This window comes from Phaeobacter sp. (genome assembly GCF_022825805.1).
Classification (GTDB): domain Bacteria; phylum Pseudomonadota; class Alphaproteobacteria; order Rhodobacterales; family Rhodobacteraceae; genus Phaeobacter.
Map to the genome: position 1 here is coordinate 1 of NZ_JAJDWC010000079.1, position 52,782 is coordinate 52,782.

At 61.5% G+C, this 52,782-nt stretch carries 45 protein-coding genes; 15 read left to right on the forward strand and 30 right to left on the reverse strand.

The features are described 5' to 3' along the window. The first annotated feature begins 847 nt into the window (after positions 1-847). The 3 genes from Q0C28_RS08395 (at position 848) to Q0C28_RS08405 (ending at position 4,768) form a co-directional block, all read left to right on the forward strand. Complete coding sequence (locus Q0C28_RS08395; protein ID WP_293574753.1) at positions 848-1,600, forward strand: hypothetical protein; 753 nt, start codon at positions 848-850, stop codon at positions 1,598-1,600. A gap of 290 nt (positions 1,601-1,890) precedes the next feature. Then, complete coding sequence (locus tag Q0C28_RS08400) at positions 1,891-3,930, forward strand: molybdopterin-dependent oxidoreductase (protein WP_293574755.1); 2,040 nt, start codon at positions 1,891-1,893, stop codon at positions 3,928-3,930. Positions 3,931-4,060: 130 nt separating this feature from the next. Beyond that, a complete protein-coding gene (locus Q0C28_RS08405; protein WP_293574757.1) occupies positions 4,061-4,768 on the forward strand; it encodes a hypothetical protein in 708 nt (235 codons plus the stop codon). 65 nt (positions 4,769-4,833) lie between these two features. Here the strand turns inward: Q0C28_RS08405 and Q0C28_RS08410 are convergent, their stop codons facing one another. From Q0C28_RS08410 to proS, 3 genes are all read right to left on the reverse strand, one after another. Next, positions 4,834-5,535, reverse strand: a complete 702-nt coding sequence (locus Q0C28_RS08410; RefSeq protein WP_293574759.1) for an ABC transporter ATP-binding protein — start codon at positions 5,533-5,535, stop codon at positions 4,834-4,836. Further along, a complete protein-coding gene (locus Q0C28_RS08415; RefSeq protein ID WP_293574761.1) occupies positions 5,528-6,820 on the reverse strand; it encodes a lipoprotein-releasing ABC transporter permease subunit in 1,293 nt (430 codons plus the stop codon). Before Q0C28_RS08415 ends, Q0C28_RS08410 begins: the two co-directional genes overlap by 8 nt. A 367-nt stretch (positions 6,821-7,187) precedes the next feature. Further along, positions 7,188-8,540, reverse strand: coding sequence for a proline--tRNA ligase (gene proS / locus Q0C28_RS08420; RefSeq protein WP_293574830.1), 1,353 nt, complete (start codon positions 8,538-8,540; stop codon positions 7,188-7,190). Positions 8,541-8,847: 307 nt separating this feature from the next. Between proS and Q0C28_RS08425 the strand changes: the two genes are divergently transcribed. The 3 genes from Q0C28_RS08425 (at position 8,848) to Q0C28_RS08435 (ending at position 12,398) form a co-directional block, all read left to right on the forward strand. Then, positions 8,848-9,915, forward strand: a complete 1,068-nt coding sequence (locus Q0C28_RS08425) for an AI-2E family transporter (RefSeq protein ID WP_293574763.1) — start codon at positions 8,848-8,850, stop codon at positions 9,913-9,915. Between the two features lie 8 nt (positions 9,916-9,923). Then, positions 9,924-10,694 carry a chromosomal replication initiator DnaA gene (locus tag Q0C28_RS08430; RefSeq protein ID WP_293574765.1) on the forward strand — a complete coding sequence of 257 codons (771 nt, stop codon included), beginning with the start codon at positions 9,924-9,926 and terminating at the stop codon, positions 10,692-10,694. A 156-nt stretch (positions 10,695-10,850) separates the two neighbouring features. Next, complete coding sequence (locus tag Q0C28_RS08435; protein WP_293574767.1) at positions 10,851-12,398, forward strand: Ppx/GppA family phosphatase; 1,548 nt, start codon at positions 10,851-10,853, stop codon at positions 12,396-12,398. Positions 12,399-12,588: 190 nt separating this feature from the next. Here the strand turns inward: Q0C28_RS08435 and Q0C28_RS08440 are convergent, their stop codons facing one another. The 6 genes from Q0C28_RS08440 to Q0C28_RS08465 form a co-directional block, all read right to left on the reverse strand. Next, positions 12,589-13,026, reverse strand: a complete 438-nt coding sequence (locus Q0C28_RS08440) for a hypothetical protein (protein WP_293574832.1) — start codon at positions 13,024-13,026, stop codon at positions 12,589-12,591. A 244-nt stretch (positions 13,027-13,270) separates the two neighbouring features. Next, positions 13,271-14,275 carry an endonuclease/exonuclease/phosphatase family protein gene (locus tag Q0C28_RS08445; protein ID WP_293574833.1) on the reverse strand — a complete coding sequence of 335 codons (1,005 nt, stop codon included), beginning with the start codon at positions 14,273-14,275 and terminating at the stop codon, positions 13,271-13,273. Further along, positions 14,256-14,954 carry a molecular chaperone DjiA gene (locus Q0C28_RS08450; protein ID WP_293574769.1) on the reverse strand — a complete coding sequence of 233 codons (699 nt, stop codon included), beginning with the start codon at positions 14,952-14,954 and terminating at the stop codon, positions 14,256-14,258. The genes Q0C28_RS08445 and Q0C28_RS08450 overlap by 20 nt, the downstream gene beginning before the upstream one ends. A 9-nt stretch (positions 14,955-14,963) precedes the next feature. Then, the gene (locus tag Q0C28_RS08455; RefSeq protein ID WP_293574771.1) at positions 14,964-15,488 is read right to left on the reverse strand and encodes a GNAT family N-acetyltransferase; all 525 of its coding nucleotides are present in this window, start codon (positions 15,486-15,488) and stop codon (positions 14,964-14,966) included. Then, positions 15,485-16,087, reverse strand: coding sequence for a VOC family protein (locus Q0C28_RS08460; protein ID WP_293574773.1), 603 nt, complete (start codon positions 16,085-16,087; stop codon positions 15,485-15,487). The genes Q0C28_RS08455 and Q0C28_RS08460 overlap by 4 nt, the downstream gene beginning before the upstream one ends. Positions 16,088-16,243: 156 nt before the next feature. Beyond that, the gene (locus Q0C28_RS08465; protein ID WP_293574775.1) at positions 16,244-16,654 is read right to left on the reverse strand and encodes a RidA family protein; all 411 of its coding nucleotides are present in this window, start codon (positions 16,652-16,654) and stop codon (positions 16,244-16,246) included. A gap of 115 nt (positions 16,655-16,769) precedes the next feature. Between Q0C28_RS08465 and Q0C28_RS08470 the strand changes: the two genes are divergently transcribed. Further along, positions 16,770-17,498 (forward strand): WYL domain-containing protein, encoded by a 729-nt coding sequence (locus Q0C28_RS08470; RefSeq protein WP_293574777.1) that lies wholly within the window; start codon positions 16,770-16,772, stop codon positions 17,496-17,498. Between the two features lie 146 nt (positions 17,499-17,644). On the opposite strand, the gene scpA is transcribed toward Q0C28_RS08470, so the two are convergent. Next, entirely contained in the window at positions 17,645-19,768 is a 2,124-nt protein-coding gene (gene scpA, locus Q0C28_RS08475) for a methylmalonyl-CoA mutase (protein WP_293574779.1), read from the reverse strand. Beyond that, entirely contained in the window at positions 19,731-21,032 is a 1,302-nt protein-coding gene (locus Q0C28_RS08480) for a hypothetical protein (protein WP_293574781.1), read from the reverse strand. Before Q0C28_RS08480 ends, scpA begins: the two co-directional genes overlap by 38 nt. Before the next feature lie 355 nt (positions 21,033-21,387). Between Q0C28_RS08480 and Q0C28_RS08485 the strand changes: the two genes are divergently transcribed. Continuing rightward, on the forward strand, positions 21,388-21,807 hold the full coding sequence (locus tag Q0C28_RS08485) for a DUF4174 domain-containing protein (RefSeq protein ID WP_366934228.1): 420 nt from the start codon (positions 21,388-21,390) through the stop codon (positions 21,805-21,807). Between the two features lie 82 nt (positions 21,808-21,889). Here Q0C28_RS08485 and Q0C28_RS08490 read toward each other — a convergent pair whose 3' ends face one another. The 7 genes from Q0C28_RS08490 to Q0C28_RS08520 form a co-directional block, all read right to left on the reverse strand. After that, positions 21,890-22,420, reverse strand: a complete 531-nt coding sequence (locus Q0C28_RS08490; protein WP_293574783.1) for a hypothetical protein — start codon at positions 22,418-22,420, stop codon at positions 21,890-21,892. Between the two features lie 9 nt (positions 22,421-22,429). Further along, complete coding sequence (locus tag Q0C28_RS08495) at positions 22,430-24,475, reverse strand: acetyl/propionyl/methylcrotonyl-CoA carboxylase subunit alpha (RefSeq protein ID WP_293574785.1); 2,046 nt, start codon at positions 24,473-24,475, stop codon at positions 22,430-22,432. Between the two features lie 222 nt (positions 24,476-24,697). Further along, positions 24,698-24,901 carry a hypothetical protein gene (locus tag Q0C28_RS08500; RefSeq protein ID WP_293574787.1) on the reverse strand — a complete coding sequence of 68 codons (204 nt, stop codon included), beginning with the start codon at positions 24,899-24,901 and terminating at the stop codon, positions 24,698-24,700. A 516-nt stretch (positions 24,902-25,417) separates the two neighbouring features. After that, positions 25,418-25,774 (reverse strand): hypothetical protein, encoded by a 357-nt coding sequence (locus Q0C28_RS08505; RefSeq protein WP_293574789.1) that lies wholly within the window; start codon positions 25,772-25,774, stop codon positions 25,418-25,420. A gap of 69 nt (positions 25,775-25,843) precedes the next feature. Continuing rightward, entirely contained in the window at positions 25,844-25,984 is a 141-nt protein-coding gene (locus Q0C28_RS08510; RefSeq protein WP_293574791.1) for a hypothetical protein, read from the reverse strand. Positions 25,985-26,276: 292 nt separating this feature from the next. Then, entirely contained in the window at positions 26,277-26,858 is a 582-nt protein-coding gene (locus Q0C28_RS08515; protein ID WP_293574793.1) for a DUF6497 family protein, read from the reverse strand. 275 nt (positions 26,859-27,133) lie between these two features. Beyond that, a complete protein-coding gene (locus Q0C28_RS08520) occupies positions 27,134-28,666 on the reverse strand; it encodes an acyl-CoA carboxylase subunit beta (RefSeq protein WP_293574795.1) in 1,533 nt (510 codons plus the stop codon). A 217-nt stretch (positions 28,667-28,883) separates the two neighbouring features. Here Q0C28_RS08520 and Q0C28_RS08525 point away from each other — a divergent pair, with 217 nt between their 5' ends. From Q0C28_RS08525 to Q0C28_RS08535, 3 genes are all read left to right on the forward strand, one after another. Continuing rightward, entirely contained in the window at positions 28,884-30,281 is a 1,398-nt protein-coding gene (locus Q0C28_RS08525; RefSeq protein ID WP_293574797.1) for a M10 family metallopeptidase, read from the forward strand. Positions 30,282-30,327: 46 nt separating this feature from the next. Beyond that, positions 30,328-31,539, forward strand: coding sequence for a multidrug effflux MFS transporter (locus Q0C28_RS08530; protein WP_293574799.1), 1,212 nt, complete (start codon positions 30,328-30,330; stop codon positions 31,537-31,539). Positions 31,540-31,693: 154 nt separating this feature from the next. Beyond that, positions 31,694-33,082 carry a short-chain fatty acyl-CoA regulator family protein gene (locus Q0C28_RS08535; RefSeq protein ID WP_293574801.1) on the forward strand — a complete coding sequence of 463 codons (1,389 nt, stop codon included), beginning with the start codon at positions 31,694-31,696 and terminating at the stop codon, positions 33,080-33,082. Between the two features lie 8 nt (positions 33,083-33,090). On the opposite strand, the gene Q0C28_RS08540 is transcribed toward Q0C28_RS08535, so the two are convergent. The 4 genes from Q0C28_RS08540 to Q0C28_RS08555 all read right to left on the reverse strand — a co-directional run bounded on the left by Q0C28_RS08540 (position 33,091) and on the right by Q0C28_RS08555 (position 38,446). Next, positions 33,091-33,330, reverse strand: coding sequence for a YdcH family protein (locus tag Q0C28_RS08540; protein ID WP_293574803.1), 240 nt, complete (start codon positions 33,328-33,330; stop codon positions 33,091-33,093). Positions 33,331-33,545: 215 nt separating this feature from the next. Continuing rightward, positions 33,546-35,201 carry a choline dehydrogenase gene (betA, locus tag Q0C28_RS08545; protein ID WP_293574805.1) on the reverse strand — a complete coding sequence of 552 codons (1,656 nt, stop codon included), beginning with the start codon at positions 35,199-35,201 and terminating at the stop codon, positions 33,546-33,548. A gap of 80 nt (positions 35,202-35,281) precedes the next feature. Next, complete coding sequence (gene betB, locus Q0C28_RS08550; RefSeq protein WP_293574807.1) at positions 35,282-36,739, reverse strand: betaine-aldehyde dehydrogenase; 1,458 nt, start codon at positions 36,737-36,739, stop codon at positions 35,282-35,284. 498 nt (positions 36,740-37,237) lie between these two features. Continuing rightward, positions 37,238-38,446 (reverse strand): BCCT family transporter, encoded by a 1,209-nt coding sequence (locus Q0C28_RS08555; RefSeq protein ID WP_293574808.1) that lies wholly within the window; start codon positions 38,444-38,446, stop codon positions 37,238-37,240. Positions 38,447-38,618: 172 nt separating this feature from the next. Here Q0C28_RS08555 and betI point away from each other — a divergent pair, with 172 nt between their 5' ends. Further along, positions 38,619-39,194, forward strand: coding sequence for a transcriptional regulator BetI (betI, locus tag Q0C28_RS08560; RefSeq protein WP_293574836.1), 576 nt, complete (start codon positions 38,619-38,621; stop codon positions 39,192-39,194). A 121-nt stretch (positions 39,195-39,315) separates the two neighbouring features. Here betI and Q0C28_RS08565 read toward each other — a convergent pair whose 3' ends face one another. The 3 genes from Q0C28_RS08565 to Q0C28_RS08575 form a co-directional block, all read right to left on the reverse strand. Next, positions 39,316-40,533, reverse strand: a complete 1,218-nt coding sequence (locus tag Q0C28_RS08565) for a DUF1036 domain-containing protein (RefSeq protein WP_293574810.1) — start codon at positions 40,531-40,533, stop codon at positions 39,316-39,318. Between the two features lie 142 nt (positions 40,534-40,675). Beyond that, positions 40,676-41,671, reverse strand: coding sequence for a DMT family transporter (locus Q0C28_RS08570; protein ID WP_293574812.1), 996 nt, complete (start codon positions 41,669-41,671; stop codon positions 40,676-40,678). Positions 41,672-41,842: 171 nt separating this feature from the next. Beyond that, positions 41,843-42,451 (reverse strand): LysE/ArgO family amino acid transporter, encoded by a 609-nt coding sequence (locus Q0C28_RS08575; RefSeq protein WP_293574838.1) that lies wholly within the window; start codon positions 42,449-42,451, stop codon positions 41,843-41,845. Positions 42,452-42,576: 125 nt separating this feature from the next. Between Q0C28_RS08575 and Q0C28_RS08580 the strand changes: the two genes are divergently transcribed. Then, complete coding sequence (locus tag Q0C28_RS08580; RefSeq protein WP_293574814.1) at positions 42,577-43,455, forward strand: LysR family transcriptional regulator ArgP; 879 nt, start codon at positions 42,577-42,579, stop codon at positions 43,453-43,455. 289 nt (positions 43,456-43,744) lie between these two features. After that, positions 43,745-44,635 (forward strand): hypothetical protein, encoded by an 891-nt coding sequence (locus tag Q0C28_RS08585; RefSeq protein ID WP_293574816.1) that lies wholly within the window; start codon positions 43,745-43,747, stop codon positions 44,633-44,635. A gap of 224 nt (positions 44,636-44,859) precedes the next feature. Here Q0C28_RS08585 and Q0C28_RS08590 read toward each other — a convergent pair whose 3' ends face one another. From Q0C28_RS08590 to mgtE, 5 genes are all read right to left on the reverse strand, one after another. Beyond that, the gene (locus Q0C28_RS08590) at positions 44,860-45,600 is read right to left on the reverse strand and encodes a YebC/PmpR family DNA-binding transcriptional regulator (protein WP_293574818.1); all 741 of its coding nucleotides are present in this window, start codon (positions 45,598-45,600) and stop codon (positions 44,860-44,862) included. 228 nt (positions 45,601-45,828) lie between these two features. Further along, complete coding sequence (locus Q0C28_RS08595; protein ID WP_293574820.1) at positions 45,829-47,607, reverse strand: SLC13 family permease; 1,779 nt, start codon at positions 47,605-47,607, stop codon at positions 45,829-45,831. Between the two features lie 379 nt (positions 47,608-47,986). Next, entirely contained in the window at positions 47,987-48,799 is an 813-nt protein-coding gene (locus Q0C28_RS08600; protein ID WP_293574822.1) for a TIGR00282 family metallophosphoesterase, read from the reverse strand. Between the two features lie 200 nt (positions 48,800-48,999). Next, a complete protein-coding gene (locus Q0C28_RS08605; RefSeq protein ID WP_293574824.1) occupies positions 49,000-49,560 on the reverse strand; it encodes a 5-formyltetrahydrofolate cyclo-ligase in 561 nt (186 codons plus the stop codon). A gap of 34 nt (positions 49,561-49,594) precedes the next feature. Continuing rightward, entirely contained in the window at positions 49,595-50,983 is a 1,389-nt protein-coding gene (gene mgtE, locus Q0C28_RS08610) for a magnesium transporter (protein ID WP_293574826.1), read from the reverse strand. Positions 50,984-51,210: 227 nt separating this feature from the next. Between mgtE and guaD the strand changes: the two genes are divergently transcribed. Then, positions 51,211-52,563, forward strand: coding sequence for a guanine deaminase (guaD, locus tag Q0C28_RS08615; protein WP_293574828.1), 1,353 nt, complete (start codon positions 51,211-51,213; stop codon positions 52,561-52,563). Positions 52,564-52,782 lie beyond the last annotated feature (219 nt).

Consider the following 52,782-nt stretch of genomic DNA (forward strand, 5'->3'; position numbering starts at 1 on the left):
GCCCAGTCTGACGCGCAATCGCGCTGACACCCAGCCCTTGTCTCTTCAAATCATGGATCAAAACAATCTCTCCCAGTGCAATCAACTCGAAGCCTCACTCCTTCTTCTAGAGCTTCGAGCTTAACGGCCCGCGCCCCGTTCGATTTTTGAATATTTAAGGTTCAAAAATCGCCCAGGACGCTACCAACTGGGGAAATTTCAAACGCCCCTTTTGGGGAGATTACATCCGGCACTTACATCAGACAGCACACAGCTACGCAGGACCAACCTGCACGGCGCGCACGTCCGCCACACATCGGCTGCGCCGCGCAACACCCAAACGACAGGCGTTGCGCCGACCCCCGAACAGCGCGCGCATTGGTTACGGGGGCTTAAATCCGCTGTGCCATGCTTGTCCCTGTCGCGACACCGGTGCAGCCTGGCACGCTGCACCACCCAAGGAGACACAGCCCCAAAGACCACCGCTTGATCCGGTGCAGGGGCGTCCAACTGCATTGCGTGGCACCGATTGGTGCCCGGACCGGGGCCTCCGCCCCGCCTGCTCTCCGCCTCTGGCCCAAATGGGTCGCTGGCGGCGCCGCCACCTTTTGCCCCGCCCCGAAGCGCTTTCATCCAAAGCCGCGCTAGAGGGCACAGATGACAAAACGCTCTCGCCCCAATGACCTCTCCGGTCGAAGAAACCTGGGTGAAACACATGAGGCCAACAAAGCCCAATCCGCAAACCGGGGCGACCAAAGCCACGGAAAAGACGGCTGAAACCACCGCTGACACATCTGTGAGCCCGGTTGCCCCCGCGTCCGGCAGTTTCTAGGGTGGCCCTATCCACCACAGGCAGGAGCACGCCCCCATGATGACCATCGCCGAACACCAGCTGATGCTCATCCTGATGTGCTTTGCCCTCGGCAGCCTGGCGACCGCTTTCCTGTTTCGCCATCCCGCAGGCCACCGCATCTGGCGGCTTGCCGATCTCGGCTGGGTCGTGCTGGGTGGTATCGGCGCGCTGGTCGCCGTGCTGGCGGGCATCTACAAGGCCGACAGCGGCAAATTGGAACGCCAGATCGACATCGCCTATGCCGCCACCGAAGCCTTTGACCGCGACGCCGCCCGCTTTCGCCTGCGGTTTTGCGATCCGGCCTATGACAGCGATATCGCGGTGCTCTGCGACAAGATCGAGTTTCTCTCGGCCTCCACCGCCGGGAATGCCGAACTGCCGCTGTTCATCGCCGTGACCGACCAGGTGGCCCCGCTGCAGGGGCTGCGTCTGCTGTTTGGCGGCGCGCGCGCTGACAGCGACATGCAGGAGATGGCGGCCACTGCCGATGCCTTTGATCCCGAAGCCTTTATCGTCTTTGCCGCCCTGGATGAGCCGACCGAGGCCGCCGTCGACACCCTGCGCCGCAAGGTGCCCGCAATTGCCGGAGACTTCCTGATCCTGGCGCGGGCCTATGAAACCCTGATCGACCAGGTGGGACAGTTGAAACAGGAATGGGAATACCTGCAGGACAACGCCCATATTCTGGTGCTGCAGATCCTCGCGCTCTGTCTGGTTGCCTTTGCAGCGCCCTTCCGGCTGGGCAAATCGATTGTCGAGCTGCGCTGACACATCTAGCCGAACACAGGCGGGCCAAAACCATCCGGCTCAGGGGAGATCGCTCAAGGGTGATCGTTCAGATCCTGGCCTTATGAATTGATTGAAAACTGGCCATTCTCATCAGGGCAGTGAACCCGCTAGGCTGCGGAGAACAGGCTCTGACTCAGCCGCCGTGCTGCACAGCGCCCGCAACAGCCAGACCAAAGATAAGCCAGCCAGAGACCAGCCATGCGCGATGACATCCTCCCCCACCCGTCCGAGCCGCACGACAGCGGCGCACTCCAGACCCTGCCCAGCGTATGCCCGCTGGACTGCCCCGCAGCCTCGCGGTCACGGTGGAGGATGGCAAGATCCGCGCCGTGCGTGGCTCCCACGCCAACCCGTTCACCGGCGGGGTGATCTGCAACAAGGTCGCGCGCAACTATCCGGGTTTTGTGCATGGCCCAAACCGGCTGACACAACCGCTGCGGCGCAGCGGCCCACGCGGCAGTGGCCAGTTCGAGCCGATCAGCTGGGACACGGCCCTGGATCTGATCCACGAAGGGTTCAGCCGCGCAATCAATGCGCATGGCGGCCAGTCGGTGCTGCCGCTGAACTACGCAGGCCCCCATGGAGAACTGGCCGCGGCCTCGCTGGACCGGCGGTTTTTCTACCGGATGGGCGCCACTCGGCTCAACCGCGGCCCGCTTTGCGCCGGGGTGCGCAGCGCGGCCTATGCCAGCCTGTTTGGCACTGCGCCCGGCATGTCCGCACCCCAGGTGCTGCACTCCGATCTGGTGCTGATCTGGGGCAACAATGTCACCGTGTCCTACCTGCACCTGGCGCCGCTGCTGAAACAGGCGCGCAAAGCCGGGGCCAAAGTGGTGGTGATCGACCCCAAACGCACCAAAATCGCCGAACAGGCCGATTTGCACCTGCAACTGGTGCCCGGCACCGATGTGGTTCTGGCCATGGCTCTGGCCGCAGAACTGGAACGCCGGGATGCGCTGGATCCCGCTTTTATCGCCGAATGGACCACCGGGGCCGACCAATACCTGGAGGCCGCCCGCAGCTACACGCCTGCACAGGCGGTGGCGGACTGTGGCCTGCAGCGCACGCAGTTTGACCAGCTGGCCGATTGGATCGCCGCGGCGGGCACAATGGCGACAGCGGTGGGCAACGGCATTGAACGCGGTCGCTCCGGTGGATCGGGGCTGCGTGCGGCCATGGCGCTGCAGGCGCTGACCGGACAGCACGGGCGCATCGGCGCAGGCGTCTTGGCCAAACCCAGCCTTGCCGCGCCCAAAACGCCAGATCGCCTGCAGGGCAGTGACAGCATCGATCCCCAGACGCGGGTGATCAACATTCTGGATGTGGCCGCCAAAATGCTGGATCCAGACATGCGCATCCCGATCCGCGCGGTGATGATCTACAACCACAACCCGGTCGCCACCCACCCTGATCAGGCCCGGCTGATCAAGGCGCTCAGCCAGGAGGAGATCTTTGTCGCGGGCAGCGATGTGGTGATGACGGATTCCATGCGCCTATGTGATGTGATCCTGCCGGCATCCAGCCATTTCGAATGTGACGATATTTATGGCGCCTATGGCCAGACCTATCTGCAACGCGCCGCACCGGTGATCCCGCCGGTGGGGGACAGCCTGCCAAACACCGAAATCTTCCGCAGGCTGGCCGCACGGTTTGGCTATGACGCGCCGGAGTTTCACCTCAGCGACGCAGAGCTGATGGATCTGGCACTGGACGCAACAAGCCCCGCGCTGGAGGGGATGCGGCCCCGTGATCTCCCCCTGGATCGCGCCATAGAGGTGCGCGCGCCGGACGGCGGCGACTTTGTGCTGTGCGACACGGTGATGCCTGGCACCGCCTCTGGCCGGATCGAGCTGTTCAGCGCAGATCTGGAGGCCGAAAGCGGCTTTGGCCTGCCGCGCTATGATCCGGTCACCCCCGATCGCGCCTTTGTGCTGATGACCCCGGCCTCTGCCAATCGCACCAATGCAACCTTCGGGGATCAACCGCTGTCAGAGGGGCCAGAACCGGTGGAGATCCACCCGGAGGATGCCCGCCGTCTGGGCCTGAGCGAAGGAGATAGGGTTGAGCTGTTCAATGATCAGGCCACCGTCGGGCTGGTTGCCCGCATCACCGACGCGACCCGCCCTGGGGTTCTCTACAGTCCCAAGGGCAGTTGGCGCAAAAGTAGCCCCACCGGGCTGACGGTCAATGCGCTGATCCCTGTGGGCTTGCGCACCGATATTGCCGATGGCGCCTGCTACAATGAAACCTTCGTCGATCTGCGCAAAGGCCCGGATGGGCACCCGGCAGCGGCGGGCCACAGAAACTAAACCACGCACTGAAAACACACACTGAAACCACTCATTGAACACAGCCAGCGAACACGGCCTCTGGCAACACCCTGGTCACAAAACCGCCAGGGTGTTGCGCAGACCAAAGCCGCTGGCCTAGGGTTCATCCATGTTCGCGTGGTGTCCCTCCGGTTTGCCGCTTGCCGGTCTGATGTGCCTGCTGGCCTTGCTTCCCGCTGCCTGTGGTCGTCCCGTTTCGGATGGGGAAGCGGCCTTCCTGTCGCGCATCCATGGCGCCGAGCTGGATCTGACCCGGCTGCGCATCCACGAGGGCGCGCCGCTGAAGCAGATCACCTTTCGCCGCAAACCTCGCCCGCGCGTCACCTGCCGCGAGAAAATCCTGCCGCCCGCCAAGGATGAAATCGTCACCTCCTCCCCGGCTGCGCTGGCGCTGTTCAATCGGATTTTCTATGTCCGCGACTGGTACATAGACGATTACATGCCCGCCTATCCCGAACGTCTTTATCTGGTGGAGGCAATGCTGCTGGCCCATGAAGCCACCCATGTCTGGCAATGGCAGCAGCGCGCCAAGACCGGCTATCACCCGCTGCGTGCCGCCGCCGAACACCGGCAGGCGGACCCCTATCTGTTCGACCTTGCCAGTGATCAGGCGTTTTTGACCTTCGGCTATGAACAGCAGGGCGCCATTGTGGAGGAATATGTCTGTTGCCGCGCGCTGGATCCCACCGGCGCGCGCACCGCGCGGTTGCATGACATGCTGCGTGAGGCGATGCCCGTGTCAGACCTGCCGCGCCGCCGCGAAAGCGATGTGTACCTGCCGTGGAAAGACGCGGATCTGCGCGGCATCTGCAGCTAATAGCCAACGCCTGTCCCCACAGCACGCCACAGGGGCCCACAATGGGCCCGCGCGATTAGGCGCGATCAGAGCCCGTCGTGCAACTGGCCCCCCTCCAGCCGCACAACACGGTCCATCCGCGCGGCCAGCTCCAAGTTGTGGGTCGCAATCACTGCCGCCATGCCCGTCGCCGCCACCAGATCCATCAACGCTGCAAACACCTGATCCGACGTCCCGGGATCAAGATTGCCCGTCGGCTCATCCGCCAGCAACAGCCGTGGCGCATTGGCCAGCGCGCGACAGAACGCAACGCGCTGCTGCTCACCACCCGACAGGGCCGCTGGCCGGTGATCGCCGCGCGCCGACAGGCCCACACGCTCCAACAGGGCTTCGGCACGCGCCTCTGCCGCGCTGGGGCGCACGCCATTGGCGCTTTGCGGTAGGATGATGTTTTCGCGCGCCGTGAACTCCGCCAGCAAGTGGTGAAACTGGTAGATAAACCCGATGTCCTGGCGTCTCAGCGCGGTGCGCTGCGTATCACTGCTGCCGCGCACCGATTGTCCGGCAATCTCAACCTCACCGCTATCCGCCGTGTCCAGCAGACCTGCGATATGCAGCAGCGTGGATTTGCCCGCCCCCGACGGGGCCACCAGCGCCACCACCTCACCCGCACGTACGTTGAGGTCGACGCCCGACAGCACATCCACCTGATTGGGCAGACCGTGGTTGTAGGATTTCGCCACGCCCGCCAGGCGCAGCACCGTGTCCGCCCCGGAAACATCACTCATAGCGCAGCGCCTCCACCGGGTTCATGCGGGCCGCCCGGCGCGCAGGAAAGATCGTCACCACAAAGGACAGCCCCAGCGACAGCCCAACAGCCGACAGCACATCCGCGAGCCGCAATTCCGCAGGCAGCGCATAGATGCCCCGGATCGACGGATCCCAGACACCACCGCCCATGATGTAGTTCACAAAGGAAAAAATCGGATCGATATACAGCGCAAAGAGACAGCCCAGCACCACCCCTAACAGGGTGCCGATCACCCCGGTGAAGGAGCCACAGAGGAAAAACACCCGCATGATCGACCCTTCGCTCAGCCCGATGGTGCGCAGGATGCCGATGTCGCGGCCCTTGTTTTTGACCAGCATGATCAGGCCGGAGACAATGTTCATCGTCGCGATCAACACCAGGATCGACAGAATGATGAACATCACGTTGTCCTCGACCTCCAGCGCGCGCAGAAACCCGCCAGAGGCATCCCGCCAGGTCCAGACGCCGATGGCCGTGCTGACCTCCCCAGTGGCCTGCAAAAGCGGCAGAACCAGCCGGTCGACCCGCTCGGGATCCTCCACGATGACCTCGACCTCATCGGCAAAGCCCTCGCGGTTAAAATAGCTCTGCGCCTCGGCAAACGGCATGTAAACCCGTGTGCGATCAATGTCATAGCGCCCGGCCGTGAAGATATAGACCACCTCATAGGCATTGACCCGCGGGCTGGTGCCAAAGGCGGTTTTCACCCCGTTCGGGGAAATCAGCTTGATCCGATCACCGACCTGCACGCCCAGTTCGCGCGCCACGCCGGAGCCGATGGCCACCCCCTCATCGAAGCGGCCCAGATCGCCCAGCGCCTGCTCGCTTTGGGCGACGCCGGGAATGGTGCGGATATTGTCTGCCGAAATGCCAAAGACCTCCACCCCGGCGTTGCGCTGGCGCAGATTGGCCATCACCTGCCCCTTGATCAGCGGCGCAGTGCGGATCACACCCGGCACCTCGGCTGCGCGGGCTGCCAGCGCGTCATAGTCGGTCAGCGTGCGGTCGATGCGCCCCTGATCAGTGACAGTGCCGTGGGAATAAAGCGTCACATGCGCGTTGGCCCCCAGAATGGTGCCCACGAATTCAGAGCGAAAACCACTGCGCACCGCCAGCGTTGCAATCAGCGCAAACACCGCAAGCGCGATCCCGATCAGGCTGATCCAGGTCATCGTGCTGACGCCCCCTTCGGCCCTGCGCGCACGCAGATACCGCCAGGCAATCAGCCATTCGAAACGGGAAAACGGTAGTGGAGTGGCCATATCGGCTCCTGCCGGGAAAATTTTCGCCAAAGTGGGGGCTTAGGCCGATGGGGTCAAGGTGTGGTTGCAGAAATGACCGGCTTTCCGCCGCTGCCGCATCTGGGGATTCCTACGTGATCTCCTGCGTGATCTGGTCAGCGAATTCGTTCAGGGATTGCGTTGAGGGATTGCGTTGAGGGATTTTGATGCGACGCCGTTCATCATGACACCCACAAACAGACAGACACACAGATACAAAGACATACAGGCAACAAACCACCAACAAACCGGCAAACAAAAGGGGCGCAAGACTGCGCCCCCTCTTCGTGCCCTGTGTGTGCACTGGTCATGCCCTGTTTCAGACACTGGCCCTTGATCAGCCCTAGCCTCAGAACCCCTGTGGGGTGCGGTGGTTGGCGTAGATCTCGACCAGCTTGGCGACGGCGGCTTCCGGGCTCAGCTCTTCGCTTTCACCGCTGCGGCGGGACGTCAGCTCAACCACACCGTTTTTCAGGCCGCGCGGACCCACGGTGATGCGCCAGGGCAGACCGATCAGATCCATGGTGGCAAATTTGCCGCCTGCGCGTTCCTTGCGATCATCATAAAGAGGGTCGAGACCCACCGCGACCAGCGCTTTGTAGAGATCATCACAGGCCGCATCTGCCGCCTCGTCACCCTGTTTCAGGTTCACGATGCCGCAGTGGAACGGGGTCACGCCCTCGGGCCAGATGATGCCTTTGTCGTCATGGCTGGCCTCGATGATCGCACCCAACAGACGCGATACGCCAATCCCGTGCGAGCCCATATGGACCGGCACTTCGCCATCGGGGGTCTGGACTTTGGCGCCCATGGCTTCGGAATATTTGGTGCCGAAATAGAAGATCTGGCCCACTTCGATGCCGCGGGCGGTGCGGCGGCGCTCTTCGGGGATCTCGTTGAACAGCGCTTCATCGTGGGTTTCATCGGTGCGGGCATATTTCGTGGTGAATTCTTCCAGCACGCCCTGGCACTGTTCGACGCTATCATAGTCGATCTCGCGATCGCCAAAGGTCAGATCGGTCACCGCGCTGTCATAGAAAACTTCGCTCTCGCCGGTTTCGGCCAGCACCAAGAATTCATGGGTGTAATCGCCCCCAATCGGGCCACCATCGGCGCGCATCGGGATCGCCTGCAGGCCCATGCGCTCATAGGTGCGCAGGTAGCTGACGAGATGGCGGTTGTAGGCGTGCAACGCGTCTTCTTTCGACAGATCGAAGTTGTAGCCGTCTTTCATGTAGAATTCGCGCCCCCGCATCACGCCAAAGCGCGGGCGGATCTCGTCGCGGAATTTCCACTGCACCTGATACATGGTCAGCGGCAGATCCTTGTAGGAGGACACATGGTTGCGGAAGATGTCGGTGATCATCTCCTCGTTGGTGGGGCCAAACAGCATGTCCCGGTCATGGCGGTCTGTGATGCGCAGCATTTCCTGGCCATAGTCATCGTAACGGCCGGATTCGCGCCACAGATCGGCAGGCTGCATGGTCGACATCAGCATTGGGATATGGCCCGCACGCATCTGTTCTTCGTGCACGATGCCTTCGATCTTTTTCAAGACCTTGAAGCCCAGCGGCAGCCAGGAATAGATCCCCGCCGCGGATTGTTTGATCATGCCAGCGCGCAGCATGTAGCGGTGGCTGACGATTTGCGCTTCGGAGGGATTCTCTTTCAGCACGGGCAGGAAGTAGCGGGACAGGCGCATGGCGGTCTCATTCATCTATCTGGTTTCTCCAGTGGTCTAAGCCATCGGCGCGGCTGGGGCAATCGCGCTTTGCAGATGGGGCGGCCCAGTACCGATCTGCCGCCTGATCCACGGCATAATCTCCGGCATAGCCCGCGACATAACCTCCGGGCTTAACGCCGGAGATAACCCCTGATCTAACCCCTGAATTCCCCCTGACCTACCCGCCAATGCAACAGGGTTGCATCGCGGCGGCGCATCGGCCAAACCTTTGCATGACCGGCGGCCCCTGCGGGGGTTGAAACGAGCAATAAGGCAGGATCGGACCATGGCACTTCCGGCGCAGAAGCAATTGAAATACTGGGGCATTGCGGCGGTCGTCTTTGCCGTGGTGATGTGGGCGCTTGGCAATGTGCTGCTGCCCTTCATACTGGGCGCTGCGATCGCCTATCTGATCGACCCGATTGCCGACCGGATGGAGGCCGCAGGTCTCAGCCGCACGGCCGCGACCGCCACCATCACGGTGGCCGCACTGCTGGTGTTTCTGGTGGTGATTTCGGTGGTGGTGCCGACGCTGATCTTTCAGATGATCGACCTGTCCCGCGTGCTGCCAGAGGTGTTCCAGAACCTGCGCGAATTTGCCCAGCAAACCTTCCCTTCCCTGTTTGACGAAGGCAGCCGCGCGCAGCAGGCCATCGCCTCTGTCGCCATCACCCTGCAAAGCAAGGCCATCGCCGTGCTGGAAGGTGTCTTGGGATCTGCCGTCTCGCTGGTCAATGTGCTGGTGCTGTTTGTGATCGTGCCGGTGGTGGCGGTCTATCTGCTGTTGGACTGGGACAATATGGTGGCGCGCATCGATGCGCTGCTGCCCCGTGATCACGCCCCCACCATCCGCGAGCTGGCCGCGCGCATCGACCGGGTTCTGGCCTCCTTCATTCGCGGCATGGGCACTGTCTGTCTGATCCTCGGCACCTATTATGCGGTGGCGCTGATGCTGGTGGGGCTGAATTTCGGCCTGGCTGTCGGCTTCATCGCGGGGCTTGTGACCTTCATTCCCTATCTTGGGGCGCTGATCGGCGGGGCGCTGGCGATTGGGCTGGCACTGTTCCAATTCTGGGGTGGTTGGTGGTCCATCGGCATGGTGGTTGGTGTGTTTGTCATCGGCCAGGTGGTGGAGGGCAATTTCCTGACACCCAAACTGGTGGGCAACTCGGTCGGCTTGCACCCTGTCTGGCTGCTGCTGGCCCTGTCGGTCTTTGGCGCGCTGTTCGGCTTTGTCGGCATGTTGGTGGCGGTGCCGGTTGCTGCCGCGCTTGGCGTGGTGGCCCGCTTCCTGGTGGAGCAATATCTCGACAGTCGCCTCTATCAGGGCAAATCCCATCAAGACGCGGACTGAGCGCAGCCATGGCGCAGCAACTGAGCTTTGATCTGCCGGCCAAACCGGCACTGGGGCGGGACGATTTCTTTGTCGCGCCCTCCAATGCGATGGCCGTGGCGATGCTGGATCCCACCTTTGCCTGGCCCGGCGGCAAACTGGTGCTGAGCGGGCCCAAAGGCTCGGGCAAGACCCATCTCGCCCACGTCTGGGCCAGCCATTCCGGCGCGCAGATCCTGCCTGCCTGGGAGCTGAGCAAAGCCGCGGTGCCGCAGCTGGCCGATGGTCCCATCGTGGTCGAGGATGTCCCCGAAATCGCCGGCAGTGCAGACCGTCAGGATGCTCTGTTTCATCTGCACAATCTGGTGCTGGCAAACGGCCATCCGCTGATGTTGACCGGTCGCGCCGCCCCGCATCTGTGGGGGATGTCCCTGCCCGATCTGCAAAGCCGCATTGACGGCGCCCCCCATGCGCAGCTGCAATCGCCCGATGATGCGCTGCTCGCAGTGGTGCTGGCCAAACTCTTCGGTGACCGCCAGGTGACGCCAAAGCCCGATGTGATCCCCTATCTCGTGGCGCATATGGACCGGTCGTTTGCAGCCGCAGCCCAGATCGTGGGGGAGCTGGACCGGCTGGCCCTGACCGAGGGGCGCATGGTGTCGCGCAGCCTTGCGGTTCAATTGATGGCTGGGCGCAGCACCCCCGCGGGTGCAGCCCCCGCTGCTGCACAAGACCCCGGCCAAAGCGCGCCTGACAGCCAAGATGCCCACTGCGATCAGGATCGAAGTCCTGACCAGTGACCTCTTCCTCTGACCTCTGCCCGCAGACTGCTTCACAAGACCGATAACTCCTGACAGCTGGTTAATCACAACCGCCGGTGTTTTCACCATAAATCACACACCTGATTGACCTGCCATCTCCCATCTTTCATGCTCAGCACACTAAACGGAGCCGAAATGACCCTTACTGCGGACCTGAAAACTGGCGAATGGGGCCCCTTTGGTCGCCCCCTGTTTGACGATCCCGGCGCGCGGGCGCTGTCACGGGTGGGGGTGGTCGATGTCGGCTCCAACTCCGTGCGGATGGTGATCTTTGACGGGGCGGCGCGCAGCCCGGCCTATTTCTACAACGAAAAAATCATGTGTGCGCTGGGAGCCGGACTGTCGGAGACCGGCAAGCTGAACCCCGAGGGCCGCGTGCGCGCCCTGTCGGCACTGCGCCGGTTTCAGCAGATCGCCAAGGGCATGCAGATGCCACCCCTGTCGGTGGTGGCCACCGCAGCGGTGCGCGATGCCAGCGACGGTGCGGAGTTCTGTGAGGAGGTGCTGCGCGAGACCGGTTTGAAAATCTGGGTGATCAACGGCGAAGAAGAAGCCCGCCTGTCGGCGCAAGGTGTGTTGCTGGGCTGGCCCGGTGCCTACGGGCTGATCTGCGATATTGGCGGCTCGTCGATGGAGCTGGCCGAGATCCAGGATGGCACCGTGGGCAAGCGGGTGACCTCCTCGCTGGGCCCGCTGAAACTGCGCGACATTCCCGGTGGGCGGCGCGGCCGCAAGGCCCATATCACCGAGGTCATGCAGACCCTGCGCACCCAGATGGGCGAACAGAACGACCGCCTGTTTCTGGTCGGTGGCAGCTGGCGGGCCATCGCCCGGATCGACATGGCGCGCCAGGGCTACCCGCTGAAAGTGCTGCATGAATACCGCATGACCGCGCAAAGCGTGCGGGAAACACTGCGCTACATCGAACAGCACGATCTGGAACACCTGCGCGCAGTGACCGGGATTTCCATCGCCCGGATGTCATTGGTGCCCTATGCGGTCGATGTGCTGTCGCGCCTGATCAAGACCTTCAAGCCGAAGGATATTGCCGTCTCCAGCTATGGGATCCGCGAGGGCCTGCTGTATGAACAGATGCCGCAGCGGCTGCGCAATCGTGATCCGCTGATCGAGGCCTGCCGCTTTGCGGAAATGAAAGACGCCCGCATCCCCGGCTTTGGCCGCACGCTTTATGATTTTGTGAGCCCGCTGTTCAAATCCTCACCCGACACCAAGATGCGGTTGGTGAAAGCGGCCTGTCTGCTGCATGACGTCAGCTGGCGCGCCCATCCCGACTACCGCGCCGAGGTCTGTTTCGACAATGCAACCCGAGCCAATCTGGGCGGGCTGAAACATTCCGAACGGGTGTTTCTGGGCCTGGCGCTGCTGCACCGCTACCGCAACAAACGGCTGGGGAGCACGTTTGAGCCGCTCTATCAGCTGTTGAACGAACGCGAAGAAAAGGAAGCCGAAATCCTGGGCAAGGCGATGCGGTTCGGCGCCATGTTGATGGTCAGCAAATCGGGCGATATCGGTCGGCTCAAATGGCAGCCGCGCAAGAAGCTGTTGCATCTGGATCTGCCCAACGAGGCCGAACCTCTGTTTGGTGAAGTGGCGCAATCGCGGCTGTCATCGCTGGCCCGATCGCTGGAGGCTGAGGTGAGGGTCAAGATCCGCAAGGCGTGAGCCCCGCACCCCCGCCGCAGCCTGAGGCAACGACGTGATCATAGCTGGCAGAGATACAGGCCCAAGAATTCAGGCCCAGGAATGTAAGCACAGGAATTTAGGCACATAAGTTCAGGGGCATGCGTTCAGGCCAATGCTTTCAGGGGCAGAACTGCGGGCCGCTGGGCCTGACGCGCGCCAATGGGCCAGCTCAGATATCGGTGGTTGCCGATGATCCATTGTCCTGTGGCGGTATGGTATCTGGCTGGGTATCGGGTTTGCGGCGAATGATGATATCGCCGTTGGGCAGGATTTCGGGGCGTTCATAAACGCTCCAGTCTTCGATCTCTGAGGCGATATCGGCCAGCGCCGGGCCCATTTCGGACAGGAAGCTCTGCAAACTGGGGCCCAACCCCTCGGCCAGCGCTTTCAAATCGTCGATGGCTGGGGCCATCTCCTGGCGCAGCCCTTCCCAGAACAGCTCCGCCCCGCGTTCCATCAGCGAACTGCCGCCTTCCTCTTGCGCCGCGGCAAAGGTCGGGGTCAACGCACCAAGGCCAAGGGCAGCAGCGCAGCACAGCGCCAGCGCAAATGCCCGGCCCCGCATCAATCGGCTGGCGCGGTGGTCGTGAGTGGTGGGATCTGTCATCATCGGATTTCCCTGACTTGCCTGCGTATGATGCCCCGACATCTGATCCGGCGCATAAATCATTTGGGGCGTTGCGCGGCAGTTTAAACCCGCAGAGCGCCGCCACAAGGGGGAGAAAGCAGCGGTGATGCGCAGATCTGCACCGCCGCTTGCATAGCGTCGCCACACGGGCCAAGCGTCTGCAGTCTCCTCAGTGTCCACAGCTTCCTCAGTGTCCGCCATCTCCTCAGTGTCCCTAGCGCTCTCAAGCCCCGCGTTCGGGCGTAAAATCCAGCGTCACCGGAAAATGGTCGGAGGCCTGCAACAGCGCCTCGCGCAAGACCGGATCATCATAACAGGCCGCATCCTCAAACGGATGCCAGATGCGCCAGCGCGGCTGACCCTGCCGCAGACCCGGCGACACCATGATGTAGTCCAACAGCGCGTTGAAATAGCGTTGCGTCTGGCTGTTGAAAAACCGCGCTGTGCTGGGCAGACCGCGCAACCGCGGCGCCAGACTGCTCTGGGCATGGGGATCATAAAGATCCTGATCCATAATGATCTCCACCGAGGAGCGATTGAACAGCTGCTCATATTGGTCCAAGCCCGGCCCGTCGTTCAGGTCGCCCAGAACAATGACCTCCTCCCCTGCTGCCAGACGTTCGCTGACCCGCCGACGCAGCCAGATCGCCTGCGCCAGCTGCTTGCGCCGGTTGGCAATCGACAGGCTGGTCACCGCATCCGGGGTGCGCGCGCCATGGGGGGCTTTGGATTTCAGATGCGCGCCGATCAGATGCAGCTGCCCGCCGCTGCGCAGGGTGACCGACAATTCCAGCGGTGGTTTTGAAAAACGCACCGCATCCATCTGCGCATCGATATCCAGATCGATATGGAAGGTTTGATCAAACCGTGGGGCGGCTGTGCTGTCACCCGGCGTATGATCGGCATCCAGCACCGCAGGATCGTAGAGAAAGGTGATCTCCTGCTGGGTGTCATTGGCAAAGCCGGTGATGGCGCGGCGGGCGCGCAAACCGGCGGCATCGGCGAACCGCTCCAGCGCACGCACGCTGTGCTGGCGGCGGTTGGTGTCTGGCGCTTCGATCACCATGATCCCATCGGCATCAAGTGCTGCAAACACCCGGCTCAGCGCCTCGATCTGCGTGGCGCGATCCACACCATGGCGGCGCGACAGACCGGTGTCGCGCTGCAGCTGATCTGCCTCGTCAAAGAGCGCTGCGAACCATTCGACGTTATAGGTGGCGAGCCGCATTTTCGTGACAGCCGTTGATTTCATCCCAGGCGCGGTTGATGTCGATCATCCGCTTTTCCGCCAGCCGCACCGCCTCTTCGGGGACGCCGCGGGCCAGCATCGCATCCGGGTGGGTTTCACGCACCAATTTGCGCCAATGGGCGCGGATTTCATCCCGTGGCATATCCGCAGGCACCCCCAACACCGTGAAGGGATCGCGCGGCGCATCCGGCACAAACCGCGCTCTCAGCGCCTGAAACTGCTGCGAGGACTGGCCAAAGATGCGGCTCACCTCCTCTAGAAATTCGTTTTCCCCGGGATGGTAGAACCCATCGGCCATCGCGATGTGGAACAAACCCTCCATCAGATCACAGAGGGTCTGCGGGTCGTTGGCAAACATTCGCTGGATGCGCGCGGCATAATCCTGGTAGCCCGCGATATCCGTGCGGGCGAGATCAAAGACCCGCGCGGCCCCGGCCTCATCATCGCGACCGATCTGGAACACCTCGCGAAAGGCGGTGACCTCATCGCGGGTGACCTGACCATCTGCTTTGGCCATCTTCGCCCCCAGCGCAATCACGGCGATGGCGAAGGCAACAGTGCGTTCAGGCGGCGCGCGCAGGGTGTCAAACACCTCACTGAGGCTTTGGCCGGCGGCCAGTGCGGAGAGCGCTTCGGTGATGCGGGTCCAGAGTGACATGGCCCCAGCCTATCCCGGTTGCCCGACGCTGTCAGCGTCTGCTGTGCGATTGGCGCACAGAATTTTCTGCATCAGCACAAGATCCAGCCATTGCCCGGCTTTGCGCCCGACCTGCGGCATGCGCGCGGTTTCCTGAAACCCCAGCGCCTGGTGAAACGCGATGGCCTTGGGGTTGGCGCCGCTGATCCCGGCCACCAGCACATGGATATCATCCGCGCGCGCCTGGGTTTCGATGGCCTGCATCAACGCCCGCCCAACGCCCTGCCCGCGGGCCTGCGTGGTGAGGTAGATGGTCAGCTCGCGGGTCTGGGCATAACCCGGCCCTGCGCGAAACGGCGCCAGCGCGATATAGCCCAGCAGCACACCCTCGCGTTCGGCTACCTGCATCTGCGGGCCTTTGTCTGCGATCTCCGCGCAGATCTGATCGGTGGTTTTTTCCACAGTGGTAAAGGTGATCAGCGTGTCGCGGATGATCTGGTTGGTGATCTCTGCGATGGCGGGCGCATCTGCCGGGGTTGCCTGCCGGACGATCATCGCAGCACCCGGCGGCCGTGGGGCGTGTCAAATTCGGCTTCGAACCCGGCTGGGCCGATCTGCACCGACACCCGATCATCGCGCAGGGGCAGCGCCGCCGACAGGGCATCACCCTCGGGATGGGACAGGGTCAAATGGCGCAGACGGCACCCCTGCTGGACCAGCTGCGCGGCGGGATGCGGGCTGTGCCACTGCATCAGCGCCGGGAACATATTGTCAAACGGCAGGATCCCATCGGCAGGCACCGCCATCTGCCAGCGCAGATCCCCGCGTTGCAAATCCACGATATCCCCTGCGCCCTTCGGGGCGTTTTCCAAGGCCGTCACCAGATCATCGCAGCGACAGATCCAGTTGGTGATCCGCGCAGGCCCCTGCCTGCGATCCATATCAAACCAGCGGGGCGTGCGCTGCGGCGTGGCGGCGGGATCAATCGCGATGGCCTCCATGTAAAGACCATCGGCCAGCCCCAAGAGACGGTTGTGCGTGCCAAAGACCGCATGGCTGCCACCGGGTTGCATCGGCACGCCAAGGCTGTCTTCGACATGGGCGACGGCCTCTTCCAATGTGGCGGCCGCAACGGCCAGATGATCGAGCTCCATGACGTCTCCCCCCTCGTTCGTGCGGATCATGCTGCGGGGAGACTAGCCGTCAGCGGGACAGGCGCAAGCGGGAAAGAAAAACACCCGCCCCAAGCAATCCGGGACGGGTGTGCCGCTGGGTGGTTTACCGCCCAATCTACCAGGACAACAGCCTCTTTACAGTGGGGGGCAGGCCATGGCGGTTGCCTCGATTTCGAACAAAAGCTCTGGAAGCGCCAAGCGGGTGACACCCAATAGCGTCATTGGCGGCGCCACCCGATGGGGACCAAACCGCTGCCCCATCACATCGAAATGTCGCATCGCATCGTCGACATCAGTGCAGAAGACCCCCAGCCTGACTACATTTGCAAGCGTCATATCTGCAGCCTTCAGCACTGCCTCCAGATTGTCGAGTGCCAGAGCGATCTGGCCCCGCATGTTACCTGCATGTTGTGGGTTGCCTGTAGCATCCACAGCGGTCTGCCCGGCACAAATCAACTGCCACGCCGGTGTCTCGATCAGCTCGGCCTGATTGTAGCCAAGCTTTAACGACCAGTCCCAGGGGTTTACAGCGTTCCTTGTCATCATGGATCTCTCCTTGTCTCACCTATTGTGTGTTGGTGAGACTGCAGTAAACTGAAACAGTGCCAAGTCTTGTCACCATATAATTTATCGTCCTGAAAACCAGACCTCATGAGCCCCCATGACCAGTCACCATCGCCATGATGCCATCCTGCGCCATCTGCGGCGCAACGTGACCACCACAGTTTCTGAGCTGGCCGCGGACGTTGGCGTGTCGCGTCGCACTGTTCTGCGCGACCTGTGCGCGCTGCGGGATGCGGGGTTTGTGATCCACTCTGATGTCGGGCGCGGCGGTGGTCTGCATCTTGACCCCCAATCAGTGCAAACCACCGCGCGTTTGCGGGTGCCAGAGGTGTTTGCCCTGCTGATCAGCGTTGCAGCCATGCGGGCGGCCGGTCAGTTGCCATTTTCCGATCTGGCTGATGCGGGGCTCGCAAAAATCGAACAAGCCCTGCCCGCGGACCAGATCCGGGATTTGCGACGTTTTTTGGATCGGCTTCATGTTGGGCAGCTGTCGCCACTGCAGGATCTGACGGATATGGGCACGATGGACCCAGAGCTGCTGTCGGTCTTTCAACAAGGGTTTCTGCAACAGCACTGCCTGCGGTTTCAGTATCGCGATGGTCAGGGTCGGTTCAGCGAACGAAAAGTAGAGCCACAAGCGATGCTGATCCTGCCACCGTTGTGGTATCTGGTCGCGTGGGATCCGGTGCGCGAGGATTTTCGGCATTTCCGCATGGATCGCATCAGTCGGCCACAGGCGCTGGAAGATACCCACTTTCGTCCGCGCCACGTGCCGTTCGAAGCCGATGTCTGCCCATTTCACGCAAAGGTGCCCCCTAGCCGCTGAGGCAGCAGCAGTCGCATTTCAGGTTTCGCTCACATATTTTGGGCGGTCCAAAACAAAACGGCCATCCCTGGGGATAGCCGTTCCAATTGTGTTTGCCAGTAGAGCCCGACTGAAACCATCCGGGGCAACCGACGTTGTAACGCAGATCAGCTCTGGCGGATCAGGTTCAGGATGTCTTGGGCCGCGTCGGGGATGTTGGTGCCGGGGCCGAAGATGGCTTTGACGCCGTTGTCGTAGAGGAACTGATAGTCCTGCTGCGGGATGACGCCGCCGCAGATCACGATGATGTCCTCAGCACCCTGCTCTTTCAGCGCCTTGACCAGCTGGGGGGCCAGGGTTTTGTGACCGGCGGCCTGGGACGAGATGCCGACCACATGCACATCGTTGTCGATGGCATCCTGTGCGGCCTCTTCCGGGGTCTGGAACAGGGGGCCGACGTCGACGTCAAAGCCGATGTCAGCAAAGGCAGTTGCGATCACCTTGGCGCCGCGGTCGTGGCCGTCCTGACCCATCTTGACCACCAGAAGCCGCGGGCGACGTCCCTCTGCCTCGGCAAAGTCCTCGATGGATTTCTGAATGGCGGCAAAGCCTTCGTCGCCCTCATAGGCGGCGCCATAAACACCGGCGAGGGTTTTCACTTCGGCGCTGTGGCGGCCGAATTCCTTTTCCATTGCCATGCTGATCTCTCCGACAGAGGCGCGGGCGCGCGCGGCTTCGACTGCGGCTGCCAGAAGGTTGCCACCTTCCTTTGCGACGCGGGTCAGGGTGTCCAACGCGGCCTCGCAGGCGGCGCTGTCACGGTCTGCACGCAGCTGGTCCAGACGCGCGATCTGGCTTTCGCGGACGGCGACATTGTCGACATCCAGAATGTCGATCGGGTCTTCTTTTTCCTTGCGGTATTTGTTGACGCCGACGATCACCTCTTCGCCACGGTCGATCATCGCCTGACGGCGGGCCGCGCTTTCCTCGATGCGCAGTTTTGGCATCCCGGAGGCGACGGCTTTGGTCATGCCGCCCATCTCCTCGACCTCTTCCATCAGCGCCCAGGCCTTGTCCACCAGCTCGTTGGTGAGACTTTCGACATAGTAGGAACCGGCCAGCGGATCGACCACATTGGTGACACCTGTTTCCTCCTGCAGCACCAGCTGGGTGTTGCGGGCGATGCGGGCGGAGAAATCGGTGGGCAGCGCGATGGCTTCGTCCAGCGCGTTGGTGTGCAGCGACTGCGTGCCGCCCAGAACCGCGCTCATCGCTTCATAGGCGGTGCGCACCACGTTGTTGTAGGGGTCCTGCTCCTGCAGGGACACACCGGAGGTCTGGCAGTGGGTGCGCAGCATTTTGGAGCGGTCATTCTTGGCGCCAAAATCGGTCATCACGCGATGCCAGAGCGTGCGGGCGGCGCGCAGTTTGGCGATTTCCATGAAGAAATTCATGCCGATCGCAAAGAAGAACGACAGGCGGCCTGCGAATTTATCGACATCCATGCCCGCGTCCATCGCCGCGCGGACATATTCGCGCCCGTCTGCGAGGGTATAGGCCAGCTCCTGCACCAGGTTCGCACCGGCCTCCTGCATGTGGTAGCCAGAGATCGAGATGGAGTTGAACTTCGGCATCTCGTTGGAGGTGTAGTCAATGATGTCGGAAATGATCCGCATCGACGGCTCTGGTGGGTAGATATAGGTGTTGCGGACCATGAACTCCTTCAGAATGTCGTTCTGAATGGTGCCCGCCAGCAGGGATTTGTCGTGGCCCTGCTCTTCGCCGGCGACGATGAAATTCGCAAGGATCGGGATCACTGCGCCATTCATCGTCATGGAGACCGACACCTGATCCAGCGGGATGCCGTCGAACAGAACCTTCATGTCCTCGACACTGTCGATGGCCACGCCGGCCTTGCCGACATCGCCCACCACGCGCGGATGGTCACTGTCGTAGCCCCGGTGGGTGGCCAGATCGAAGGCAACAGAAACGCCCTGCTGACCGGCGGCCAGGTTGCGGCGGTAAAAGGCGTTGGATTCCTCGGCAGTTGAGAAACCCGCATATTGACGGATCGTCCAGGGGCGGCCCGCATACATCGTGGCCTTCACCCCGCGGGTGAAGGGGCCAAAGCCGGGCAGCGTGCCCATATGGGGCAGATCCTTGGTGTCCGCTTCGGTATAAAGCGGTTTGACGTCAATGCCTTCCAGCGTTTTCCAGGTCAGCGCATCCAGCGGGCGGCCGCGCAGTTCCTTTTCAGCGAGAGCCCGCCAATCGTCGGTTTTTGTCGTCATCGGGAGTTCCTCTTGTCAGGTCGAAGGAGCGCGGGTTCGAGCCCGCGGCTGTTTTGTCTTGTGCTGTGTTATCTAGCGCCGGGTTGTCTTGTTTCGGTGTGGTGGCTTCAGCGGGCGCAGATGGGCCCTGATCCGCCAGCGGTTTGTCCGGATCGCGCACCAGATGGGCCAGGCCGTCGGCCCCTGCCTCCAACCACATCAGATCATCGGCATAAGCTTCGCGCAGCGCCGCGGTCTGAGCAGCATCGAAGGGATACCACCGGCCATCCCCCAGCGGTAAATCACTTGGCTGCAGGTCATTAGCCACGCCGACGTCCTGCGCCAACTGACGGCGCAGCTGTGGCAGGTCCGGGCCCTGGTTGCGGCTGTCGGCCAGGGTGACGCGCGGCAGGCGCTTGCCGGTGAGCTGTGCCAGCTGCACCTCCGGGCGGTCAGCAAAGACCTCATGCGGCATAACCCAGATGCGGGCCTGCGGCATGGCGCAGGCCAGATCGGTCAGCACATCACGCCAGCTGCGCGGATTGGCGGCGATATCGGCCAGTGTGTTCGCCAGTGTTTCTGCGGGTGTTTCTGCGGGTGTTTCAGCCAGTGTTTCCGAACGGGGCAGCGGGCGACCTGCCATCACTTGCGCCGCCAGCAAAGAGCCCCAGAACCGATCAGGGCTGCGGGTGTTGATCATCACGTCGCGCACCGCACCGTCAAAAGCCGCAGCAAAACGCGCCATCCGTTCCCCGGCCGCGGGATAGAGACTGCGGGCCTGCAGCAGATCACTGCGCCGTCCCAAAAGATCAGGATCGCAAATCAGCAGATCATCCGCACCGGTGGCGCGCGCTGCACTGAGCCGCAGTTTCAACCGGCCCTTGGCCCGCTGTGGCAGGCTGCGACGTCCGATGGCAACCGGTCCTGGCAGAATGCCATGCAGCAGCCCATCACGGGTGTCCTGCCCGGCCCAGACCGCCAGACCAGCGCGCGCCAAAGCCGCATCATGGTGACGCAGGAAGGCCTGAAAATGGCCATTGGCACAACGATGTGCCCCGATATGCAGCATGACGTCCATTGCCAGATCCACTTCTGCCAGATCCACATCCATATAGGCGCTGACCGCAGCAGCGCCCTTCTGGATGCATTGTCTCACAGGCGCACTGACAAAGTGGTTAATGCCGCGGGCGTGGCAATCGCCCTGCCATGCAACAGGTCGCAGCACAGGCAGAACAGAGGGGGTGCCAGACAGGGTGCCAGGCAGGGCATCCTGTGCACGCGCCAACAGAGGAGCCGACAGAACAGCTGTGCGGGCAGCCGAGGGAGCAGCGGGGGATTTTTTTGACGCAGGGGTCTGTTTCCCCATCGAAATCTGGGCGGCGCCACATATATTCGACTGTACAGGAGAAACGATGAAAAAACTGTCTGTCTTTAGAAAATCCGGTGCGGCTGAGGTGGCGGCGAGCGATGATGGCCGCGTGCAGCGGGGCCCACGCCCCCTCTCGGCACCTGTTGCGGATCGCGCTTCGGCGCCTGTCCCTGCTCCCGCCCGCGCGGATGCTGGACCACGGCCCGGTGCTGGACCACGACGTCGCGCGATGTTGATTGCGGGGCTGGCGACCCTGCTTGCGGTCATGCCCATGGCGCGTGGCGGCAAGGCGGTCGCGCAGGAAAGCACCGATGACACCGCCACGCTGGAGCAGTTGATCCAGACAGGCGACACGGTTGACCTGGCGGATCTGACCTGGGTGCGGCGGCCGATCGTGGTCTTCGCCGACAGCCCGGCTGATCCCCGGTTCCAGGAACAGATGGACCGGCTGCGCGAGGGTGCGCAGGAATTGCTCGACCGCGATGTCACTGTGTTGGTGGACACCGACCCCAGCATCAAATCCGCCTTGCGGACCAAGCTGCGGCCCCGGGGCTTCATGCTGGTGCTGATTGGCAAAGATGGGCAGGTGAAACTGCGCAAGCCGCAGCCCTGGACCGTGCGCGAGCTGAGCCGTACCATCGACAAGATGCCGATGCGGCTGCGCGAAGTGGAAGAGCGGCGCGGCAGCTGATCCCACAGCTGACCCCATGTGGGGTCGGCCGGATCGCCCCCCACCTGAGGGACCTGCAGATCAACCAACACAGCGCCCGCCATCACCAGACATTCCCGCTGCGGGCGTAGAACACACGCCGGTTGCTCCGGTCCACCACCGCCAGAAACGGGGTGACAGGATCATAGATCAGCACAGAGCTCTGATCGACCAGAGCCTTGAGATACACATCGCTGACCGGATCGAGCATGCAGTCCTTGCCGACGATGCCCGCGCGCACGATATCCTTGCCGCGCGCCTCGTCGCTGTTCACCACCTGCAGCGACACCGTATCTGGGGAGAGACCGGCCACTTCAAACGCCACCGGCCTGCCATTGTCGAGATGGCGCAGCCCGGCGCGGACCGAACGGGCCTTGGCCAGACGGGAGGAAATGCGCGTCGCCTTGATCTCGAAGACACCGGCGGCGCAGTTGCGACGGGAGAAGAAATACTCTGTCTCCCCCAGCTGCACCCAATCGGCCAGCGAGGCGCGAGTCGCCGCCTCGTCCTGCAACGCGCAGCCCGCCAGCCCCAAGAGGGCCAGCGTTGCGACGGCCCGACGGGCCATCCCGAGATATTGCTGCGCGATGCTCATGCACGTCGTTTACTCGAATTCCATGATCACTTCGTCAACGGCCAGGCTGTCACCGGCGGCCGCATTGATGGCACTGACCACACCTTTACGCTCGGCGCGCAGGATGTTCTCCATCTTCATGGCTTCGATGGTGCAGAGCGCCTGCCCCTCCTGGACCTCCTGGCCGACCTCGACCTCCAGCTTCACCACCAGACCCGGCATCGGGCACAGCAGCATCTTAGAGGTATCTGGCGGCAGTTTCTCCGGCATCAGCTTGGCCAGTTCGGCCTGACGCGGGGTCCGCACATGGACCTTCAGATCCGCGCCGCGTGACCGGATGCGGAACCCACCGGAGATTTTGCCGACCTTCAGAACCAGCGGGCTGCCATCGACCTCCAGATGGGCGAGTTGATCACCCGGCGTCCAATCCGAGGTCACGCGCAGCGCGCCCCCATCGGCAAAGGACACGGTCGAGCCGTCGCGATCCGCCGCGATGGAAACCGCGTGCTCCTGCCCCTGCAGGCTGACGACCCATTCGGTGCCGACCTTGCGTTCGTGGTTGTCCATCCGGCCTGACACGCGTGTGCGGCGGATTTCAGCAACCCGGTGCATGGCCGCGCAGGCTGCCGCGACCCGGCGCAGATCACTGTCTGGCAGCACCACGCCTTCGAAGCCATCGGGGTATTCTTCGGCGATGAAGGCTGTGGTCATCTCACCAGAGATGAATTTCGGATGATCCATCACCGCAGCCACAAATGGCAGGTTGTGACCGATGCCTTCCACCTCAAAACTGTCGAGCGCGACGCGCATGGCCTCGATCGCCTTGTCACGGGTCGGACCCCAGGTGCACAGCTTGGCGATCATCGGGTCGTAATACATGGAGATTTCGCCGCCTTCATAGACGCCGGTGTCATTGCGCACAGCCGTGTCGCCAGTGGGGGTGTCGCCATGCCAGACATTGTTGTCCACCATCGGGCCAGCAGCCACCTCCATCGGCGGGCGATAGCGGGTGAGACGCCCAATCGAGGGCAGGAAGTTGCGATAGGGATCTTCGGCATACAGACGGTTTTCGATGGCCCAGCCGTTCAGTTGCACGTCTTCTTGCGCGATGCTCAGCGGCTCGCCATTGGCGACGCGGATCATCTGTTCCACCAGATCGACACCGGTGATCAGCTCGGTCACGGGGTGTTCCACCTGCAGGCGGGTGTTCATTTCAAGGAAGTAGAAGTTCTTCTCCCCGTCGACGATGAATTCCACAGTGCCCGCAGAGGCATAGCCAACGGCCTTGGCCAGCGCGACCGATTGTTCGCCCATCGCGCGGCGGGTTTCTTCGTCCAGGAAGGGGCTTGGCGCTTCTTCGACGACCTTCTGGTTGCGGCGCTGGATGGAGCATTCGCGCTCGCCCAGGTAGATGCCATTGCCATGGGCGTCACACAGCACCTGAATTTCGATGTGGCGCGGTTGCGTCACGAATTTCTCGATGAAGATCCGGTCATCGCCAAAGGAGTTTGCCGCCTCGTTTTTGGAGGACTGAAACCCTTCGCGGGCCTCGTCGTCGTTCCAAGCGATGCGCATGCCCTTGCCACCACCACCAGCGGAGGCTTTGATCATCACCGGATAGCCGATCTCGTTGGAGATTTTCACCGCCTCTTCGGCGTCTTCGATCAGGCCCATGTAGCCGGGAACGGTGCTGACACCGGCCTCTTGGGCGATTTTCTTGGAGGTGATCTTGTCCCCCATCGCTTCGATTGCGCCCTTGGGCGGGCCGACGAAGGCCACGCCTGCGGCCTCCAGCGCCTCGGCGAATTTGGCGTTTTCCGACAGGAAGCCATAGCCCGGATGCACGGCCTGCGCGCCCGAGGATTTGATCGCCTCCATCACCTTGTCGATGACGATGTAGGACTGATTGGCTGGTGGCGGGCCGATGTGGACCGCTTCATCCGCCATTTGCACATGCAGGGACTGTTTGTCCGCGTCAGAATAAATCGCGACGGTTTTGATACCCATCTTGCGGGCGGTCTTGATGACGCGGCAGGCGATCTCGCCCCGGTTGGCGATCAGGATCTTGTCAAACATAGGAAGTCCCTTGTCTTGGCTGGGTCGGATGATCTTGGGCCGGATGCGGCGGCTGCTGCCCCGGGCCCAAAGTTACGAGGCACACGAAAAACGGCTGCGCCAGGAGAGCCCTGATGCGCAGCCGTTCTGGTCGTGCGAAATGTCGTGTGAGATGTCAGATCTGCAGCCGTGCCTGTTTGCTTGGCAACTTGGCCTGGGCGATTGGCAGCGTGGCCTGCGCGCTTAGCAGCGGCTGGGGTTTTCCTTACAGAAGATGACATTGGCCGCAGCGCCAACTGCGGCGCCGGTGACGAGATTACCGTCCAAGAGCGCCGAACCAAGCGCCCCGGCACCGGCACCATAGACCACCTGTTCGCCAGTGGTGTCGCCGCAAGCGACGAGGGTCGAACACAGGGCGAGCGCCGCAAGAATGGGTTTTGCCTGCATGAAAGAGATCCTTTGTTGTTTGTCTGCGTGCTGGAGCCAGGTTTTGACGCTGGGTTTAGCAAAGACAATACATCGGAGTTTCGAGGCAATTTATGCGCGGGAGCCTGCCAAAGACTGGGGGGCAATTGGCAAGCTTCCGCCTTTGCATCTGCGGAAACCACAGACAGGCTGCGATTGGGGCGGCAGGCCTGTCCATTGACCTTCCCGACTGGACGAAGAGGTTGGGCCAGATGCAAGACAGCCAGAGGCAAGACACACTGTGCTGTCTTCATCAGCATGCACGCTGTTTGACGCGGGGCCAGCCTGTGGTGGGCAAACCCATCAGATCGGGCGGGAACTCGCGCAAATTGATCATCTACCTGCAAAAACACGCCGATGCGGCCAGATGTATCGGTCGCACCAGCCAGAGGCCGAGGACCCGCACTGGACCAAGCGCTGACATCAGACATCGCCGCTGCCACCTGCCCTTTGGCAGCTGGTGCGCGCTCCGCCTGATATGTCAGCGCAGCCGTCATGTTACAGCCGCCCGCCGTCGAAGGCTTCGGGAAACGACAACTGCGCCACGGCAACGTCGATCACCAGAAACGCCTCATAGCTTGCCGGATCAAACGGATCTTCTGCGGCCACGACCTCGCGGCCAAACAACCAGCTGAGCCGCCCGGCATCGAGATTGCCGCGCTCAAACGGTTGGTCGCCAAAGTTCTCCCACAGCGCCTGCATGAAACCGGCATCAGCGCGACGGTCCGCCGGGCGGCGATCCCGGAAGCGTTCACGCTGCGTGATGGGTGTCACCCCTTTGGGATTGGGGCGGCGAATGGTGAATTGGAAATCGGTGCCCGGCAGTCGGCCGGGAAATCCGCGGTGCTTTAGCATGGTGGTGCCTCCTGTCCGGCACCCCGCGGAACGGTGGAATCCGGCCGCAGGGCCGGACCCCTGAAGTGATTACTTGAACTTGCCGGTGTGGGTTGGCTCGACCGAAATCGGCTCTGGGTCGACAACGATGTATTCTTCTTCCTGGCTGGCGCAGGCTGCGACGGCAGCGAGAAGACCCGCGAGGGCCATGAATTTAATGCTCTTGGACATTTCTGTCTCCTGTTTGTTTTTCCGAAACCTGCGAACGGTCGCACCGCCGCTGGGCTCATCCTCAATGTGCAGACCCCTGTCCCAGGGTCCGGTGCAACCCTAGCGAAGCCTGGGGCGATTGCACATGGCAAAGCGGATGCAGCGTGAAATTCCGCCGATGCCGCTGCAAAAAAGCGCCAGTTGGGGGCGATCGTTGCTGACTTGGCGTGGCTTGAACGCTGAGTGGGACGAGCCGGTGCGCAGATCCCTGCGTGGTTTTGGTTGCGGTGGTCTGTGTGAGGGTGCGGTGACATCAGAACGCCTCCCACACGCAGCTGTCGCCTTCGGGGCGGTAGCTTTCGAAATATTGGGTGGCGGTTGGATCGGCCTTGCCGAAGGGCACCACGCGATCAGAGAGCGAGAGGATCACTTTGGCCGGCTGCAGCTGGCGCTGTTTCAGATAGGCCAGAACCAGCGAGGCGCAAAGATGGTCGAAATCGGCGGTGATGTCCTCATAGGACAGCGCCGCGGCGCTGCCTTCTTCGGTATCTGGATCCTGGTCGGCATCTGGATCCTGCGCAATATCTGGCGCGAGGAACCGGAACCGCGCCCATTGAGCGCCCGCACGCTCGTCCAACAACACCTCATGCAGCGAGACGGAGAGGCCTGACTGCAAGGTGAACCCTTTGGCTGCGCCGTCGGACGCGGCCCGCGATGGCGATCCGATCAGCGCGACCGACAGGGCCGTCGCGAGGGCGAATGCAACAAAGGTGCCAGATGGTCTGCGGTGTTCATTACCGCAGCCCCGACCCCAAAATGCATGGGCTCCTCCTGCCGGGGCTGCAGGCGCTGCACACGTGGTGCGCGCTTTCTGAAACGAACTGACGCGGATCATGGAGCAGATTCGGCTTTCATGTCAAATAGTGAGGATATTTTGAGCAGCCGCAGCTGTGACCGCTCAAATTGTTTGCATTTTGGGAACAATGACCCCGAAGGTGAGCTATTGCCCGCAAGCGCCTGAACAAGCTTAACCTTTTGTTATCTCAGCCGCCGGATTTCCGGGCTGTGCGGGCGGCTGACCCAAGATCAAGGCCGGGGCAGCGACCACGCACATATTTCGTTTACCCTTCGGCGCGACCCTATCCCTGCCAATCCGTGATTGGTGTGTTGTTACAGTGGGATATTGTCGTGTTTTTTCCACGGGTTCTTGAGTTGCTTGTTACGCAGGGCGGCAAAGGCGCGGCTGACGCGCTTGCGGGTGGATTGCGGCATGATGACCTCATCAATGAAGCCGCGTTCCGCCGCGACAAAGGGATTTGCGAAACGCTCTTCGTAATCCTTTGTGTGGGCTGCGATCTTCTCCGGTTCGGCCAGATCGGCCCGGTGAATGATCTCGGTCGCGCCTTTGGCGCCCATCACCGCGATTTCCGCGGTCGGCCAAGCATAGTTGAAATCGCCACGCAGGTGTTTCGACGCCATCACGTCATAGGCCCCGCCATAGGCCTTGCGGGTGATCACGGTGACCTTTGGCACCGTTGCCTCGCCATAGGCAAAGAGCAGTTTCGCGCCATGTTTGATCACGCCGCCATATTCCTGGCTGGTGCCCGGCAAGAAGCCCGGAACATCCACAAGCGTCAGGATTGGGATTTCGAAACAGTCGCAGAAGCGCACAAACCGCGCCGCTTTGCGGGAGCTGTCGATGTCCAGACAACCGGCCAGAACCATCGGCTGGTTGGCCACGACACCAACGGTCTGCCCCTCAAGACGGATGAACCCGGTGATGATGTTCTTGGCGAAATCTTCCTGAATTTCGTAGAAATCCGCCTCATCCGCGACTTTGAGGATCAGCTCCTTCATGTCGTAGGGGGTGTTGGGGTTGTCTGGGATCAAGGTGTCGAGCGAGGTTTCGATCCGTCCCGGCTCGTCAAAGAACGGCCGCACAGGCGGTTTTTCCCGGTTGTTGAGCGGCAGGAAATCGACCAGGCGGCGCACTTCGGCCAATGCCTCGACATCGTTTTCAAAGGCCCCATCGGCGACCGAAGACTTCTTGGTATGGGTGGAGGCACCGCCCAGCTCCTCGGCGGTGACCACCTCGTTGGTGACAGTTTTCACCACATCGGGGCCAGTGACAAACATGTAAGAGGTGTCTTTGACCATGAAGATAAAGTCGGTCATCGCAGGCGAGTAGACCGCACCACCCGCACAGGGGCCCATGATCACGGAGATCTGCGGCACCACGCCAGAGGCCATGATGTTGCGCTGGAACACCTCGGCGTAGCCTGCGAGAGAGGCGACACCTTCCTGGATCCGTGCGCCACCGGAATCGTTGATGCCGATGACCGGCGCCCCGTTCTGCACCGCCATATCCATGATCTTGCAGATCTTCTGGGCATGGGTTTCCGACAGCGAGCCACCAAAGACGGTGAAATCCTGGCTGAAGACATAGACCATGCGCCCGTTGATGGTGCCCCAACCGGTTACCACGCCATCCCCGGCAGGGCGCTGCTGTTCCATGCCGAAATCGGTGCAGCGGTGGGCCACGAACATATCGAACTCTTCGAAGCTGTCCTCATCCAACAGCAGTTCGATCCGCTCCCGCGCGGTCAGTTTGCCACGCCCGTGCTGGGCGTCGATGCGTCTCTGTCCGCCGCCCAAACGCGCAGCGTCGCGGCGCTCTTCCAGCTCGGAAAGGATGTCTTTCATGGCCATGCCCCCTAATGAATTTCCGCCGACCATAGCCGCAGTGCAAATGAAGCCAAAGGACTTATTGGCAAATTTGCAAACCATTTGCGTAGAGGATCTGAATATTTGCAAATCAGCGCAGAACCGCGCAATTCGCGATCAGGACGCAGGCGTTCTTGATGTGGTAACCGGTGGGCTCGTATCACCGGGGGCGAACAATCAAAATGGAATGACGCCGATGTTGCCCACCGACCAGATCCTGCGCGCTTTGCAGTTTGACAGTTTTTACAGCCGCAACCCGCTGAACACCGCAGACGATGACCGGCTGGAAATCACCTATCAGTTTGCAGGCAACAGCGCCCCGGCCGATTTGCCAACCAACAGCAGCTACAGCGGCTGGCGCAGCTTCACCGCCGCAGAAGAAGCCGCCTTTCGCACGGTCTTTGACCAGGTGGAGACATTCTTGAACGTCGAATTCGTCGAGACGACCAATTCTGGCGATCCGGATCTGAACCTCGGCATGGTCTCGCTGCCCGGCAATACAGCCGGAACTGGCGGCTACAGCATCAGCTTCTTTGGCGACACGATTTCCAGCTGGGATGGGTTTGCGGTCTTTGACGCCAGCTACGACATGTCGGACCCGATCTATGAAAGCCTGATCTTCCACGAGCTGGGCCACGCCATGGGGCTGCAACACCCGTTCGAAGCCAACCCTGCCCTGCCGGAGGAGTTTGAAAACAACCTCTATTCGGTGATGTCCTACACCCCCAACCCGCTGAACGGGTTGGACAGTGATGGCATGATGCTCTTTGATGTGATCGCGCTGCAGGATATTTGGGGGTCGGTCGACAACAACACCGGCAATTCGATCTACACTGGCGCGCGCAACGACACGGTCGATGTGATCTGGGACACCGGCGGGCGCGACACGCTCGACGCGAGCGACCGCAGCGCGGGGGTGACGCTGAACCTGCGGGAGATGCAGTTTTCCAGCTTTGATTCCAACAGCGATGTGGTGATCGCCGATGGCGTGACCATCGAAGATGCCATCGGCAGCGGCGGTGCGGACCTGATCTATGGCAACGGCGTGGGCAATATGCTGATGGCCGGCAGCGGCGCGGATACGGTCAACGCGGGCAATGGTGCCGACACGGTGTATGGCCAGGCAGGCAGCGACGATCTGTCAGGTGCGGCGGGCCGCGACCGGCTGCTGGGGGGCAATGGCACCGATACGCTCTATGGCAACAAGGGGGCAGACACGCTCTTGGGCGGCAATGGCCGCGACACGCTGCGCGGCGGTGAAGGCAATGATGTGTTGAGCGGCAACAAAGGCTGGGATCTGCTGATTGGCGGCGCCGGAAATGACAAGCTGAACGGCATGCTTGGCAACGACCGGTTGAGCGGCAATGCCGGGGCCGATGAATTCATCTATGTCAACAATGGCGGCAACGACGTGATCCGCGATTTCCAGGATGACATCGACAGCATCCGCATCACCGGCCACGGCAGCGTCGCCGAGTTGCTGGCATTGGCGCAGGAAGTGGACGGTGACGTGCTGTTCGACCTTGATGGCAACCACAGTGTCACAGTGCGCAATACGACCATTTTGGAGATCAGCGACGATTTGCTGGTCTGACCCTAGAACAGTGGACAATCGCCGCGGCGTGACCTAGATCCTTCACATGCGAACTATTCCGCGGCGGTTTCTCAACCGCACCTCCCATCCCACGCTTGGCACGTTGATCCTGCTGTCGGGGCTGTCCGCCCTGGCGATGAATATCTTCCTGCCCTCGCTGCCGGGGATGGCGCTCTATTTTGATGCAGATTACAGCCTGATGCAGCTGTCCGTTGCGCTCTACCTTGCGATGAGCGCCGTGGTGCAGATCTTCATCGGGCCGGTGTCGGACAAATTTGGCCGCCGCCCCGTGATCTTGTGGAGCATGATCCTATTTCTGCTGGCCACACTGGGCTGTCTTTATGCCCCAACCGCAGAGGTTTTCCTGTTCTGCCGCCTCTGCCAGGCGATTGTCGCGGCCACCATGGTGTTGAGCCGGGCAGCGGTGCGCGACATCTGCGAAGGACCGGAAGCGGCCAGCATGATCGCCTATGTCACCATGGGCATGGCCGTTGTGCCGATGATCAGCCCGGTGATCGGCGGGGTGCTGGAGGAGGCGGTGGGCTGGCAGGCCAATTTCTGGCTACTGATCGCGCTTGGCGCGCTGACCTATCTGATCGCGTTCTATGACCTCGGTGAAACCGCGCAGAAGAGCGGCAAGACGCTGATCGGGCAGTTCCGCGAATATCCCAAACTGCTGCGCTCACCGCGGTTTTGGGGCTATTCACTGGCCTCTGGCCTGTCGTCGGGGGCGTTTTTTGCCTATCTCGGCGGCGCGCCATTTGTCGGCACGCAGATCTATGGCTTGGGTCCGGCGGAGCTGGGGCTCTATTTCTCCTCCCCTGCGGTGGGATATTTTGTTGGCAATTTCATCTCTGGGCGGTTTTCGGTCCGGGTCGGTGTGAACCAGATGGTTCTGCGCGGCACCATCATCAACACCTCCGGTGTCAGCCTGTCGCTGGCTTTGGCGCTGGCGGGGATGGATTCGGTCTACTCCTTCTTTGGCTTTATGACGCTGGTGGGCATCGGCAACGGGATGGCCATTCCCAATGCCACCGCCGGGGCCATTTCCGTCCGGCCACATCTGGCAGGCACGGCATCCGGCCTCGCGGGCGCGATCATGATTGGCGTGGGCGCGGGCCTGAGCGCCTTTGCCGGTTATCTTCTGGTGCCCGGATCGACCGCGACGCCCCTGCTGCAGATCATGACTGCCACTGCCGTTCTGGGCGGGGTTTCCATCCTGGTGGTGATCCGGCGGGAGCGCAGGCTGAATCTCTGAACGCACAGGACGTAGCTGGGGATCGCTGGGCCACCGGCTGAACCACTACTGGTGAACCACAAGGAGCGAAGTCAGCAGAGATGGCCTGCGCGCTTGCGTCCAGAACTTTGCAATTCTACAGTTTGGCGGTAACCAATTTGCAAAGGAGCCTGCCGTGGCGCAACAAAAACTCTACGCCGGTGCAAAACTGCGGGAAATGAGGTTGCGGCTGTCGCTGACGCAAAAGGAATTTGCAGCCAAATTGGGCGTGTCCCTGCCCTATCTGAACCAGATGGAAAACAACAACCGACCGCTGTCGACCACGGTGGTGCTGGCGCTGGCGCAGGAGTTCGGCCTGGATGTCACCGAACTGTCGACCGGAGACAGCGAACGGCTGGTCAGCGACATGCGAGAGGTGATGGCCGATCCGGTTTTCGCCGAGGACATCCCACCGATCGCGGATCTGCGGCTGACGGCCTCCAACGCCCCGGCGCTGGCGCGGGCGTTTTTATCGCTACACCGGGCCTATCGGCAGACCCACGAGCGGCTGGCATCGCTGGATGAGGCCCTCGGGCGGGAGGACGCGCGGCTGCAGGCGTCGCCTTGGGAGGAAGTGCGCGATTTCTTCCATTATTGCGACAACTACATCGATGCGGTGGATCGCGCGGCGGAGCATTTTGCAGGCAAGCTGGACACCCGCAGCGCAGCGATTGCGGCACTGGAACATGCGGATATCAAAGTGGTCTGGAGCGATATCGACGGGCTGCGCCGCTATGACAGCAGCCACAAGATCCTGCATCTGTCGGCACGGGCCTCGCCGCAGACACAGCTGTTTCAACTGTTGTTGCAGGTGGCACTGCTGCGGCAGAATGACCTGCTGGAAGCAACGCTGGATTTCGCCCGGTTCCAAAGCGATGCCGCCCGGTCCATCGCGAAAATTGGTCTGGCCAATTACTTCGCAGGCGCGGCCATGATGCCCTACAACAGGTTTCTGGAGGCGGCGCAGAGCTACCGGCACGATCTGGAGCGGTTGTCCAACCGGTTTGGCGCGTCCATCGAACAGGTGGCCCATCGTCTGTCGACGCTGCAACGGCCCGGCGCCAAAGGCGTGCCCTTCTTCTTTGTGCGGGTCGATCAGGCCGGCACGATCACCAAACGCCATTCCGCAACGCGGCTGCAATTTGCCCGCTTTGGCGGGGCCTGCCCGCTGTGGAATGTGCATCGCGCGTTTGAAACGCCGGGGCGGTTTCTGCGGCAATTGGCTGAAACCCCCGATGGGGTGCGTTACATTTCGCTGGCGCGGGATGTGTCCAAATCGGGCGGCTCCTATGGTGCGCCGGTGCGGCGCTACGCCATTGCGCTTGGCTGCGAGGTGCGCCACGCCGATGCTCTGGTCTACGCGGACGGGCTGGATGTGAGCAATGACAGCGCCTATGAGCCGATCGGGATTTCCTGCCGGATCTGCGAACGGGCCGAGTGCCACCAGCGCTCGGTGCCGCCGCTAGAACGCCGCTTGACCATCAACACAGATCAACGCGGCGTCCTGCCCTATGAGGTGAACTGAGCCTGCAATCAGGCTTTGGACAGCATCGCCCAGATTTCATCTTTCAGCGCGGCACGTTGCTTGCGCAAATCGGTTTCGGCCTGATCGCCAACCGGCTCCACATTGGTTTCGGCGCGATGCACCGCGCGGTTCACATCGTGATAGCTGTCGGCGAGTTTGGCGAAATGGGCGTCGGATTGTTTCAGCGCCTGAATTTGCTCGCGTTTTTCGGGAAATTCGGCGGCCAGCTCATGTGGGGTGTTGGACATAATGCGCTCCTTCTATCTGCGTTGGCCCAGATCTAGCGCATTGTAATCGCCCGCACTTTGACCCGGATCAAACCGGAGACGGCTGGGGCATTTTGGGATCCATTTGCGGTGTCTTGTGACGGCTCATGTTCGCCACCCAAACTGACCGCAACAATAGAGGCCCGCGCCAAAACGATGCGGGCCCCTGATTGGTTTTGTGGTGGATCCGCGCGGTTTCAACGCTGTGCGGTCTGCCAGTTCGGATTGAACCAGGCCTGCGCATTGGAGGCGGGCAAACGGCGACCCAGAATGTGATCGGAGGCTTTTTCACCTGTCATGATCGAGGGACCGTTGAGATTGCCATTGGTGATGCGCGGGAAGATCGAGCTGTCTGCCACACGCAGGCCATCCACGCCAATCACACGGCATTCGGGATCGACCACCGCCATCGGATCGTCCGCTGCACCCATTTTACAGGTGCCGCAGGGGTGATAGGCGCTTTCGACGTGCTCGCGGATGAAACCGTTCAGCTCCTCATCGCTTTGCAGCGCGTCACCGGGTTGGATTTCGTGTTTCACAAACGGTTTCATCGCGTCCTGAGCAAAAATCTCGCGGGTCAGGCGGATGCATTTGCGGAAATCTTCCCAGTCCTTTTCCGTCGACATGTAGTTGAACAGGATCTTCGGCGCGTCCTTGGGATCGCTGGAGGCCAGCGTGATCTCGCCGCGCGAATCCGAGCGCATCGGGCCGACATGGGCCTGAAAACCGTGGCCTTCGGCTGCGGCCTGACCGTCGTAGCGCACCGCAATGGGCAGGAAGTGATATTGAATGTCCGGATAGTCCACGCCTTTGTCGGAGCGGATGAAGGCCGCGCTCTCGAACTGGTTGGAGGCACCCAGGCCGGTTTTGGAGAACAGCCATTGCGCCCCAACCCAAGCCTTGCCGAACAGGTTCCAGTATTTGAACAGGGTGATCGGCAGTTTGGAGGCGAACTGGAAGTAGAATTCCAAGTGATCCTGCAGGTTCTGGCCCACGCCGGGGCGGTCTGCGATGACCTCAATGCCGTGTTCGGCCAGATGCTCCGCCGGACCGATGCCAGACAACATCAGAAGTTTGGGCGAGTTGATGGAGGACGCCGACAGGATCACCTCGCGGTTGGCGCGGATCACTTCGATCTTGCCGCCGCGTTCGATTTCAACACCCACGGCGCGCCCGTCTTCGATCACCACCCGGCGGGCCAATGCGCGGATCAGATCGCAGTTGTCGCGTTTCAACGCAGGCTTCAGATAGGCGTTTGCGGCAGACCAGCGCTGACCTTTGTAGACGGTCATCTCCATCGGGCCAAAGCCCTCTTGCTGCTCGCCGTTGTAGTCCGCTGTCACCGGATAGCCCGCCTGTTCGCCCGCGGAAACAAAGGCATCGTGCAGCGGGTTGTCGCGTGGACCGCGGGTCACATGCAGCGGGCCGTCTTTGCCGCGCCAATCCGGGTCACCACCATGGCCCCGGTCGTTCCAGGTTTCCATCCGTTTGAAATACGGCAGCACATCGGCATAGGACCAGCCGGTCGCGCCGCTTTCAGACCAATGGTTGTAGTCCCCGGCGTGGCCGCGCACATAGACCATGCCGTTGATCGAGGACGAGCCGCCAATGACCTTGCCGCGCGGTGTGACCAGCTCGCGCCCGCCGAGATGTGGTTCCGGCTGAGATTTGTAGCCCCAGTCATAGAGCGGCATGTTCATCGGATAGCTGAGCGCACCCGGCATCTGGATAAACGGGCCTGCGTCGCTGCCGCCATGTTCAATCACCAGCACCTTATGGCCTGCCTCTGACAGGCGATAAGCGATGGCACAGCCGGCCGAGCCAGCACCAACAATCACGTAATCTGCGTTCATTGCGTCTCTCGATAGTCATTGCGGGCGGCCCTGGGTCGCAAGCGGGCCGCCCCATGTTCAGATTGAAATCACACGCGCGATCAGAAAGCGGCTTCGACGCCGCCCATACGGACGTAGACCGATTTGACCTGGCTGAAGTGTTTGATCGCTTCCTTGGAGTTTTCCCGACCAACGCCCGAGGCTTTCACGCCGCCGAAGGGGGCTTCGACCGAGGCGTCATTGTAGGAGTTGATGAAGCAGCTGCCTGCCTCCAACTGGTCGATCACACGGTGCGCCCGGCTGAAATCGCTGGTGAAGACACCAGCGGACAGGCCGAATTCGGTGTCATTGGCGCGGGCGATCACTTCTTCTTCGGTGTCGAAATCAAGCACCGACATCACCGGGCCAAAGATCTCTTCGCGGGCGATGGTCATGTCGTCGGTGACATCGGCAAACACCGTGGGCTCCACAAAGAAGCCATCCATCTCGGCGCGTTTGCCACCGCAGATCAGGCGGGCACCTTCGTCTTTGCCCTTCTCGATGTAGCCCAGAACGATGTTCATCTGGTTTTCGCTGACCATGGGCCCAAAGCTGGTAGCTTCGTCCTGCGGATCGCCAAGGATGGCGTTGCCAGTGCGTTCAGCCAGACGGGCGAGGAATTTTTCCTTGATGCCTTTTTGCACGAACACACGGGTGCCGTTCGAACACACCTGACCGGAGGAGTAGAAGTTGCCGTTGATGGCACCGCCAACAGCGTTGTCGATATCGGCATCGTCAAAAATGATCAGAGGCGACTTGCCACCCAATTCCATTGTGACGTGTTTCATACCCTCGGCGGCGGCAGCATAGACTTTCTTGCCGGTGGGAACCGATCCGGTCAGCGAGACTTTGTCGACGCGGGGGTCGGTGACCAGCGCGCTGCCCACTTCGCCCATGCCCTGAATGACATTGTAAAGCCCCGCGGGAAGGCCTGCCTCATGCAGGATTTCGGCCACTTTCAGCGCACACAGAGGTGTGGTTTCCGACGGTTTGAACACCATGGAGTTGCCACAAGCCAGGGCGGGCGCGCCTTTCCAGCAGGCGATCTGTGTCGGGTAGTTCCAGGCCCCGATGCCGACGCAGACGCCAAGCGCCTCGCGCACGGTGTAGACCCAGTCTTCGCCCATCGGGATATGTTCGCCCGTCAGGCTGGCCGCCAGACCGCCGAAGTATTCCAGCGAGTCTGCGCCGGATGTGGCGTCCGCGATCAGCGTTTCCTGCAGCGGTTTGCCGGTGTCGTAGGTTTCCAGCACCGAAAGCTCGTGGTTGCGTTCGCGCATGATGTCGGCGGCGCGGCGCAGGATGCGGCCACGTTCGGTTCCGGTCATCTTGGCCCAGGCTTTTTGCGCGGCCTTGGCCGAGGCCAGTGCCTGATCGACGATCGCAGGGGTCGCGGCATAGACGGTGGCGATCTGCTCGCCAGTGGCGGCGTAGATCACAGGGATGGGAGTGCCGCTTGTGTCTTCAACGTAGGCACCGTTGATGAAGTGGCTTGCGGTTGGCTGTGCTGGATGGGTCATGATGTCGGTCTGTCCAATTAAGTGCAGGGATATGGCGAGGTCAAAAGCGCCGGAGTGTTCGTGTCGGTATCTGTTTCAGTGTCGGTGTTTGCGCATGGGCGCGGGTCGTGGCCAGGAAGGTTGGGCCGGGAAGTTTGGACCGGTGGCCGCAACGCGACGTCTGGTTTGGCTCACTCAGCCGATCAACACACCCGGTTCACACACCGGGTCCACTCAGGCGTAATCGGATGGGGAGGCGCGCGCTGGATCGCGACATTCCTGCCGCTAATGACGCATGGCTGTCTTTCATGGGCGCTCTCTCCTTCGGTGGGCACTGGGTCGTCGGCGGATTGCTGTCCAGTGCCGGTTGCTGTGCGGGGTCGTCTGCGGATTGATCCGCTGTCTCGGTGCGCAGGCCCGGCGGTCCGGCCCTGCGGGTGGTTTGCGTGCCGTTATGTGTGGCGCGCGTGTCTTGCAGTCGCCTCAGGCCCCCGGGGTTTTGGGGCCTGAGAGGCTGGATCAATGCACCGCCTTGATGCGGTTGAAATCCAATGTGTTGGCCTCAGGCGAGGTGTTGATCGCCAAGACCGCGTTCCGCTTGCGCAGAACGATGTAGATAAAGCAGGCCACGTAGAGCCCGATCACCACGGTGCCAACCCAGTGGATCTGCAGCCATTGCGTCTGAAACGCGAGGGTCAGAGCAAACAGCGCCACCGCGTTGCCGATCACATAGGGCAATTTGCCCAGCCGGTCTGGCGACAGATTGAGATTGTCGGTGTACAGGCGGATCAGCGAGTCAAACGAGTTGATCACGAACAGGATGCCCACGATGGTCATCGACCAATTGATCAGACCAGCTGTGGGGATGGCGTTCAGGTGGTAGAAATACAGCACCGAGAACCACACCGCGAGCGGGATCGACGGCAACACCAACAGCGCGGCCAGCAGCTGCCAGGTTTTCAGCCCACCCACAAAGCGCGCGGTGAACTGGCCGATCATGATGGACCAGGCAAACCACCAGAACAGGTAGAATTCGTGGTAGTCGGTCAGCGGCACAACGAATTTATGCAGGTTCGCAAAATAGCCGCCGATGTTGGAGGACACTGCCAGGAACTCTCCGAACCCCATGCCCGCATAGGCCCACATCCCCAGGATCAGCGCGATAAAGATGAAGGTCGAGCTGAGCGACAGGATGCGCACATATTTGATGTCGGTGGAGGAATAGGTCGCCGCCAGAATAACCAGGAAACAGATCACATAGAAGGCCGGGATCACGGTTTCCCCGTCGCCGACCTCAGCAATGTAATAGGGCATGTAGATCAGGAAGAGCGCACCGGTGAAGGCGCAAGTGGTGATGATCACCATGTTGTTGATAAAGCGGACCAGCGGAATTTCGAAGAACTTCACCCGCGGTTCAATGGCGCAGAAATAAAAGGTGGTCAGGAAGTAGAACGCCCAGATCAGAAAGCCCCAGAAGCCAAACTCCAACGCCAGCGGATTGGTGAAGGCATAGGCGGGCTCGGCTGCGGTGTCGGCATAGAGTGGGAAATCAAACGCCAGCGGGAACATCACCAGACCCACATCCAGACCGGAGGTGAACAGGATGGCGATGAAGGTGAACAGCGGCACGGGGGTGACCCCGACGATGCGCAGGTTCCACCATTTGATGACGCAGAACAGAACCAGCGCAAACGCCAGAAACACCCCTGCAGATACAATTGTCGTCATTCTTGTCTTCCTTTGTCGGACAATTGCCGTCGTCTGGGCATCGTCCTTATGCTTCGCGGCAGGGGTAACATGAAAAGCGTCATCTCAAAACTATTTTTTGAATGGCCATTCAAGTTTCAGAATTCTGATAACAGGAGTTGAAAGATCGCCCCATGTGACGCAAAACTCTGGTATGGGCAGAAAACGTATTCGCGACATCCGCAATGAAGAATTGATTGAAGCCACAGTGATCGCCGTCCATCGGCGGGGCTATAGCGTTGTAACCATGGCGGAAATTGCCCGGGAAGCTGGGGCATCCGCGGCGTCTATCAACTATTATTTCGGCTCCAAGGAAGGGTTGATGGAGGCCACGATGCGCCATCTGCTCAACAAGCTGAAACAGGCCATGATCCGCGAATATGCCACCGCCACCACCCCTCGGGAGCGGCTGTATGCGGTGATGAACGCGAATTTCGACGACACTTTGTTTGAAGTGGCCCAATGCAGCCTGTGGATGCAGTTCTGGGCCAGCGCGCCTTATTCGCAGCGGCTGTCGAGGCTGCACAGAATCAACCGCCACCGTGTGCGCAGCCATTTCCTGGCCGAATTGCGCCGGTTATTGCCCGCAGAGGGTGTCGAAACCGCGCGTCAGGCGCTGCAGTGTTACATGGATGGCGTCTGGCTGCAGGCGGCGCAATCCGATGGTCCGCTGGACCCGACCAAAGCACGGCTGGCCGCGCATCGGGTGGTGGATCTGGTGATCTCCTGACAGGGCCCGAGGAGCAGCCCCTAGTTACGGCACCCCCTGGCGATTGGCCCGGCGCGCCGATCATTTGGTGTCAGATCTTCGGTATTGATCGCTAGATCCCTGCAGTACGCAGAGCGCGCGGTCAGTGCGTGGCCGCAGGTTGCCGCAGGTAGCGCAGTTCATTGCCGCGCGGCAGATACGCCAGGGTCAGCCCCTCTGCATCCAGCGCAATGATCCGGTAACACAGGTCATCGCCGCTGACATCGCCCCGCGCGAGCAGATAAGGCCCCTGCCCGCGGCTCTCCCCGCATGTGTCTGTGAGGGCCAGCCGGTCGACGGAGGTTTCCATATCGCCGTAGAAGTTGCGGCGTTCCCGGCCAGAGATGGTGAAGCGATCATAGCTGTCTTCGGCCGACACCCAGTGCCCTTCGAGCTGTTCCAACACGTTGCCGGTGATGCCCGATACAGCCTGAGTGTCCTGTGCGCCTTGCGCTGCGGGGGCCGTTGTGCTCTGCCCGCTTGAATAGGCGCTGGACAAACCCGCGGTCTGGGCAGTGGTCTGGAGCTGGTCGGTGGCCTCCTCAAGCTGCGTCATGTCCAGCAGAAACCCGCGGGTCACCCTGTCAAACCGGCTGAGCACACCGATCTGCAGCGCCACATCATCCCCGGGTTTCACCGCCTCCAGCCGCTCGAACAGTGCGGCGTCGGTCAAACCGTCATCATCAACGCAGATCAACCCATCGTCGGTGATGAAAGTGCATTGCGTCACCCCATCACCACGGCGCGTGTCACAGCCCAGAAAATTGGCTTCGACCGCCAGGTTGCGCTGCGCGCCACCGGCCTGAACCGTCGCCCCCAGCAAGGGGCCTGCCTGTGCCTGCGGCACTGAATGGGACGAGAGGAATTTGGTGAAAAACCGCTTGCCCTTCGGTCGGCTGGACGTGTCGAACTTTGGCGTGCCCGGCGCTGTGGTGGCCGCGCTGAGACTGTCGCTGCCGCCGTTCACGGGACGCGTGTCGATTTTGGCAAAGGACCCGGCGATGTAACCACGCACACCGCAATCGTGATCGCCATAGATGGTGAAATCATCCGGCGCGATGCAAAATCCGATCCGTTCGTCGAGAAATTCCCAGCCCGGGCTTTCACTGCGGAAGTAATAGAACCGGTTTTGCAGCGGCTGCTCGACCACCGCGCGGCAATCGCCCGATGGAATGTCCCACCACCCATAGGAGATCCAGCGCCCGTCATCGCGATAAGCCAGACTGATGGATTGGCGGACGGGGGTGTCATTGCAGACCTTCAACCCATCATAGGCCAACCCATCATAGGTTGGGGCCGCCTGCGCGGCAGTTGGGACCATGGCAAGGTAGCAGCCTATCCACGCGGATAGCGCCCAAAACAGCTGAGCCGCAATTTGCCTCACCACATGTTGTCTCATGACTGTGACGTCCCCATTCCCCCTGTGCTGCATGTCACACTTAGGTGACAGTTTCATGAAACCCCTATGTTTCTGCTGATTTTTCAGCCGAAGCCGCCTGTTTTTTCAGCGCCGCTTCGCGCCAGGTGATGAAACTGACCGCAGCCAGGATCAGGCAACCGCCCGACACCACCCAGATATCCACAGGTTCAGCGAACACCAAAGCGCCCAAAAGCGTAGCCCACAATAGCTGCAGAAAGGTTACTGGCTGCGTGACCGCTACTAGTGCTGCGGCAAAGGCCATCGACATCGTATAATGGCCAGCCGTGGCGAAACAGGCGACCAGAAACAGGATCCCGATCTCCCACAGGCTGGGTTGAACCCAGACCGCAATGGCAAACGGCGCCAGAAATAGCGTCACCCACAGCGACAGCATCGCCACAACGATGGCTGGGTTGCTGCCATCAACGGTGGATTTGGCCAACAGATAAGAGGCGCCAAAGGACAGCGCCGTGAAGATCATCGCGAGATGGCCCAGTTCGACCTCTCGAAATCCCGGACGCAGGATGATTAGCGCACCGATCAAGGCAACTCCAATCGCGCAGATCCGGCGAAAGGCCATCCGCTCCCCCAGAAACAGCGCCGCGCCAATCGAAACATAGATCGGCGCCAGGTAGTGCATTGCCGTCACCTCCGCCAATGGGATCTGCGTCATGGCGAAGAACCACAGCATCACCCCAAGCGTATGCACAAAGCCACGCAGCGCAAACATCACCTTCAGCTTGCGGCTCAGACGCAGCCGCCGCAGCGTGCCGATCATGGGGAGGAGAAACACCAGACCAAGCAGGTAGCGCAGAAAGGCCGATTGGGCCGGTGGGATGCCGTCGCCCAGAAATTTCACCAGTGCTGTGACCGCCACAAAACACAGGCCCGTCAGAAACATCCAGAAAATGCCCAATACCGGCTGGGCGGCGGGCTGGGCTGTAGACCGGGCTTTGCCTTGCGTGGCGGCCCCGGTTGCGGGCGACACCTGCGCAGATGGGCCTGGCTCAGCGGAACGTGCGGGGGGTTTGCGTGTCATTGGCGCATCTGAGCATTGCCGCAGGCAGGGCACAACCCTTAACATGTGTCGTAACAATCGGCAGACCGGCGCAGGCAATACGGCCCACGCCCCCTGGAACGCCGTGCGACCCGTGGGCCAGAGAGACCACATCTTAGCGGCCCGTGGCCCAGAGGGCCGCGTCTTACCAGGTCACATCCAGATCAGCTTTGCCGCGATGATCCACATGGTCAGCCCAACAAGCGCATCCAAGACCTGCCAGGCTCTGGGCTTGGCAAACAGCGGTGCCAGCACTTTGGCACCATAGCCGAGCGAGAAGAAGAAAGTGAAACTCGCCAATACCGCGCCAAGCGCAAAGATCAGGGGCTGCGGATAATGCGCCGAGATCGAGCCCAGCAGAACCACGGTATCCAGATAGACATGGGGGTTGAGCCAGGTCAGCGCCAGCACCGTGGCCAGCACCGGCAGGAGCGCGGCCTGTGGTGCAGTGCCATCTGAGCTGCTGTCCAACTGCGCGCCTCCGGCCCAGGCTGACCGCAGGCTGCGGGCACCGTACCAGAGGAGGAATGCCGCACCGCCAAGGCGCATGACCGTTTCAAACCACGGCACCGCCAGCGCCAGGCTGCCAAATCCCAAAACACCGGCCACAATCAATAGCGCATCGGATCCGGCGCAGGTCAGGCAGATCCAGAACACATGCTGCTGCCGCAGCCCCTGCCGCAGGACAAAGGCGTTTTGCGCGCCAATCGCCATGATCAGGCTCAGGCCCAGGAAGAACCCGCCAACAAGACTGGGGGGCAGGAAAGTGGGGAGGTAAGCAGACATTCGGGGCCGTCCTTGCGGTGAGAGAGCGAGTTGCGCCTTTGACTACGGCAGGGCGTGGATGTATTCAAATTAAAGATGATAACCCAGATTAAGCAGAGCTAATGCGGTTCGATCCCAATCAACTGGCAGCCCTTGGGGCGGTATTGCGGTTTGGCTCGTTTGAGCAAGCCGCCCATGCGCTGGCAGTGACCCCCTCTGCCATCTCGCAGCGGATCAAGGCGTTGGAGGATCGGGTTGGCACCACCTTGGTGCGCCGCGGCACGCCCTGTTTGGGCACCGAAGCGGGCATCCGAATTGCCAAACACGGCGAAGATGTCGCGCTGCTGGAGGCTGCTGTCTCCCGTGATCTGCAATTGGCACCCACGGCGGATCCCGCTCGGGTGACCGTGGCCATCACCGCCGACAGTCTGGCGACCTGGTTTCTGCCGGTGATGTCGGCCTGTGATGATATCCTGTTTGATCTGGTGCTGGATGATCAGGATCACAGCGCCGATTGGATGCAACGGGGCGAGGTGTCAGCGGCGGTCTGTGCCCGACAGAAACCTGTCACCGGCTGCGATGCCTTTGCGTTGGGGTCGCTGCGCTATGTTGCGACCGCCTCGCCCGGCTATCACGCACGCTGGTTCAAAGATGGTGTCACCGCTGACAGCCTGGCGCAGGCGCCCTGTCTGATCTTCAACGCGAAGGACCAGTTGCAAACCCGCTGGATGGAACAGAACGGCATAAGCGGCGTGCGGCCCCCGGCGCATTTTGTTCCCTCGGCCCAGGCCTTTGTGGAGGCGTCGGAGGCGGGCATCGGCTGGGGGATGAACCCCGAGCCGCTGGTGCGGGAGGCGCTGGCGGCGGGGCGGCTCGTGCCGTTGATCCCGGGGCGCAGTTTACCGGTGCCGCTCAGCTGGCAGGTCAGCCGGGTGATGGCCCCTGCTCTTGCGCAGGTGACGCGGGCTGTGCTCCACTCGGCAGCGGACTATCTTGAATAAGACCGGTTTTGATAGGCTGGTTTGGATAGCGCGGTTTGACAGGGTCGGTTTGACGGGGGCGGTTTAACAGTGTCGGCTTGAACAAGGCGGGCGGCAATAAAACAGGAGCCTGATCCGTCAGATCACCCCGTCCATATCGCCGCCACCAAACGACCACCGAACCGGTGACCCAGCCAGCGGACCAAGCGCCCGCAGCCGGGCCGATGCCGCCTTCGCCCCACTTAGGCTGGGTGGTTTCGTTCGTGACAGGCTTTTGCAAACAGGGAGATGCCCCCGCGTGACACAGCCGATGACATCACCTGACGCAGACCCAAACGCGCGGCCGCCGTCAGACCGCTCCCGCCAGTATCTGACATTGGGGCGCAGTTTTCTGTGGCAAGTGGTGTTGCCGCGCGCCTGTGTGCTGGTGCTGTGGTCGATGCTGAACGAGGTGGTGACGCTGCCGTTGCGGGTGCTTTATGGGTTGATCCTGATCGATCTGCTGCTGATGATCTGGCAGATCCGTCAGTTTCTGCGCAGCGCTGATCAGCATATCCTTGGCACCGGGCATATGGTGCCGGTCTGGGGCGGCTATCTGGCCATTCTGTTTGCGGGATTTGCGACCGTGACCCTGTGGTGGGACGCAGTGCTGATCGCCACCGCACCGGACGAGATTTCCGCCGCCGAGCAGATGCGACTGGAGCGCGAAGCGCGCTATCAGCTGGAGGTTTCGCAGGATGGCACCGAACTGCGCCTGGCCGGGGAGATCCAGCATGGGCTCACCAAACGGGTGGCGGCGCTGATTGCGGAGAACAGCGCGCTTGAGCGCATCACCCTCTGCAGCGAGGGCGGGCTGATCTATGAGGCGCGCGGCGTCGCCCGGCTGGTGGCGGATCATCAACTGGATACGCTGGCCGAAGGATCCTGCGCCTCCGCCTGCACCTTGATCTTTGCCGCTGGGGTGGAACGGGATCTGGCGCCGGGGGCGGTTTTGGGCTTTCACAGCTATCAGCTGGCTTACGGCGGCGGGCTGCCGCAGGTGGATGTGGCCGCCGAACAGGCCCGCGACCGCAGGTTCCTGACTGGTCGGGGTATTTCTGCGGCGTTCATCGACCAGATCTATGCAACACCGGCCTCTGCGCTGTGGACGCCCAGCCGCAGCGACCTGCGCATAGCGGGTGTATTGACCCCGGCGGGATAGGGCTGGATCGTTGTCTGGCGTGGCTGGCCGCGCCAACGGTGCCTAGTTTCGTCGCGATCTGCAAGTTCGCCAAAAAACTGACAGCTTGAAAGCTCGACGAACAAAAAAGGGCGCGCCCTATGGCACGCCCGTTTTATCATGGTCTGTCGCAGGCCGCCCCTCGCCCCAAACCCGGCCGCAATCCTGTGATCGCAGCAAGTCCAGAGCCGGATGGGCCCAGGTCCTCAGAGCTGGGACATCACCTCGTCGGAGGCCTCAAAATTGGTGGTGACGCGCTGCACGTCATCATCATCTTCCAAAGCATCGACGAGCTTCATCAGCTTTTGCATGCCAACCAGATCCAGTTCGGTGGTGGTGGTGGGTTTCCACACCAGTTTGGTGGAATCGGATTCACCCAATTCAGCTTCCAGCGCGTTGGAGACCTCATGCAGGTCGCTGTCGGCGCAATAGATCAGGTGACCGTCCTCGGAGCTGTCGACATCTTCTGCACCGGCTTCGATGGCTGCCATCATGACCGTGTCGGCATCACCAGCGGAGGCGGGATAGGTCACTTCGCCCTTGCGGTCGAACATAAAGCCAACCGAGCCGGTTTCACCGAGGTTGCCACCGTTCTTGGAGAAGGTGGAGCGCACGGTGGAGGCGGTGCGGTTGCGGTTGTCGGTCATGGTTTCGACAATCACGGCCACGCCATTGGGGCCATAGCCCTCATAGCGGATTTCTTCGTAATCATCCCCGTCACCGGCGGTGGATTTCTTGATCGCGCGTTCGATCACATCCTTGGGCACCGATTGGCTTTTGGCTTCTTTGACCGCCAGGCGCAGGCGCGGATTTTTCTCCGGATCGGGGTCGCCCATCTTCGCCGCAACGGTAATTTCCTTGGAGAGTTTGGAGAACAGCTTCGAGCGCGCGGCGTCCTGACGGCCTTTGCGGTGCTGAATGTTCGCCCATTTGGAGTGACCTGCCATGGTGCGTCCTTGCTAATTCGATTTCGGATCTGGCGCTCATATAGCCTTGTCACCGGGGGGCTTTCAAGCGCTGCGCCGCGCTATTGGGCCCATCCATCGTGCTGGGTCGCGATCCGTGGGCGGATTTGCCAGCAGATCGCGCGTCGCCGCCGGGCCGCGCGTGGACGGGCAATCCGGGGATACGCGGCAGCCGACAGGGCCTGTCGACAACAAAAGATAGAGGCCAGATCAGAGCGGCCAGATGAGAGGGATGAGCAAAGACGCCAGAATCCCAATGCTGAGGTTCAGCGGAATGCCAACGCGCAGAAAGTCGGTGAACTTATACCCGCCCGGCCCGTAGACCAGCATATTGGTCTGATAGCCAATGGGCGTCGCAAAGGAGGCAGAGGCCGCAACCATGACCGCCACAACCAAGGGGCGCGGATCAATGCCCATCGCCTGCGCCAAACCAACCGCAATCGGCGTCACCACAACCGCGACCGCATTGTTGGATACCAATTCGGTCAGCACCGACGTCAGCAGATAAACGGCCCAAACCAGCAGAACTGGCGGCAACACCGACAGAGATGGGGCAATCGCCTCAACAATCAGTGCAACGGCACCCGAGCTTTCCAGCGCGGCACCAATGGCCAGCATGGCAAAAATCAGCGTCAACAGCCGCCCATCGACAAAGGAAAACGCCTCATCCGCGTCGATGCAACGGGTCACCAGAACGGCCGAGACCGCAAGCACCGACAGCAGCAGGATCGGAGCAACGCCCAGGGCTGCAAGCACCACGATGCCAATCAACGCAACAATGGCAATCGGGGCGTGCCGGCGGCGGTAGGCCCGAACAGAAGGCTGCGACACCGCGGCCATATCCATATCTGCGGCCAGGCGCTGGATGTCTTCGGCATTGCCCTCCAACAGAAGGGTATCGCCAACCCGCACCACCAGATCTTCGAGCTGGACGCCGATGTTCTGGTTCCGCCGGTGGACCGCCAATGTGTAAACACCATAGCGGCGGCGCAGACGCATCGCCCCAAGGGAACGCCCCACCATGCGGCAGCCGGGGGTGATCAACACTTCGACCGTTGTGGTTTCAACCGCAGAGACCTGATCCACGCGCTTCAGCTCTTTGTTGCGCTGCAGGCTGAGCAATTCGGTCATCTGCGTGCGCAGCACCACGCGGTCGCCCACTTGCAGCTCCACGCCCTTTAGCGCGTTGCGCAACGAGATATCGCCGCGGATCACATCGATCAGGCGCACACCGGGACGTTTGAACAGCTGCACGCCGGTCACTTCACGGCCGATCAGGTTGCTGTCCGGCGGGATCACTGCCTCGGTGAAGAATTTCATCCGTGATCTGTCGCTCAGCAGGCTGGCCATGCTGCTGCGATCGGGCAGCAAGTGTGGCGCCACAAACCGCAGGTAGATCATGCCCCAGACCACCAGCGCGAGCCCCAGTGGCGTCACCTCGAAAATGGTGAACGGCTCCAGCCCCTGGGCGCGGGCAACCCCATCCACCAGCAGGTTCGTCGAGGTCCCGATCAGCGTCAGCGTGCCGCCAAGGATTGCCGCATAGCTGAGCGGGATCAACAGTTTGGAGGCAGAGACATCCAAGGTTCGGGCGATTTGGATGAACACCGGGATCATCACCACCACCACCGGCGTGTTCGACACCACGGCCGAGGCTGCGATGACAAAGGCCATCAACAAGGCAATGGCGAGCTTCGGGTTCACCCCGGCCTGTTTGCGCGCCACAGCGGTAAACGCATCCAAGGCGCCGGTGCGCACAAGCGCCCCCATGATGATAAACATCGCCGCAATGGTCCAGGGCGCGGGGTTTGCCAGCACCGGCAGCGCGGCGTCATAGGGCAGCACCCCTGTGGCCAACAACACCGACACGCCACCCAGCGCGACCACTTCCGTTGGGAAGGTTTCGCGCAGAAAGGCCACAAACATGGCAGCCACTACAACAAGCGCCAGCACTGCGTCGCCGTTGTCTCCGAGGGAAAGAAACTGCATGGGGGTTGATCACATCCAAGTGGTTAAAACTGGGTTGCCGAGGCCAAATCCGCCGCGCAGTGCTGCGCAACACACAGGCGGGCTGCAGGGTGAGCGTTGCTGGAGTGAACCTGATCAGCCCCGATCAGGCAAGGGTCCCTGCGCAATCTATTGGTCAGAAACGAATTTTTGGGACGCAAGGTTTGCTGTCTTTGATGTTGGGGGATTTATTTCCTCAGATCAGGCGTGGTTATGGCACCGCATTTCAGGCGAAAACGCGCTAAGCGGACCCGCGCGCCCTGCCCTGAACTGATTGATCCCGAAATGATCCCGCAGTGTTCCGCCGAATGCGATGCATTAGGAGAGCCGGACCGGTGTTTTGCGGTGGCCGCCTGCGACGTCAGGGAGCGGCCTCTTGCAGCAGCCCGCCATGGCGCACCATGCGGATCGATTTGGCGGCGCCAGTGCGATCATCGGTTTCCACAAACACGCCAGACAGCGTTGCAGGACCTTCGGCCGGGGTGAAGCGGTTTTTCGGCATGCCCGTTAGAAACCGCCGCATCGGTTCGGCTTTTTCCATGCCAATGACCGAATTGTAATCCCCGCACATGCCCGCGTCGGTCAGATAGCCCGTCCCTTCGGACAGGATCTGCGCGTCTGCCGTGGGCACATGGGTGTGGGTGCCCACCACCAAGGACGCGCGGCCATTGCAGAAGTGCCCCATCGCCATTTTCTCTGATGTGGCCTCGCAGTGCATATCAACGATGACCGCCTGCGCCAGTCCGCCGCGTGGATGGGATTTCAACACCGCCTCAACGCTGCCAAACGGATCATCATAGGCCCGTTTCATGAACACCTGTCCCAGCGCCTGAACCACCAGAACCCTGCGCCCGCCGGGTGCGTTGAACAGACGGTATCCGCGCCCGGGTGCGTTTTTGGCAAAGTTCAGCGGGCGGATGATGCGCGGCTCTTTTTCGATGTATTGCAACATGTCCTTCTGGTCGAAGGCATGATCGCCCAGGGTCAGACAATCGACCCCAGCAGACAGCAACAGCGCGGCATGATCGCCCTTCAGCCCCATACCGTTGGAGGCGTTTTCGCCGTTGACCACAACAAAATCCAACCGCCACGCTTCACGCAGCTGCGGCAGATGTTCCGTAATGGCCCGACGCCCCGCACGCCCCATCACATCGCCTAGAAATAGAATTCTCATATCAGTCGCATAGGCGTTGACCGTCCAAAGCACAAGGCGCTGCAATCAGGGCGTGCAATCCGGGCAATGGCCCGCCTGCAGCGAGACCGCAGCGGCAGAAACTGGCCAACCAAATGCAGCTGCCTGTCCTGGTCACGCCCTTCGTTCCTGCCAGTGGTGCGCCCTGATTGGTCCGCCCAAATGAGCGGCGGTGGCCTGATCTAGCGCAGATCGTGGACACCGCATTCGGTGACGATCAGGTCCAAGGGCTGATCTGTCGGCTCCAGCGGCAAACTGTCGGCGCGCTGCGCATCATAGGCAAAGCCGATGGCCAGCGTCGGCCGCTTGCTGCGCAGCAGCTCCAGCGTGCGGTCATAAAACCCGCCGCCATAGCCAAGGCGCCCACCCTGCAGATCAAAGCCAACAAGCGGCACGATCAGGATCTCGGGTTCAAAAAAATCGTCCGTGGCAGGCACCTGCGCCCCAAACGGCCCCTCCCGCAGGGGACCATCAGGCAACCAGCGGCTGAACAGCAGGGGCGTGTCTGCGGCCTGAATAACGGGCACTCCGACGGGCCCGTGAGCTGCGGCCTCGGCCATGGCGGGCAGCGGGTCGATCTCGGTGCGGATCGGCATATAGCCGGCCAGCGGCACACCCCGGTAGCCCGCCAGCACCTCCGACAGGTGCCCGGCGGTGCCGGGTTTGTTCATGTCATGGGCCGCTTTGCGCCGTTTGAAGGCCGCTTTGCGGGCATCAGCCTTGATCTGAGTGAGGTCCTGCATCGGCCCCTCCTGTCGCTAGATGTTCATTCGACGCTTAGAGCAATACCGCGCCTGCAAGCCCGAGAAAGGCAAAGAAACCAACAATATCAGTCACTGTGGTCACAAAGGCCCCGGATGCCAATGCCGGGTCGACGCCGGTTTTTTCCAGGATAATCGGCACCGCCGTCCCTGCGAGCCCGGCCACGACCAGATTGATCACCATTGCGACTGCGATCACGACACCCAACATCGGGGAGCCAAACCACATGACCCCCACGATCCCCATGATCACCGCAAAGGCCAAGCCATTGAGAAGCCCCACCAAAACCTCTCGTCGGATCACGCGCCAGACGTTGGACCCGGTCAGGTCGCGCGTGGCAAGAGCGCGCACAGCCACCGTCAGCGTCTGGGTCCCCGCATTGCCACCCATAGAGGCCACAATCGGCATCAGCACCGCCAGGGCCACAAACTGCGCAATGGTGGCTTCGAACTGGGCAATCACCAAAGAGGCCAGCACTGCGGTTGCCAAATTCACCGCCAACCAGGGAAACCGCTGTTTGGTCGTGGTCCACACCCGATCCGCCAGGCTGCCATCGCTGACCCCCGCGAGGCGCAGAATGTCCTCTTCGTGCTCTTCATCCAACACGGTCATCGCATCATCAATGGTGATCACCCCGACAAGGCGGCCTTCGTCATCGACCACCGGGGCGGAAATGAGGTGGTATTGGTTGAACGCATAGGCGACATCTTCCTCGTCCTGTTCGACCGGAATGATCTGGAAAGTATCTTCGACGATCTCTGCCAGCGGCACGTGCCGTTTGGCCCCCATGATCCGGCCCAGAGTGACGTTGCCAATCGGATGCAGCCGCGGATCAACCAGCACAACATGGTAGAACTGATCCGGCAGGCTGTCTGATTCCCGCATGAAATCAATTGCCTGCCCAACGGTCCAATGTTCTGGCGCCATCACCACTTCGCGTTGCATCAGGCGGCCCGCAGAGCTTTCGGGATAGCTGAGCGACTGCTCCACAGCGACCCGGTCAGCATCCTCCAACGTCTCCAGGATGGCCGCCTGTTGCGGCTCTTCCAGATCCTCCAGAAGATCGACCACATCGTCGCTCTCGAGATCCCGCACCGCCTCTGCAAGAACCTGCGGATTGAGCAGCGCAATGACGTCTTCGCGGATCGCCTCATCCAGTTCGGAGAGGATTTCGCCATCAAATTCGCGGCCATAAAGCTGGATCAGCTGCGCCCGGTCCGCGCTGCTGATCTGCTCCAGAAGGTCGGCTATGTCGGCCGCGTGCAGCGGCTCCATCAACTCGGTCAGCAGATCCTGACGGCCGCTGTCCACCGCAGCCAGGATCTGGGCCACCCGTTTGCGGTCCAGGTCATAGGCGTCGTCAGATCCCGGATCGACCAGCGTCATGTCGTCATCTGTGACCATCTGAACCTCCAATTGCGATTGGATATGGAATAAAAGAAGCAGCTACCGGAAAACAATGACAATGTCGGAATTTACGTCAGCTGTTCTGAGGCCTATTCTATTGGTTCGGTACAGGCTGGGTTTTCGGCGTGTCGGTTTTGGCCTGCTTCGCCGGACATGGCCTGTTTGTCGGGCAGGCACAACTTCAAGTGGGCTAAACCCAGGTGGGCAAAATAAGGACTGCGGCGATGCAGGCGCATTACATCATTTGTGGACAGGTTCTCTCCTTTACGGGTTCGCCCTTTGAGGTGGAGCAGCCAGACCAGGCGGTGCAGATCTATGAAGCTGTGGCGATCGGCGCGGCCCATGATGCAGGCGAAGACACAGGCAAGCGCACAGGCCAGGATCATACGGGCAGTCACGCCGCCAGGACCGTGCTCGCCCTTGGCACGCGCGCGGATCTGCAGGCCGCATTCCCGCAGGCCACCCTGGTGGATCACGGCAACCATCTGATTCTGGCAGGGTTTGTCGACGCCCATGTGCATTATCCGCAAACCGCCATTATCGCGAGCTGGGGCAAACGGCTGATTGATTGGCTGAACAGCTATACCTTTCCCGAAGAAATCCGCTTTGCCGACCGGGCCTATGCCGATGATGTTGCGCAGCGATATCTGGATCTGACACGGGCCCATGGCACCACGACCATGTGCAGTTATTGCACCATCCATCCGCACAGTGTGGATGCGTTTTTCACCGCTGCGCAGGCGCGCGGACAGCGGGTGGTGGCGGGCAAGACCTGCATGGATCGCAACGCCCCGGACGGGCTGCGCGACACGGTGCAATCGGCCTATGACGACAGCGCCGCGCTGATTGACCGCTGGCACGGTGTGGACCGTCTGTCCTATGCCATCACCCCGCGCTTTTCCCCGACCTCCACCCCGGATCAGCTGGCAGCGATGGGCGCGCTTTGGTCGGCGCATCCTGATTGTCTGATGCAGACCCATCTGAGCGAGCAGACCGATGAGATCGCCTGGGTGAAATCCCTGTTCCCGGACGCGCGCGATTACCTCGACACCTATGAGCAATTCGGGCTGTTGGGGGAAAAAGCGGTCTATGGCCATGCCATCCATCTGGAGGCGCGCGAACGTGATCGCCTGCGCGAGGTTGGCGCCGCGTTGGTTCATTGCCCAACCTCCAACACCTTCATCGGATCGGGCCTGTTCGATATGGCGGGTCTGATCGCCCAGGGCCAGCGCGTTGGGCTGGCGACGGACACCGGCGGAGGATCCAGCTTCTCGATGCTGCGCACGATGGCGGCGGCCTATGAGCTGGGCCAGCTGCGTGGCACGCCGCTGCATGCGGCAGAGTTGCTGTGGTTGGCGACCCAAGGTTCGGCCCGCGCCCTGCGTCTGGACGGGGTCATCGGCAATATTGCCGTCGGGATGGAGGCAGATCTGGTGGTGCTGGATCTAGCATCGACCCCGGCCATTGCCCAGCGTAGCGCCCGCGCCGACGACATCTGGGACGCTGCCTTTGCCACGATCATGATGGGCGATGACCGCGCCGTGGTCGAAACCTGGATCAACGGTCAGCGAGATTGAGCGACTGCCCGATTGAACGACTGCCCGTGTGATTGCCTGCCCGTTTGAGCGTTTGCCCGTGTGATTGCGGATCTGGCAACTTAAAGCGTCTTTCCTGAAGTCTGAATCGTTTTGGGTTCCCAAATTGGTGCTGGCGTGATTCAAGATATCCGGGAGGATGTCTTATGCCAGCACCATTGCCATCAGCGCTGCGGGCGCGTTTTGAAGAGTACATTGCCG

Bases quoted from the DNA above. Each gene is read 5' to 3' on its own strand.
- Q0C28_RS08395 (WP_293574753.1), top strand. From the start codon at position 848: ATGATGACCATCGCCGAACACCAGCTGATGCTCATCCTGATGTGCTTT.
- Q0C28_RS08400 (WP_293574755.1), top strand. From the start codon at position 1,891: ATGCCCGCTGGACTGCCCCGCAGCCTCGCGGTCACGGTGGAGGATGGC.
- Q0C28_RS08405 (WP_293574757.1), top strand. From the start codon at position 4,061: ATGTTCGCGTGGTGTCCCTCCGGTTTGCCGCTTGCCGGTCTGATGTGC.
- Q0C28_RS08410 (WP_293574759.1), bottom strand. From the start codon at position 5,535: ATGAGTGATGTTTCCGGGGCGGACACGGTGCTGCGCCTGGCGGGCGTG.
- Q0C28_RS08415 (WP_293574761.1), bottom strand. From the start codon at position 6,820: ATGGCCACTCCACTACCGTTTTCCCGTTTCGAATGGCTGATTGCCTGG.
- proS (WP_293574830.1), bottom strand. From the start codon at position 8,540: ATGCGCCTGTCCCGCTACTTCCTGCCCGTGCTGAAAGAGAATCCCTCC.
- Q0C28_RS08425 (WP_293574763.1), top strand. From the start codon at position 8,848: ATGGCACTTCCGGCGCAGAAGCAATTGAAATACTGGGGCATTGCGGCG.
- Q0C28_RS08430 (WP_293574765.1), top strand. From the start codon at position 9,924: ATGGCGCAGCAACTGAGCTTTGATCTGCCGGCCAAACCGGCACTGGGG.
- Q0C28_RS08435 (WP_293574767.1), top strand. From the start codon at position 10,851: ATGACCCTTACTGCGGACCTGAAAACTGGCGAATGGGGCCCCTTTGGT.
- Q0C28_RS08440 (WP_293574832.1), bottom strand. From the start codon at position 13,026: ATGACAGATCCCACCACTCACGACCACCGCGCCAGCCGATTGATGCGG.
- Q0C28_RS08445 (WP_293574833.1), bottom strand. From the start codon at position 14,275: ATGCGGCTCGCCACCTATAACGTCGAATGGTTCGCAGCGCTCTTTGAC.
- Q0C28_RS08450 (WP_293574769.1), bottom strand. From the start codon at position 14,954: ATGTCACTCTGGACCCGCATCACCGAAGCGCTCTCCGCACTGGCCGCC.
- Q0C28_RS08455 (WP_293574771.1), bottom strand. From the start codon at position 15,488: ATGATCGTCCGGCAGGCAACCCCGGCAGATGCGCCCGCCATCGCAGAG.
- Q0C28_RS08460 (WP_293574773.1), bottom strand. From the start codon at position 16,087: ATGGAGCTCGATCATCTGGCCGTTGCGGCCGCCACATTGGAAGAGGCC.
- Q0C28_RS08465 (WP_293574775.1), bottom strand. From the start codon at position 16,654: ATGATGACAAGGAACGCTGTAAACCCCTGGGACTGGTCGTTAAAGCTT.
- Q0C28_RS08470 (WP_293574777.1), top strand. From the start codon at position 16,770: ATGACCAGTCACCATCGCCATGATGCCATCCTGCGCCATCTGCGGCGC.
- scpA (WP_293574779.1), bottom strand. From the start codon at position 19,768: ATGACGACAAAAACCGACGATTGGCGGGCTCTCGCTGAAAAGGAACTG.
- Q0C28_RS08485 (WP_366934228.1), top strand. From the start codon at position 21,388: ATGGCGCGTGGCGGCAAGGCGGTCGCGCAGGAAAGCACCGATGACACC.
- Q0C28_RS08490 (WP_293574783.1), bottom strand. From the start codon at position 22,420: ATGAGCATCGCGCAGCAATATCTCGGGATGGCCCGTCGGGCCGTCGCA.
- Q0C28_RS08495 (WP_293574785.1), bottom strand. From the start codon at position 24,475: ATGTTTGACAAGATCCTGATCGCCAACCGGGGCGAGATCGCCTGCCGC.
- Q0C28_RS08500 (WP_293574787.1), bottom strand. From the start codon at position 24,901: ATGCAGGCAAAACCCATTCTTGCGGCGCTCGCCCTGTGTTCGACCCTC.
- Q0C28_RS08505 (WP_293574789.1), bottom strand. From the start codon at position 25,774: ATGCTAAAGCACCGCGGATTTCCCGGCCGACTGCCGGGCACCGATTTC.
- Q0C28_RS08510 (WP_293574791.1), bottom strand. From the start codon at position 25,984: ATGTCCAAGAGCATTAAATTCATGGCCCTCGCGGGTCTTCTCGCTGCC.
- Q0C28_RS08515 (WP_293574793.1), bottom strand. From the start codon at position 26,858: ATGATCCGCGTCAGTTCGTTTCAGAAAGCGCGCACCACGTGTGCAGCG.
- Q0C28_RS08520 (WP_293574795.1), bottom strand. From the start codon at position 28,666: ATGAAAGACATCCTTTCCGAGCTGGAAGAGCGCCGCGACGCTGCGCGT.
- Q0C28_RS08525 (WP_293574797.1), top strand. From the start codon at position 28,884: ATGTTGCCCACCGACCAGATCCTGCGCGCTTTGCAGTTTGACAGTTTT.
- Q0C28_RS08530 (WP_293574799.1), top strand. From the start codon at position 30,328: ATGCGAACTATTCCGCGGCGGTTTCTCAACCGCACCTCCCATCCCACG.
- Q0C28_RS08540 (WP_293574803.1), bottom strand. From the start codon at position 33,330: ATGTCCAACACCCCACATGAGCTGGCCGCCGAATTTCCCGAAAAACGC.
- betA (WP_293574805.1), bottom strand. From the start codon at position 35,201: ATGAACGCAGATTACGTGATTGTTGGTGCTGGCTCGGCCGGCTGTGCC.
- betB (WP_293574807.1), bottom strand. From the start codon at position 36,739: ATGACCCATCCAGCACAGCCAACCGCAAGCCACTTCATCAACGGTGCC.
- Q0C28_RS08555 (WP_293574808.1), bottom strand. From the start codon at position 38,446: ATGACGACAATTGTATCTGCAGGGGTGTTTCTGGCGTTTGCGCTGGTT.
- betI (WP_293574836.1), top strand. From the start codon at position 38,619: ATGGGCAGAAAACGTATTCGCGACATCCGCAATGAAGAATTGATTGAA.
- Q0C28_RS08565 (WP_293574810.1), bottom strand. From the start codon at position 40,533: ATGGTCCCAACTGCCGCGCAGGCGGCCCCAACCTATGATGGGTTGGCC.
- Q0C28_RS08570 (WP_293574812.1), bottom strand. From the start codon at position 41,671: ATGACACGCAAACCCCCCGCACGTTCCGCTGAGCCAGGCCCATCTGCG.
- Q0C28_RS08580 (WP_293574814.1), top strand. From the start codon at position 42,577: ATGCGGTTCGATCCCAATCAACTGGCAGCCCTTGGGGCGGTATTGCGG.
- Q0C28_RS08585 (WP_293574816.1), top strand. From the start codon at position 43,745: ATGACATCACCTGACGCAGACCCAAACGCGCGGCCGCCGTCAGACCGC.
- Q0C28_RS08590 (WP_293574818.1), bottom strand. From the start codon at position 45,600: ATGGCAGGTCACTCCAAATGGGCGAACATTCAGCACCGCAAAGGCCGT.
- Q0C28_RS08595 (WP_293574820.1), bottom strand. From the start codon at position 47,607: ATGCAGTTTCTTTCCCTCGGAGACAACGGCGACGCAGTGCTGGCGCTT.
- Q0C28_RS08600 (WP_293574822.1), bottom strand. From the start codon at position 48,799: ATGAGAATTCTATTTCTAGGCGATGTGATGGGGCGTGCGGGGCGTCGG.
- Q0C28_RS08605 (WP_293574824.1), bottom strand. From the start codon at position 49,560: ATGCAGGACCTCACTCAGATCAAGGCTGATGCCCGCAAAGCGGCCTTC.
- mgtE (WP_293574826.1), bottom strand. From the start codon at position 50,983: ATGGTCACAGATGACGACATGACGCTGGTCGATCCGGGATCTGACGAC.
- guaD (WP_293574828.1), top strand. From the start codon at position 51,211: ATGCAGGCGCATTACATCATTTGTGGACAGGTTCTCTCCTTTACGGGT.